Raw genomic sequence first — 57,671 nt, forward strand, 5'->3', positions numbered from 1 at the left:
CTATTGATTTCCAAGCGACATTTACCTGTGCTGACTTCAGCTCATTTATCGAATGCGCAACGCACTATCATAAAAGCCTTCCGGATATGACTATTCAAAACGGCTGCTTCGCCTTTGCTGCTCCTATTATGGGAGACGAACTTAATATGACGAATAATCATTGGCGAATATACTTTCCAGAAGTCAAAACAGCGCTTGGACTAAAACGCTTAGAAACGATGAATGATTTTGCTGCGCAAGCTTGCGCAATTCCTCATTTAAAAACAGAAGAATTATCTGTCATCAAAACCGGGGAGCTTATTTCAGGGGCGAACAAAACAATTCTTGGTCCGGGTACGGGGCTAGGTGTTGGTGCCTTGGTAAATTGCAAAGGTATTTGGAACCCGATAGCGGGAGAAGGCGGTCACGTTGGATTTTCCTATCCAAACATACTTAGCCAAGACGTACTTAATGCACTTCATAATGAACACCAGTCGCTATCCTTGGAAATGTTGTTGAGCGGTACAGGCTTAGTGAATATTTATCGCGCGCTGTGTAAAGTAAACGGAATCGAAGTAAAGAACTATGACGAGAGTGATATTTCACAATTGGGAACCTGTGAATCTGAATCTGACCCGCTGTGTAAAAAAACGCTTACATTATTTTGCGAGATACTCGGTGCTGCCGCTGGTGATTTAGCCTTAATTAATGGTAGCAAAGGTGGTGTTTATCTTACTGGTGGCATCCTTCCTCGCATTGAAGATTTTTTAAAAGCGAGTCAGTTCACCGTGACATTTAATCAGAAGGGAAAAATGACGCATTTCCTAGATAATATTCCCGTGTTTTTAGTGAAAAAAAATAACCCTGCTCTGTACGGTGCGGCAAACTGGTTTTTAGACAACAACCCTAGCTACAACTCCACGAAAGATCCCATCAATTACTCCACAAAATAATCCACCAACAATCTTTAATTGTTATTTATTGGATTAAAATTTTCGTAAAGATAATTTATTAGCGAACGTCAATATTTTCGCTAAGCCGGATATCTCTCGAAGAAGCACCAACATGTATTGTTCTTTCCCCTATCAGACGCTGCCAAGTATGCTCATCCGTATTCCATACCGATAATGCACGTGAATCAATTATAAAACTGACGACTGACTTTTCACCAGGAGACAAATACACTTTTTGAAAATCAACAAGCTTTTGCAGCTCAGTATCCACAAGCTCGTTACTGCTTCGCCCTAGATATAATTGTGGCGTTTCTGCCCCAGCACGATCACTGGTATTCTGCACGGAAATAGAAACCTCAAACTCTCCGTCTTTTTCAGTGATCACTAGATCCGAATAACTGAATGTCGAATAATGTAAACCGTGCCCAAAGGGAAACAACGGTTCTACATTATTTTTGTCATACCAACGATAACCCACATAAAGTCCCTCAGAATATTCCTGACGTCCATTCACTCCTGGGTATTGGATTGGTGTATTCGTGGAAACTTCAGTTTCGCTTGCAGGAAAAGTTACCGGTAATTTTCCGCTGGGGTTGGCGTGACCATATAAAAGCGACGCCGTCGCTTTTCCACCTTCTTGGCCTGGATACCACATTTGTAAAATTGCATCGACCTCATTCTTCCAAGGCATAGCGATTGGCGCACCTACATTTAACACGACAATGAGTTTATCTAAATTTTGTTCGGCTAACGCGGTAATCAGCGCATCTTGATAACCTGGAAGTGCCAGTGTTTTTCTATCACCGCCCTCAGTACCTTCGATGTAAGCAAAAACCACAACAGCACTTGCCTTTGCCGCCTGCGCTACGGCATCTGCAATAGTTTTCTGTTGGTGCTCCGGTGTCGACCATGCCAAGCGAATTTCAAATTTATCTCTCGCATCGGCACGGGTTTCTAAAACCGAATTTGAATCAGTACTCGCGTTTATTTCAATTACATAATCTCGGCCCGCTTCTAACGCGACATCGCCCGATGCATTTGTTAAGGCTAATTGCGTAGGAATTAGTGATGCTTGACTAAGCACACCTCGCGAGGTACTCGCAATCGCTTGTCCATCTAAAGTTAATTGCGCCCGCCCGCTATTAACTTGAATTTTAAGCTCATAATTTCCAGTGGTTTCAACGTTTAGAATTCCTCGCCAGACTAGATCTCCGTTGACGGACAAGGCGGCATCACCAACATAGTTAATGCCATCGCTGATTGAAGTCGTACCATCAACTTCAAGCGTCAAGCCGACCTCATTAGAATCTTGCGTCGGCCGCAAGACACTTGCGGGAATCACCGCACCATCGAGATCAACACCAACGGCATAATCGACTTTACCATTTGGCCCAGCAAATTCTTCAATTGCCGCTAAAGGACTGCCGCGCCGAAACGGAATAACTTTCGAACTACCGCCACCACCAATCAATGCGGTACGCGCCGTCGGACCAATCACTAATAAGTTACTGCTATCGTTTGCACTCAAAGGTAGTGCTTGCTTATCGTTCTTAAGCAGGACTGCGCTTTTGGTTGCCACTTCTAACGCAATATTCGCATGTGCTTCTACATCAATATTTTTTTCGGCATCACTGCGTAAAATTGGTTTTTTCAGATTATGTTTTTCGACTAATGTTTTATCGCCATCGGGAAGTGATTCAGCCAATGCTTCTTTCAAAAAACCATATTTTTTCATTTGTACTAGCAAAGGGCGCAAGGCCTGATTAACTGATGCCTCATCCGTATCTCCCGACCGTACCGAGGCAATTAATTTTTCAGAAAAAACCACTGGCGAATTAATCCCTGGCCATTCGTAGCCGGGCATTTCGAGATTGAGACCATTCTCTAAGGCGCTCGCACTATGCCGGGCCCACCAGTCAGTCATCACGAAACCTTCATAAGCAAAGTCGTCGCGAAGCAAGCTTTTAAGAATCGTTGGGTTCTCGCAGGCATACACACCATTCACTTTATTGTATGCACACATAATGCTGGCAACGTCGGCATCAATGGCTGCTACAAAACCTGGCAGATAAATTTCTCGCAGTGTTCGCTCGTCGATGATTGCATCGATGGTGGTACGATTATCTTCTTGATTGTTAGCGACGTAATGTTTAACCGTTGCCATTAAGCCTTTACTTTGAATTCCTTTTATCTCCGCCGCGACAATCTTACTGGCGAGAACAGGATCTTCACCAAAGGTTTCAAAATTCCGGCCGGCACGAGGCACACGAATAATATTCACCATCGGTGATAACAATACATCTTGGTTTCGGGCCTTACCTTCCACCCCAATCACTTCGCCATACTGATAGGCAAGTTCAGGATCAAAACTCGCGGCGAGTCCAATCGGCGATGGCAATCCGGTTGCAGGCAAACTGGTTCGCATACCAGCAGGACCATCAGCCATTCGAAGTGGTGGAATATTGAGTCGCGGCACGCCCCCGACATAGCCAGCGCCATTGAGACCAATGTCTGGATTCGGATCTACATCGCCATGCAACATTCCAGATTTTTCTTCCAAGGTCATTTGCGAAAGCAGCCAATCGACGGTTCTCACATTGGCGTCTGATTTTGATTCCGGCGCTTGACCGCAAGACACAGTCAAAAAAATCATGCCGATGACAGTAAAAACGGGAGAGATATTTTTGAAATTCATTCTTTTACTCACGATGAAGAAATTGCTTTGATTATTATTCTATTGACGTAGCTAACACATTAGGAAATAGCTAAGCGCAGTAGTCTATGCAAAAAAGACAACGTTGTCATTTATTTGTGGCTAAGCCGCAGAATAATGAATAGGGTGCTAACAAACTTCTTAATCACAGAGCACATTTTGCGGACAAAATTCCCCGCACTTGCAAGGAGAGGAAATTTAATAGATATTAGCGAGATTCTTTCACCAACTGGTATGTAAGTCGTTGTCAAATAAAGAAAAAAAAGCCACCATCAAAGATGTCGCCGCTCTCGCCGAAGTTTCCATTAAGACTGTTTCACGGGTCGTTAATAAAGAAGGCAACCTGCGTGAAGCGACGCGGGACAGAGTGCTTAAGGCGATCAAAAAACTGCGTTACACACCTAACTTATCTGCCCGTGGATTAGCAGGGCATCATTCATTCTTGTTCGCCGTCCTCTACGACAACCCCAGTGCAAACTACATACTGGATATTCAGAACGGTGTATTAAAGGCGTGTCGGAAAGAGGGTTTTGATTTGCTGATTCACCCTTGCGAAGCAAAATCCAAAAAACTGTTTGAAGACATCAGCTCTCTTGTCAAGAAAAGCCGCGTCGCCGGTCTTATTCTCACGCCTCCCCTTTCCGACATGCTCCCACTACAAAAAAAATTACAGAAAGCAAAAATACCTTTTGTAAAAATTGCTCCCGCAATCTGCGATCTTCACTCTCCCAGCGTGCAGTGCGACGATGAAGCCGCCGCTTTTCGCATGACTGAGCACCTGCTTTCTCTTGGCCATACCAATATTGCTTTTATAAAAGGACACCCCGACCACGGCGCCAGTGAATTACGATTGGCTGGCTATAAAAAAGCGCTTAAGGAAGCGGGTATCGCAATTAATAGAAAATTTATTCGGCAAGGGCATTTTGATTTTGCTTCAGGCGTCCGCTGCGCAAAAGAGTTATTACGTTTGAATTCGACCCCGACAGCGATATTTGCCTGCAACGACGACATGGCCGCGGGTGTTCTGTATGTCGCTCATCAGATGAAGGTATCCGTGCCGCAACAATTATCCGTAACGGGCTTTGATGACACGCCCGTAGCACGACAAGTATGGCCCGCATTAACAACAGTCAAACAACCCATCGAAAAAATGGCGCAATCAGCAACTGCTCTATTAATTGCTACCTTAAGAAAGAATCCTGACTCAAAGATTGATCAGATGTTTGAATGTACTTTGGAAATTCGAGATTCCACGGCGGGGGTTTATTAATTACTGAATCTTAGGCTGAACGACTATCGCAATGTGGTTTAAAAATAAAGTTTGCTCTAATACTAATCCACACTAACCCGAACACCGTCTTCAATCAGATCCGAAGGAAAAACTACAACTTCCTCGCCCTCAACGAGCCCATCCAACACTTGGGCAAAGTCAATGCTGCGTTTACCAATGTCAATCTTACGCAATTGCGCCTGATTATTTTCCACCACAAATGTTTGCCAAGCATTGTGACGTCGAAAAATAGCACTGGTGGGTATACGTAATATGTCGTCTGCCTCCCACACTACGATAGCCGCCTCGATGCGATAACCCGTACCAAGCAAAGATGTATTCTCGATTAGGTGGCCAATAACATTAACTCGTTGTTCCTCTACACCCAACGTCGATATTTTTGTAAAGGCTCCGGGTTCAACATAAACAACCTCGCCTTTTAAAATAGAATCGCCACCCCAACCGGTAATAATAATCGGATCACCCGCTTTTACTTGCACAGCATCTTGAGTGAGCAAATCGATTACCAATTCTAGATCTGCTCCTGAACTTAATTCAAATAGTGCACTACCCGCAGCGACCACCCGCTCGCTTTCTTGAAACACACGAATTACTTTACCACTCGCCGGAGACACCACGGGTACCACGTAACTACTTTGAACCGTACTTTGATTAATACCGATTAACTGTGACGAAGCACTTTCGAGTGCTGCTTCTGCCGCTTCAACCGATGCTTTAACACTAGCCACTCGCGCTTTACTTGATAGCGCCTCTTGTTCGTAAAAATCTCGTGATTCAACGCTGACAATGTTTTTCTCGTACAAATCATTGCGACGTTCAAACTCTGCTTGCGCGCGCTTTTGATTACCTTCTGCTTCTTCTAATATCGCTCGCACTTCGTTTAGACGCGCCTGCGCTGCTCTGACATTCGCTCGCAATGCGGCTTCTGTTCGAGCATCATCTGGCGTTGGTGCAATTCCCGTGAGTACATCACCTTGCTGTACCGTTTGCCCTTCTTTATATTCAGTCCGCAGTAATCGTCCGGTAATGGGAGCGGCAATGGTATAACGATCACGTGCCCGCGTTTGCCCCTCTTCTTCAATCGTAACGGTCAAAATTCCACGATCAATAGTCGCAATATCAACAGCAATACTTTTCGGTTGTAGTATTAACGCCGCCACTACGACACCCAAAATTGCGACACCGATATACGTTATCCAACGTTTGTTTTTTTGATTCATAAAACTCTACTCACGTGTTTTTAAAACTTCGATCAAATCAAGTTTGTTTATGCGACGGCGCACAATAGCACCACTAGCAGTGGCAGCGGCAACAGTCACAATAGCGGAAATAAAATAGGTTTTAAAACTGATAACAAAAGGAATACGGTAGGTTTCGGTTTCCATAGAACTCACCAATGCAAAAGAAAGCGCGTAACCAATTAACCAGCCCAAGGGAATTGCCAATAAGGTTATTAATGCTTGCTCACCTAAGAGTAACACTGACGCTTCACCCCGCCGAAAACCCATCACCCGCAAACAAGCAAGCTCACGACCGCGCTCCGATAACGAAATACGAGCGCCATTGTAGATAACTCCCACCGCAATGACACTGGCAAAGCCCAGTAAAAAACCGACAGCAATAAATAAACTGTCGGCTAATTGTTCTTCAAAGTTTTTTAACATTGATGTGGGCGATGCAACACCTGCGACAACCGGTAAGGTTTTAAGCTGACGATCTAATTGTTGGCGCTGATCTGAGGTGACGGATAAATACGCACCAGAGACAACTTCAGGGCCGGTGACTAATTGTTGCAAGGCACTTTGCGTCATGTAAGCAGATACACCCAAAAAATCGTCAACCACTGCAGAAATTTCAACTTGCCCGTGTACACGCCGCCCTTCTAACACTTCGACATTAAGCGTATCACCAATGTTTGCATTTAATTTTTCCGCCAATATTTCGCTTAGCACCATACCTTTTCCATGGAGTGGTTGTACGCGATTATTCGCCGTTACTACTCTTCGCAATTCACCGTCTGGGCTTAAGCCTTGAATACCCACCGTGCGTTCCTGATGACCGAAGCGCAATCGCACCGGTACTGAACGAAATGTTTCGACGCGGGTGACGCCGTTTAAGTGACGTAGATCGTGATAAACCGAAGCATCCACCGACTCGTTAAAAGTTAGGGTTAAATCTTCTCGTTGAATTTCACGGAATTGTAAATCCATCATGTAGCGCACGCCGTCGAACATAAACATACCGATGAGAAGAATCGCAACCGAAAATGCAACGCCGAGGGAAGACATTAAAGTTTGACCCGGTTTGCGATTCACGTTGCGTAAAATCATTCGCGACGAGGTTGATAACCAGCGAGACAAGCCGGAACTTTCTAACCAACCGGCACTAAAACGAGCTGGTGGTTCTGGACGCATCGCTTCCGCAGGTGGCAACGCGGCAGCGCGGCGTACCGCCACCAAGGCACCACCGGCCGCTGCAACAATGCTAACGAATACAGCAATTAAAATTAGTGTTGGGCTTAAACGAAATTCTAAACCGGGAAGATCAAAATACTGGCCGTACAAACGCATGTAAGCACCACCCAGCCAAACACCAATACCTGAACCAATAATAGTTCCCGCTATAACCGCCACCAAAGCAAAGCTTAAATAATGCCAACCCACCTCGCGATTGCTATAGCCGAAAGCTTTGAGTACGGCAATTTCACTTCGCTGCGTGGTAATCAAACGACCGAGCACGAGATTTAATAAGAAGGCCGCAACGGCTAAAAATACAAAAGGGATGGCAGTTCCCATCACGCGATTTTGATCTAACTCGCCTTGTAAAATCACGTGAGACATTTGATCTTTGCGAAGATAGGCGCCCAAACCACCGTAAGGATCGAGAAGGAAATCCAATTGTTCGATGACGGCTAATCGATTTACATCCGGCTCCAACGTCAGCAAGACTTCATTAAAAGCACCGTCCATATCATAAGCGGGCCCGAGCACATCGCTACTCATCCACAACACACCATAACGCTCATCGTCTGGATATAAGGAACCCGGTGGCACTGCATAAGTATGTTCCGCTGAAATTGCCGTGCCGACGATATCTAATTCCCGCGCGCGACCGTTGATGACAACCGCCAACTTATCGCCGGGTTGAAGACCGCGAGCCTCAGCAAAGTTTTCACTGATAATTACTTCGTCGGGAATACCCGGCACCACATAACGGCCACTGCGAATACGAATATCATTTACGGCAGGACGTCCATGTGCTGGCAGCGACACAAAAAGTGCTTGTGCGGGCGCATCCAAACCTTCGAGATCCATGGTCGCAAAAAAACTAATTCGCGTTTCGACGGCACTCACACCAGGAATTAATTCGATTTTTCGTTGCAGTAATTCTGGTGCGCGCTTTAATGGTGCCCATACATCGGCGAAGTGAGTTTCCCGATAATATGATTGTTGTGCTTCAACCAATACGTCGTAACTACCGCGCATGGTTGTTACCGTCATGATGCCGGTCGCAACCACTAGTGCGATCGATAGCATCTGGCCTCGTAAATGCCAAAGCTCCCGCAGTAGTTTTTGATTAATAGCACTCATCAATATTTACCATTCAATCTCGTCGACATTAGCTCGGCTAGCGTTACGTTTGCGCTCAACAATTTCACCACTGCTCATACGAATTACCGTATCGCCCAAGCGCCCGATTGCTGCGTTGTGAGTAATAATCGCAGTGGTGGTATTAGTTTCGCGATTTACTTGATCGAGTACTGACAGTACTAATTTTCCCGTCGCTGCATCCAGCGCACCAGTGGGTTCGTCGCACAATAAAATGTCGGGACGTTTCGCCACACTACGCGCAATGGCGACGCGTTGCTGCTCACCACCGGATAGTTGTGCAGGGAAATGGTTGAGACGGTCGCTTAAGCCAACCAAGTGCAAGGCTTCGTCGGGGTCCATCGGGTTTGTCGCGATATCCGTTACTAAAGCGACATTTTCGCGAGCGGTAAGACTGGGTATCAAATTATAAAACTGAAAAACAAAACCGACGTGGGCACGACGAAATTCTGTCAAGCCATCGCTGTCTTGTGCGTCGAGTTGGAGATCACCGTAGTGCAAGGAGCCACTCGTGGCGACGTCTAGGCCACCAATAATGTTTAGTAGGGTTGATTTACCGCTTCCTGAAGCGCCTAGCAACACCAACAACTCACCGGCGCGTAATTCTAGATCTACATTGCGTAAGGCGTGCACGGTGATCTCGCCCATCTGATAAATTTTAGAAAGATTCTGCGCACGTAATACGACTTTATTAGTGCTGGTATCAGTGTCCATGGCGATATCGGTGTTGGCCGTATCCTCGGCAATCTTCGTTTTGGAAAACATGAAAAAACCTCTCCCCTGGCGAATTAATCAGATTCTACCGAACTTTCGACTAATTGCCATTGATCCATAACAATGTGAGCTGCGAGACCGCAGTCGATAATGATTATGAATTGAAACCTGACTCGAAACGAATCACGCTGAGACCGGCGACGGGAAAATTAACTGCTGGAGGTTCTTGATATTGTTGATTCATTTAATCAACTGTTCTGAGTTAAAAAAATGTTCAAAATTAATAAGCAAACCTTAGAGGCAGGTAATTCAACTGTGGAGGCGTAATGGGTACCTAGGTTTTGTATGTGAATTCGAGTCCGTAGAGATCACAACGAGATTAGTGTTGGGAATTCGTTTGGGGAGTGTTTAGTTTTTTCTAAATACCGATTCTGGCGAAGCGAATACTTTTTCAAAACTCGCAAAAGATACACTGCTGGCATCTTTTGCATTGTTCCTAAAAAGAGGTTTTCTACTCTATTTTCTTTTATACCTATATTCTATTTTTTTAACTACGTTTTTTCTCAATTAATAATCCCCTCCCCTTTAATCCATTCCACGAAACGCTCTGCCCAAGTATCACTAGGCAACCCCCGGGGCTTGATCCCAAAAGGCCCGCCTCCTTGTGAATAAATATGTAACTCCGCAGATTTACCCGCTGCATTCCACACCGAATAAAGTGCGATACAACCCTCAGATACGGGTTTGTGGTTCGCGGCCACGGCAATAAATAAAGGTGCGGCATTCTCCGGAACAACGACATCAACCATGGAAGGGCCATACAAGCTCACGACAAAATTAGGATAAGCTGCCGTATCACCCAAAAGTGCAGAGCCAACAGCGACGCCGCCGCCAGCAGAAAACCCCATGATGCCAATTTTTTCTGGATCAATATTCCATTTTTCTGCATTCTCGCGCACCATCCGAATGGCTTGCTGACCGTCGAGCGTTGCCAAGCGAATAACTTCATTCAGTTTTGTATTATCTGGATCGGGGTTCGCGTTGGCATTTTTAAATTCCAACTTGAGTTCAGATAGCGCGGGCATTTGCGGAGGTCCATCCGCTTTGAGTAAGCGATACTTCAACACAAACGCGGTAAAGCCTCGCTCAGTTAGCCATCGGGCAGTGTCGATTCCTTCATTCATACTGAGAATTCTAAATCCGCCACCGGGACTCACAATAACGGCAACGCCATTTGCAATGGAGGGGTCAGGAAGATAAACGCTTAAGCTTGGGTCAACAACGTTGTGAACGATTGTTCTCCCATTCGGGGAGGTCGTGCTTACTTCCTCGTGTTGCCAGGTTTCCGATCCAGGTGCTTTCCCTTCCCATAGTGGAAATGTTTCTTGGGCATAAACGTTGGAAAACACCGTAATAAACTGGATGCTTATCAACAAAAATATTATTTTAAAAATACCGTCGAATCCAACCTTCTTTAAACGCATTGCTACTTCACTCTCTCACATTCAACTTAGCACCAAATAAAATACTTGTTTGAAACGCTCTCAGTCAAGATGAACAACACTTTGTTATTCAGCAGTTTTCCATTGCTTACGTGCCGCCGATACAGCTATCGGCGTGATAAGGGCGCTTAAGACAATACCGTAAAGTGCCTTCATAATCACTCCCGTCGTAAAACTAATGGTTATTGGCTGAACAAAATTTAAAATTAATACCGTGCCGCCACCAAAAACAATAAGAGATAACAACGCAAGAACAATCACGCGGAAAACAAGATTATCCGGCAGAGGTAATATTGAGCCCGATCCCGGACTCACTTTACCAGCCCTGAGTTCTTTTATCGTCAAAATACTCGGCGGTAAGGTTGAAAAAAAACCGACGAACAGCGCCTGCGGAAGAAAATCGATCGTTAGCTTGGACATTTGCCCTAACACCAAGCTTGGCTCACCACGAAAAAATATCGAAAAAAATGCCATACTAAATAAGGCATTAACAATGCAACTCACCAAGGTATGTTTTGCAATAGCTGTCATGCTCAGGTTTCCTATCTATTATTTTTACTGGGTAAACAATTCACGGCGTAAATTATTTAGAATAAAAAAACCGGTGCACTTAAAAATACACCGGTTTTAAAACACTACGCTATCTTTTCCACCAGGGTCGACGACGCTGCTTTCGGTTTTCTAATTTCGCAGCGTGCTGCATCACATGATAAATATAATTTTGTTCGTAGGTTTTTGAGAAAAGATGCGACCACGGACCCCCAGCATAAATCGCCACGTCTTCACCGCCGTGAGTTTCCGGCCCAAGGGGAACTAAAACTTCCTGATGGAAATCGTGATCTTCGGTGTCCACGAAAGTCGTATCGTGGCGACCTGGATCTTCTGGTAGACGATAACGTAAATCACCGCCAACACCTTCCGCATACCCCAGGCCATTGCTATACCCTACCGTTGTGTAAGGTAGATCATCTAGCGCCAATTCGGGATCAGTGTTTGGATTCCCAGCATCATCAACGCCCACAACTTTACCGAGAATTGGGTTGCCACGTTTCGGGTAACCAGCCATCGTAAACACATGACTATGATCCGCAGTAACAATTACTAGCGTGTCTTTTAAATCGACCTTATCGAGTACGGATTCGACAGCAGCTGACAATTGTTTGGTATCTTCCAGCGCACGTTGCGCATTGTTAACGTGATGAGCATGATCGATGCGACCGGATTCGACCACCAAAAAATAACCACGTCGATTTTTTTGCAAAACCTGAATGGCTTTTTCTGTCATTTCGGTAAGGCTAGGTTCACCAGCGACGTCACCTTCGCGATCAGTCTCATATTGCATATGAGAATTTTCAAACAGTCCCAAGAGATGATCGGTATCGTTTGGATTAATATTTAATAATTGATCTCGATTCCAGACATAGGCGCTTAAGGTAACAACCCTATTCAAATATTTAAAATAATATTTTTTCTCAACATCATAGGCATAGGTTATGGATTATAAATAGATTTCGGAAGATATTGGCTGGATTACGAGAGGCATCCACAAGCACCGCAGATTGCTTTTATCGATTCGATGAATAGATCGCTTAAAAGGGTTGAAGGGCTTCGGTATCTTAATAGGTGAGTGTCGATATTTTCCACCTCAACTATAACAAGACGATCGATTATTGGTGAATTTTTTCTAACATCGCGGCTTCTTTTGCTATTGCTCGCTGCACAGCCGGTCGTTGTTTCATTCGATTGGCATGATCGATAAAACGTGGAAAGCGATTGACGTCGAATCCGCAGGATTGAACTCTAGTGAACACCCAATAAATATAAGCATCCATCGCACTCCAACTCTCGCCATACCACCAAGGCCCGTCGACAAGATGCTCTTCAATCAAACTGAAACCCTCATCCATTGCCTCACTGGCTTTTTGCTTAACACTGAATATTGACTTTCTCTCGACGAAAAACTCTGGTTTGCAAATTCGCGTCACCATTGGATGAAGTGTCGCTGAACAAAAACACAAATCTGACAGCTGTGCTAGCTCTTCGACTTTACTATCAGCTAACGGTAGCAAATTCGCCTCCGGGAACAGATATGAAATATAAGTAATGATCGCCGGATTCTCCGTTAATTTCACACCATCAACAACTAGTACCGGCACTTTGCATTTTGCATTTATTTTTCGAAAATTGAGTTTCTTATGTTCACCTTTATCCAAGCGTACCAACTTGAGTGAAAAGTCAGATTGAGCTTCTTCGAGCAAGATTAACGAGACTTTTGAACAGCTACCGGGAAAAGCATAGAGCGCGATTTTACTCATAGTAATTAATTCCAAAAAAATATTTCGCTATATATATTATTTAACCGATCTACTCAAGGTGGTATGACAATGCAATACCACCATATTAAATGGAGGCCCTAGTTATACCTACAAAGCCACATATGAACAAGCGGTCGAGAATAGTTTACAAGGGATTAATAAAAATCAACAACTCAAAAATATTATCGTCAGTTATCTCACCAGTAAATTTTATTACACCACTCTCTTCTTTTTACTATTAACTCCTCATATCTAGATATAGGGAAGACATATAGATAACAAAGCGTTTGAATTTAAAAATTGAGCGACATAGAATCTTCCTAATCGTAACTCAAACATAAAAATATCTAGCCATATTCATAACCTAGAGACAATACTCAAATGAAAAAAGTTAACTTACTTTGCGCCACTGGCATCGCACTCACGAGTTTGGTGCAACTTCCTGCATGGTCTAAAACCGTCAGCGAAAATGATTGGGTAAATATCTCCAATAAAAACTGCTCCTCTGAGAAGCTGCAAAACACTATTCCTGCATCAATGATTGGCGAAGCGGTTGCTGCTGTAAGTGTGGATACGATGACTTGGGTTGAAGGCACCGATGCTGTTCCAGCACATTGCATGGTAGAAGGCAGTATTAAACCCGTCGACACCAGTGCTACTGCACAAGCGATTCATTTTGCCGTCGCACTCCCCGCGGCTTGGAACGCTCGTGCGATTCAAATGGGTGGTGGTGGTATGAATGGCCGAGTGCCAAGATTAACCGGTAGTGCTACGGGCTTTCGCGGTGCTTCGGAACTACTAAAAGGTTATGCCACTTACGGAAGTGATTCCGGCCATAGCAATGATCCTAATTGGTTGTTAAATGATGAAGCAATTCGGAATTTAGGTTACGCGCAAATGAAAAAAACCCATGACGCCGCAATGGTCATCATGGAAAAAATTTACGGAAAAAAACCTGATTACAACTATTACATCGGAAATTCCCAAGGTGGGCGAGAAGCCCTCACCGTCGCGCAGCGTTACCCGCAAGATTACGACGGTATTTCCGCAGGGGTGCCAATTGTCAATTTTACCGCGCTCATGCAGTCACCGACTTTAGTTCGTATCCAAGAAAAGAAACTCGCGAACTGGGTCACTCACGTTAAGGGCAATGCGATCGTTGCTGAATTTATGCGTCAATGTGATGGCTTGGATGGCTTAAATGATGGCGTCATTAATAATTATGTCGATTGTCGCTCCTTGTTTAATGTGCAGGGCAAAACCGATCTAAAACCTTGGGCCGCAAAACTATGCCCCAATGATCGCGATCCAGATCCAGAAGACACATCTGAAAATGCCTGCCTTACCGCAGAACATATCGAAACATTGAACTTTGTTTTTTCAACGCGAGAATTTACACCGGTGGCAAATAACATCAGTCGTTTTGGCATGTGGGCACCCACAACTGCTGCAAACGGTAAAGGCATGGGTCAATTATTTTCAGATAAACGTTTTAAAGGTCAAGAAGGCGCAGAAGAAAATGCAAAAGTTTACAGCACCTTAGGCGTTGAAGGTGTAACCGGCATTATGATGCAAGACATCGACGCTAACCCCCTTGATTATGATCCCGAAGGTAAGCACCAAGCGCGTCGCATTGAAGTTTCATCTTGGTTAGATGCAACCAACCCAGACTTTAGTGCCTTTGAGAAACGAGGTGGAAAAATGTTAGTGATTATCGGCACCGATGACGCCATCGCATCGACGGGAGCGCAACTCGATTATTACCAAAGTCTACTCGACAAAGCAGGTCGCGACACCCTCGATACTTTCGCGCGTCTTTATGTACTTCCTCAAACGGGACACGCTTTAATTGGAAACCGTTACACCTTAACTGGAGAAGGCAAAACGCAAGCCGCAACTCCCCTACCCGCGAATTTTGATCGCCTAAACTTATTAGTGAACTGGGTCGAAGCCGGCATTGCACCAGGGAAAACTGAAGTGGTTACTGGAAATACCGATAGTGGTTTGATGTGCTCTTATCCCGAGTATCCTCATTATAAAAAAGGCGAGATAAGTTCAGCGGAATCTTATCAGTGTAAAAAACCGAAAAGCTTAAATTAATGTTGTAATTGAATTGGTTCAATAAAAAATTCTAACTCTAAAAATAATTCTAAAAAATCATGCTAAATATTTTACAAATTAGCTAGGAGAAAAATAATGGGCATTACTCGTAGAGACGCCATCATCGCCGGTTTAGTAACTGCCACTGTCGCAACATCACCTACACCGGCTTTTACAGCTGAGAATGCCGCCGATAATAAAGACCCGGGCTTGGAATTTGTGTTTGAAGTCATCGCAACTTTGGATGCACCAATCATTTTCGGCAATACAGGAATTGGCGAACGTCGTATCATTGGCATCAACGGTGGAACCGTTAAAGGCCCAAAATTTAACGGCACGGTTTTACCCGGTGGCGCCGATTGGCAAATCGTGCGAGAAGACGGCGTCAGTGATATCAGCGCCCGCTACACAATTAAAGCCGACGACGGTGCGCTAATTTATATCGACGCACCAGGAATTCGTGAAGCTTCACCCGCAGTAATTAAACGAATCAACTCCGGGGAAATTGTCGACCCTTCCGAATATTATTTTAGAACCACCCCCCGCCTAGAAACCGCTTCAGAAAAATACGCCTGGGTTAATCGCCGCCTCTTCGTATGTAAAGGCGTACGCTTACCCAACGGGGTTGAGATTCGGTATTACATGGTGACGTAAAAACTGGAATCAACTAGGAATTTTTGAACACAACTTTTGTTATTGTTGCTAACGCTGCATTCCGGTTCTGGTGAGAAGGACGTGTGCGCAAGACACGCTGTAACTCATCCTGGGCAGATTTTTTGCTCCATGCAAAATCTGCACTTCCGCCATCCTTGGCGGTCGCGCTCTCTTCGGCATCCATGCCTCAGAAAGTCTTGCACACACGCCCTTCTCACCAAAACCTAGCTCTGTAGTTAGTTTCGAACTTTAAGAAGGGAAGGCGTTGCAGCTTATCGATAAATCGAAAGCTGAACATTGAAAATGCACTCCCGCGATGATTTAATTTTCTATCAATGAGAAATTTAATTATTATCTAACCCAAGTTATTACCGGGATAATTGATTTATCGGATCGGTTACTTCGACCTTTTGATTTCCGTGGCCTCCTCCTCTGGAAATTTGACTCCCTCTAATCGCTTCTCCAACCTACTCACTTTCGCAAGTGCTGAGATACCGAAAATAAAACCCAAAATACCGAAAACACTAAAAGCGTCCATAGTATTCTCCTTCATGAGTAGAATTTAATTCTTATCTAACCCTGATTATTTCGATTATTTTCTGGTTATTTTTCTACAAAAAAACTTCTTTTTATCTCACTCATTTTTATTCCTCCAATTTATATTCTTTAGGGATAGTCAAGTTTTTTTGGCCAGAATATCGCACTTGAATATGTTTGGTCTGATCAAAATATGATATAAACTCCCAACGATCTTCAGAGAAAAAAGTAATAACCCCTGTCAACTCTTCTAAATCACCTTCGTAATAATGCCAGCCATTATGGATTTTGTAGGGAACCTTAAAGTCAAACTCATTTGACAAAAAATACGTTTTTGCTTTGTGGTCTAACCACACATAGTCAGAATCTAAGTCGCTTTCTCGCATAATAGTAATTCCCGAAGACTCCATGTGCCCATTTTTTGAATAAGAGTACCACTTGCCAACAATATCCTCCGCTTGAACATTCGGCCCTTTAGGCAAATTAATCGTTTCACCATTATGTTTTTGTAGAGTTATTGAAAGATCCTCTTCATCCACAAATGCAGATCGAAACGGGAAAATATCACTCTTGCCAAACGAGTAATAGCCATCACCACGATATTCATAATCAACCTCAACTACATCTCCAGAAAATCCTTTCTGATATATCGCTATACCTTTTGAATCTGTTCCAAACATCTCTGTGTATTCTCGGTCATACCATAGCGGCCGTTCTACTTCTCCTTTATCTGCCCAGGAGAAATCTACGTTCACTATAAATAATAAAATTAGTATTTTTTTCATAGACTTATTTCACATATAACCCACATAAAAGGCGGAGCGTCAGCGCAGCACAGTGGAGCCAATTTCGATTTTTTCGTTATGTTTCATTTGCTTGCATAAGATGATATTCACCTTCCTCACCAACTCCAACAGAAATAGTACGCCAACCTCTCGACTCATAGAAGCGTAGCGCATCAACATTTGCAGAGACACACTTAAGTGTTACGGGTCTACCAATATTGCTTAGACAAGTACGAAGAAGTTGGGTACCAATATTCAGGCCTGAGAAATCAGGGGATACATATAGATGGTGAATAAAGTTCTCCGGTTCGCAAACCGAAATAAAGCCCACCACACAACCATCTACTTCAGCAACCCAAATTTTTTCTCCTTTGCTATCCCGAACAAAATCGTCGATTCTAATTTGATCGGATTCAATCCAATCAAAAGTCTGAAGACGAGCTTGATAATAGATTTCTGACAAAAAAACAGTATCGTCTTTATTAATATTACGAATCACAGACAATCCTTTGCAACGTAACGCCCGCATTTGCGTAAAATTGAAGTGAAGCGTAAATTTTTCCGCAATATGCGCTTGTTAGGAGTTTTTTTTTGACACTAGCAACGTGCTCCATAACTAAATCCTCTGATATCGATTGTGCAATATTATATGCCTTTTGCATTGTTTGATTGAGGCTATCTATATCGGAAATTATTTTATCGCGCCCTTCTTCAGTGTGTATTGCCAACCCGTATTCTCTAAATATATGGTGCGTAAACCGATTCCTTGCTTTGAGTGCCAAACCCATTTTTGAGACTATGTCATCTTGATGATTAATTTTTGACGTTAGCTTTCTTAGCGAAGCGCCAAGCGTATTCTTGGCTACCTTTTCGGAAAGTTTTTCATAAGCCTTCGAAAAATCTATAGTTAATTCTTGACAGTTATTTTCGTTGGCTTCCTGTACAAGCAAAATTGTTCCTAACTCCATTTCCAAATACTGAGCCAATATAGCTGTTTTTCCGACAATTTCATTTAACTCGTGCTCAGAAGCCATATGTACGCCCAACAGTTTAATAAATAGCATGGTCAGATATAGATATTCGGCCTATATATCCATGCTAAATATTTTCAATTTTCACAATTAGAAAAAATATTTTTCAAACTAAGGGCAGATTTATTTTCTACGGAGGGAGTTATTAGAAGCAGAAACATCCTGTCGTATAAATCAGCACGGTCCTTTATGATATTTGAAATCAAATACTACACAAACACGCAACAAGGGTGAATATTTTATTTTTGGTAGTGCCATCGCCTCTTTTGTTCAGCTGTCGTGGGTTTGATCAGCTGCAACACATCTTTCCCCTGCCCTCCCCCAAAAAGATTGAACTGCGCGCTCAACCACTGAGTAACATGAGGCGTGTAGTGATTTCGAAGACCGCCTGAGGCATGGATGCCGAAGCCGAGCGTACAGGGACGTATTTATAGCGTGTCTTCAAAATCACTACACGCCATCATGTTACGGGGTTAATCACAGCAAAAATCATTATTCGAAGTTTCACCACCCGCTTTAGCTTCAGAATCACTTACTCGGATTTTGTAAACATTATTATGTGTTTTGAATTGAGTAGACTTTATTTATTGGCTTTGTCTTTGATCTTAATTATTTCCGATAAAAATCCACACCTTCACCTCTCATCCCATAACATAAAGGCGATTCTTTAATTCAAAGCCCACCACTTTAACCACAAAACGATTAGCAAAAGAATGAAACGAGATATACGACCCAGAAGTGTATCGTTAGATAGTCGCCAAGCTACTAATCGATAAGCAGGCGTGACTGGATACGTGGGGATTTGCTGAGTTATTAAATTTATTCACGCTTAAGCACCTAACAACTCAGAAAAGTTTGAGTTTGAAAGCTAGTCGTTTTAAATCGAAGCTGAGCTTCAATCCGAAAAATACCACCCAAAAAGTAATACTAGTTACTTAGAAATAAAGGCTAAAGAATATTTGTTGCTCAATATGGCCGATAAATACTCGGAAGATTATGCTTTTATGACTCTTACCATCCTTCCATTACCCACTTAAATTGAGAATTTTTTTCCACAAAAGCTGTGGATAAGTTGGTGGATAAACACAATAAAAAGTGGTGAAAGCCCTATTATTTAGGGCTAATCTACAGATTGTTTAAAAAATGGACTTGTCAAAATATCCTTATTTTTCAATGAGATACAAATGTCAATGAACACTACGCTATATTTTAGCGTAATTTACATACGATTTTTAAAAGAGGGAAAAATTGTGTGCATAAAAAGTTAGTGCGTCGTAACCGTGAAACAGGCGTAATCACATTTTTATGACATTTCAATGTCGAAGTGAAGACAAGGTGATTAAGTTGTTATGACATCCTTGTCATACGCTATATCCAGGCGCTACAAGCATCAATTAGCGCTTAAAAAATATTTGGCTTACTCAGGCAGCTTAACAACATAACGGCCTACTGCTTGGCCGTTCAGGACACGAGCCAAGTAATCAGGAGCTTGCTCAAGTGTAATCTGCTCCGCCATTCCCTCGATATCTGCCAACTTAAAGTCTGTTGCCAGTGCCTGCCAATTGTCTCGCTTTTTTGCGAGTGGCAATTCAACACAATCGACCCCTAATAAATTGATGTTGCGTAGAATAAAAGGTAGAACTGTCGCGCTGAAATTCACTGAAGCCGTCAAACCGCAGATAGCTGCACTGCCGCCGTATTGCAGCGTCTTCAAAATATTGCTGAGGATCTCTCCGCCTACACAATCTACTGCGTGCGCCCACTGTGGAGCCAACATCGGTTTTTTACTTGCTTCTTCGAGCTCTGCTCGCGCGACAATTTGTTTTGCTCCCAACGCTTTCAAAAGATCACTGCTTTCTGGCTTGCCGGTTAATGCCGCAACCTCAAAACCTAATTTACTAAGGATTGACACACTAAAGCTGCCAACGCCGCCGGTTGCGCCCGTGACTATCACCGTGCCATCTTCAGGCTTTGCACCCATTCTTAGCAACTTGCCAACACACAAGGCCGCAGTAAAGCCAGCGGTACCGATACACATGGTTTCTTTTAGACTTAAGCCAGCGGGTAATGCTATTGCCCACTCAGCGGGGACGCGTATTCTCTGAGCAAACCCACCAGAGGTGTTCATTCCCAGATCGTAGCCAGAAACTATGACTTCATCACCTGCTTTGAATGTACCCGATTTATCTTCAATCACTACACCCGCCGCATCAATACCCGGAGTGTGAGGGTAGTTACGTGTAACACCAGGTTTGCCCGCCGCAGAAAGTGCATCTTTAAAATTAAGAGATGAGTATTGAACCGCAACCAATAAATCATTTTCAGGTAATTCGCTAATTTGCCGGTCGACAATTTTCTGGGTAAATTTACCGTCTTCAGTGGATTCAACACGGAGGGCTTTAAAAGAGACATCACTCATGAATACAATTCCTAAGGGCAGAAAGCGGCCAAACATTAGCAGCTTTTATAAATAAAAATAGAAGCTCTTGATTTCTTAACGTACACACTTTAGAAATTTTAATCAGCGATTCGCGAATCCACTGAAACCACAGGCATCAAGAAAAAAAGCGCGTTGATTGTAACCTTTCCCACCAAGTTAACAACAACCTATCCATCGCCGCTTGCGAAGCGAAGCCAAATTTTTCGGGGATAGATTTTTTTACATGGTAGGTGACTTCAAATATATCTGACTCAGGGTGATGAGAGGTTAAGTATTCATCGCTGGTTTTGACTTCGTCGATCAAATTATTTTCAAGTGCTTTACTACCATACCAGGTTTCACCGGTGGCCACTTTATCGACATCGAGGCCGGGTCTATTTGAGCGAATAAATTCTTTAAATAGACCATGAGTATCTTCTAATTCTTCTGAAAATTTTTCACGAGCTTTATCTGTATTCTCACCGAAAATTGTTAGCGTGCGTTTATATTCCCCTGCGGTTTGCATCTCGTAATCAACGGGGATTTTCTTCAACAGACGATTAAAATTGGGAAGTTGCGCAACAACACCGATCGACCCAATTACCGCAAACGGTGCAGAGATTATTTTATCGGCGACACAAGCCATCATGTATCCGCCGCTGGCAGCAACTTTATCAACGCAAACAGTTAAGGGAACGTTCTTCGATTTGATGCGGGACAATTGGCTGGCAGCTAAACCGTAACTATGAACCATACCGCCGGTGCTTTCCAAACAAAGCACCACTTCATCTTCAGGTTTGGCCAAGCTTAATACGGTGGTAATTTCTTCGCGTAAATTATCTGTCGCACTCGCTTTCATATCACCGTGAAAATTCAAAACAAACACGCGTTTTTTATGTTTTAACTCAGCATCCGGCGACTTATGTTTTAACTCCTTCTTTTTATCCGCTTTTTCTTTCTTTTGTTGCTTTTTTTCTTGCTTAGCATTCAGCTTGAATTCTGCTTCATCAATCGCTGCATGCTGAATGGTTTCATGCATGGCATTGTAGCGATCATTGAGCTTAACAACGTCAATGTGCCCTTTTTCTGAACGATGATTCTTCTGGCTAGCCGCGACAATGATTAGTATTACGACGACTATAGCAATGACAAGAGTGACGGCCTTAGCAAAGAATAAGCCGTATTCAGCTAAAAATTCCAATGAATTCTCCAAACAGTAGGGATTGAGTTGCGTGATTTTATAGTAGAAGGAAGGCTTTGGGTATTCCGACGTGCTCTGACCTGATAGGCAATTTATATTTTATTGTTTACTGCCTATTCCCAGTTGCCAATGGCGGTACGAGCGGCTGTGTTCAGCGGTCTCGCTAGCAGCCCCGTATTGGATAGATTTACTTCGTATTGTGCGGCATCCTCCATAGGTACAAAGGTTGCGCTGCCGTATACCGCATCGATCATATTGAAAGAGCCGCCTAGGGCGTTGAACATCGTCCAGACATCAACGGCTTTACTATCGTTCAGCGAATAGATCGTACGCTCGGAATTCCGCTCTTGCTCTAAAGAATAATAACGCCCACTAATACGATCTAAACGATAACCCGGTTTTACACCGACTGCGGCTAACGCCGTGGGCCATTTTATTAGCCTGACGTCCATCTGCCATTGATCGCCCGCTATCTCGTACTTAGATTCACTGCCATCACTAAACGCCACTGTTGCTCGGAAGCGTTGCGGCTTGATCTCTTCAAAGCTGATAGTTGCCACTGATTGCTCAGCAACGATTTGTTTGTAGCTGTATATATCAAACGCAGACATCGCTAACATGACGCCGACAATAATCAGTAACAGGCCACCGGTGCCTCGCAACCATCCGAAAAACCAAGATTTTTTAATCAAAATTCTTAGCGAAAAATACACCGCTACCAAACCGAGTATCGTGATTAAAATCGATAAAATGCTGTAAAACATAATTAAACCTTATCCCTACTCGTTGACAGCCTCAGTACGATTTGCATTTTAATGATGGCCGTTAATTCTGCGCTTTGCATTGTTCAACAAAACCTTGGATCAACATGCCCGACAGCGTACTCGCCGGTGGTACCTGGGGCAAGTCGCCATAATGGAACCATCTCGCATCCACTATTTCTTCTTCCTGAATTTTTATATCGCCAGAATCGTATTCAGCATGGAAGCCCAACATCAGTTGCCCCGGGAATGGCCACGGCTGACTACCAAAATAAGATAAATCTCCCACGCTTAACGTAACTTCCTCCGCCACTTCTCGGCGCAATGCATTTTCAACAGATTCGCCAGGTTCGATAAAACCAGCCAGTGCGCTGTAGAACTGACTCCTTGATTGCGTGTGTTGCGCTAGCAAACATTCCTCACCTTTGGTAATCAGCATGATCACGCAGGGTGAAATGCGGGGGTAGTAGTGTATTTTGCAATGAACACACATTCGCGCGCGTTCGGAATCGTGAGCCGTGGTCGCCTGCCCGCATTGACCACAAAACTGATGACTTTTATCCCAATTAAAAACTTGCATGGCACAGCTGACCATGTCGAATTCATCCTTACCAATTGCGCCCCGTGCTAATAATCCGCGTAAGCCTTCCCAATGAAAGGTTTCCGGTAGCGCTTCTGTTTTATTAATCTTCAATGCGTAACAAGATTCCCCGTGATAAGAACCGATGTGATGTTGCTCGATGGGGTCGATATCGAGAAAGCGCAAGGTTGTTTTTGGAAGAGGTTGCCAGTTGCTGGTTTCATTGTTTACCAACAATTCATCATCTGTCATAAGAACGTAGAACGAATTTTCTATCTTGGCTCGAGGTGTAAAATGCGGAGAAAAAAATCGATTCACTTTATGCTGCCACTGGATGACCGAGTGCCTCCAGACTTTCTTCTGCAATTTCTAATATGCTATCTCCTGCGTCGCGATCAGATTTTACCGCATCTAAATAATATTCAAGGCCGATAACCGCATCGGCAAAAGTCTCTAGTAAATGTTGTAGGGCCGCAGGTTGATCATTATGTAGCAATGTATCTTCAACAAACTCTACACACCCGGCGACGACTCGGCTGGCGCGATTCAAGCTCAAAACCGCCATACCACCACGCACACTCGTTAAGGTCGCCGCTACATTTTTAATGTGGCCACGGTCATAATTTGATTCTGCAAAAGAATTAAGCGCGCGTTTAACAAGAGAAAGTCCTGACTCGGCTTCTGCCAATACAACAATTTCTGCTTCGGCTAGCTGACTCGAAGCAATAACTTCTTGCCGCGCGATAGAATTTGCTTTTGCTAATTTATCAGCAGAAAGGTTGGACATTTCTAATCCGGCGATCGTACTCTCGACATAAAGCACAACATCCGCAACATCAATCATACTTTTGCCATCGGCACTATCTGGGGATTTTTTCCATTCAGCAACTTTTTCCATTTCTTCTTTCAGCGCATTTGCCGGAGAGATCAAACCGACTACGGCAAGAATTTCTGCAATCTTATCCATCATGCCAATCAATTCATCAAAATCTGAGATCCCCTCGACGCCACTTTGCGACGCTCGTTCGAGAATATCTTTTACGGCTTTCAATTCGTCTTTCAATACCGCCGCAACCGAATGCACCGTTGTTGCGCTGGGGCCACTTAATGTTTCGCGTTCTCGACTCAGCTCTTTATCAACATAAGTTAATGGTTCGTAACAGTATGCGTCTTCAACTGCTTTCGCTGCAGGAGCATTTGAACCGGACACCGCGACCATATAAACGCATTCTTTCACTAACAATCTTGATGGCTCATTATCTAAACCAGCCTGTCCGGCAACTTGCAATTTTTTAATTTCTCGATCGATTGCTCCGAAAAGCAGCTTTCGAGCTTGGGAAATCTCCATATGCTCAGAGGCCATCGCCTCAAAACCAGCCGCTGCAACTTTCCACAAGGTCGCCAATGGACGATTTCCACAAACGGCAGACAAACGCTGCATCGACCTTTGCATCATTCCGAATGAAGACTTGGTGAGCTTACCCTGAAAGACCCCTACCAGGCCGACTTGATACATGTGACGCAAGCGTTTTACTAAAGCCGTTAAGTCCTCGCTCAATACCGCACTTGTGTTTCCGGCCAAGTGTTTGCCGCGACTCAAGTCAACTTCAAAGAAATAACTTTCTTCGATCGGCTTATCGCCTCGTGCGACGCGCAATTCATTGATCGCAGGAATGAGCAGCACTGGCATGCCGCGGCCAGTTTGCATGGTGTACTCAAGGTACCGAGGGACGATAAAAAATGCGTTAGTTAATACGCTAAGGCGTTTTTCAACACCTTCGTCACCAATAGTAATTTCATTGGCTAGTTTCAAGACTTCCTTCGCTAACAAGTCCCCGCCATGGAGTTGTAACAAGCTCAATGTACCGCTAATTTGCTGCATGCCTTCGATGCAAGCTTGCAGGAGTTCGCCATTTTCCATATCGGCAACAAACTGCTCGAGCTTGCCAGCGGCTTGCTCAATTGTTGCTATTAACTCATCGTGAACGAGCTTTAGGGAAGTTAAATTGATTTTCGAACTTTGGGTCACACCCTTTTCCTTCTAAATTAAAAAACACTCCATGAAACGGAGCTAATCGATACATTGACATGGTTTTAATCAAGCCTAAGCTACTTAAAGACTGTATCGTTTTTCTAGATGAACGCCAGCCTATTCGTCGCTTAGGGACGGCTTTAATCGGCGCACTGATTACTGACTGAGCAATTGTCACTACACGGCTCATTAGTACGCTATATCAACTGAGTTTAGATCAAAAAAGTGGTTATATTCCGACAGGTTAGCGCATTTTATTAAGATTTTCCGTTGGTTTTTGCAAAGCTGTCTGATTTTTGATCTCAAGTTGTGAAAGCGGGCTCATTACGTCTCTTAACCTTCACTAAAAGGGGTATTCTCATCTATAATTTCGGCGATAAGAATTCCATTTTTATGCAACTAACTTATAACCACGGCTTTTGTAGGGTTCAATAATCAGCTGGCTTCTAAGCCAAAAATATAAAGAGATTCAAGCACATATGACAAATTCAATGTTCAGTTCATATTCCGAAAACTTTTTGGGTCAATCACCGACTTGGTATAAACAACTCGTTATTGGGTTCCTTCTCATCAACCCAGTTGTGTTATTTACCTTAGGTCCCTTTGTCGCAGGTTGGGTGTTGATTGCAGAATTCATATTTACCCTTGCCATGGCCCTTCGTTGTTATCCACTACAGCCAGGCGGCCTCATTGCCATCGAAGCAGTGCTCTTGGGTATGGCCTCGCCAGAAGCGGTATACCACGAGATAGAAAATAATTTAAAAGTCATATTATTGTTGATGTTTTTAGTAGCCGGTATTTATTTTATGAAAAACCTGCTGCTTTATACTTTCACCAAATTACTTATTAAAGTGCGATCAAAAATATTACTTTCCGTAATGTTCTCCTTTTCAGCCGCTGTACTTTCCGCGTTTTTGGATGCATTAACCGTTACTGCCGTATTGATTGCTGTCTCCGTGGGTTTTTATTCTGTTTATCATAAATTTGCATCAGGCAAACATGCTCACCACGACCATGATCATTCGCACGATACTGACGTGCAAGAATATCATCGTAGTGATCTCGATCAGTTTCGTGCGTTTCTACGCAGCTTGGTTATGCATGGTGCTGTCGGAACGGCTCTCGGTGGTGTCTGTACCATGGTGGGTGAGCCGCAAAACGTTATCATTGCAGAACAAGCGGGCTGGGACTTTATCGAGTTTTATGTGCGCATGGCGCCCGTAACTATGCCAGTGTTCGCCGCGGGACTCGTCACAGTTGTCATCCTGGAAAAGTTTAAGTTATTTGGCTACGGTACAAAACTTCCCTCAGCGGTCTACGACGTACTGGTTGAGTTCGATAAATCACAGGATGAAAAACGTAACAACAAAGAACGTGCACAACTTGTTATTCAGGGTATTTGTGTAGGGATTTTAGTTGTTGCGCTTGGATTGCACGTCGCCGAAATCGGGATCATCGGCTTGATGTTGATTGTTTTAGTGACAGCCTTCAATGGCATCACAGAGGAACATCAAATCGGTCACGCTTTTGAAGAAGCGTTACCCTTCACCGCTTTATTAGTTGTGTTCTTCACCATTATCGCGGTCATCGAAACTCATCATTTATTTTCACCGATAACTCATGCGGTACTGGCGATGGATCTCGGTGTCCAAGCGCCGATGTTTTTCATAGCCAATGGCGTGTTATCGATGATTAGTGACAATGTGTTTGTCGCTACCGTTTATATTACCCAAGTTAAAGAAGCATTAGACACTCAACAGATTAGCCGCGAACATTTTGAGCATCTTGCTATCGCAATTAACACCGGGACAAACTTGCCCAGTGTCGCAACACCAAATGGACAGGCGGCATTTTTATTCTTGCTAACATCCGCGTTGTCGCCATTAATCAGACTGTCTTACGGGAAAATGGTGCTCATGGCACTGCCCTATACGTTTGTTCTTGGCGGTGTTGGTTTAGCTTGCGTATTTATATTCTTTTAAATAATTTAAATTTATAAACAAAAAAAGCCAGCAACTTGCTGGCTTTTTTTTGCAAGAAACATTTTAGTCTAGCGTCGATTCAAACGATTAATACCCTCCAATGCGGCGATTCGGTAAGCTTCCGCCATTGTTGGATAGTTAAACACCGTATTCACGAAATAATGTACATCATTCGCCTTGCCTGGTTGTTTCATAATTGCTTGGCCGATATGAATAATTTCCGAAGCTTCAGCACCGAAACAATGTATACCGAGAATTTGAAACGTTTCAGTGTGAAATAGAATTTTGAGAACACCAACATCTTCTCCACTAATTTGCGCTCTAGCGGTATTTTTAAAATAAGCGCGCCCTACTTCATACGGGACCTTCGCTGCTGTAAGTTCTTTTTCGTTTTTTCCTAAAGAACTGATTTCAGGAAGCGTATAAATTCCTGTCGGTGTTTCAACAATGTGATTGGAAGACTCACCCAAAATTGCCGCACCCACTTGTCGGCCTTGATTATAAGAAGCGCTCGCCAAACTCGGCCAACCAATCACATCTCCCGCTGCGTATATATTTTCTACTTTGGTTTGATAACGATCATCAACATTTATTTGACCGCGATGGTCAGCTTCTAAACCCACATTTTCCAGACCAAGGTTTTCAGTATTGCCAGCTCGACCGTTACACCACAATAAAGCATCGGCTTTAAGTTTTTTGCCTGACTTTAAGTAAACCGCCAGTAATTCTTTATCATCACCGAGCCGTTCAAATTCTTCATTATGCCGAACCATCACGCTGTTATCACGAAGGTGATAACTAAGCGCATCAGAGATTTCGTCATCAAGAAACGATAACAATTGATCGCGGCTGTTAATTAAATCAACCTTTACGCCCATACCGGAAAAAATAGAAGCATATTCGCAACCGATAACACCTGCCCCATAGATAATCATAGTTCGCGGCGTGTGTTGCATTTTTAATATCGTATCGCTGTCATATACGCGAGGATGGCTAAAATCCAAGTTATCCGGCCGGTATGGTCGTGAACCGGTAGCAATAACAATATTTTTTGCAGTGAAACTTTCTTTAATACCATCAAGAAACGACACTTCGATTGTATTTTTATCCAAAAGACGGCCAAAGCCTTTATGAATATCGATTCGATTGCGGCTAAAATGTCGCGCGTGCATATCGGCTTGTTTCGGAATTACAGGTGCCGCGTGCGCCAATACTTTCGGAAAGCTCAGTACTCGAGCATCGCCGATCTCTCTAAACAAAGGACTGTTATTAAAACGTACCACTTGCTTAATCGCATGACGTAAAGCTTTCGAAGGAATTGTGCCTTTGTGTGTACAATTCCCACCAACGGATGAATGCGCTTCAATAATACCTACACGCTTACCATTTTTAACACAAGCCATCGCCGCGCCTTCGCCAGCCGGCCCCGAACCGATAACTAAAAGATCATAATCCATATTTTAATTTCACTATTTTTTTAATCGCGGAAAAATTATTTGGCAGTTCGTTCGTTATTTTTTGCTTCATAAGCCAAGTTTTTATCCAACACGGAATCTTTTGATTGGTTTTCTTCTTCACATTTTGTCGCATCGCCTCCACAAATATCGCAACTGGTATCAATACCTAGGGCTGCCATTCCGCCGCAAGATCCTTTAATCGGTTTATTTCGCATTATCACACCGATCGACATGCCAACTACTACTAGCAAAAGCACACAAAAACTTAAAAATATCGTAATCATTTTTAGCCTCGAAATTTCAAATCAGCTCAATCTATATAACTCTTAAACGTTGTCGAATAGCGAACACTAAATTGATTTTCACCCATGTCAGGATCACTAGCATTATTACGTTCAATCAAATAAACGGCGAGCCCTTCTCGCTCTGCAAGCGCCAAAGCGTCATCGGCACCTAGCACAGTCATGGCAGTAGCTAGAGCATCGGCTTCTCGCGCTGTTTTAGCGATAACCGTTACTGAAACCAAATTATGCTTCACTGGTCGACCGGTGCGAGGGTCTATGATGTGAGAATATGTAGCGCCCTCAGTTTGAAAAAAATTACGATAATCGCCGGAGGTTGCGACACCGACATCGCTTACTGCTATCGCTTGCTGGACATCACCATAGTCGACGGTCGGCTTTTCAACACCTATACGCCACGCCTCACCTCTCGCATTCTTTCCCGCAACCAGTAAATCGCCACCAATTTCTATCAAATAATTTTCAAAACCCAAGCTTGCAAGATAAATACCAAGCGAATCTGACCCATAACCCTTAGCTATTGATGATAAGTCAATCGTTAAGGGCCGAGTTTTTCTAATCGACAGTGTATTGGCATCCAGCTCTATATAATCAAACCCAACCGCATTTAAAGCGTCTTCAATGGATTTTTCACTCGGCACATTAGCATCTTGATCGACGGGCCCAAAGCCCCACAGGTCAACAATAGGCGCGATGGTAATATCCAAAGCACCATCACTTAGCCTGCCATAGCCGACTGCATCATTTATTACCGTAAATAATGGTTCAGATACCTTCTTTGATACGCCGACGGGAAGCTGGTTTAAAGCCGACAGCTCCGAATCAGGCAAATAAGTGGACATGCTTTGATTAACTGCATCCAAACGACTTTGAATTTCTTGCTGGAGATTTTCTGGCACTTGAAAATCTCGATCGGAAACTATGCTTACGTGATAGCTTGTACCCATCGTCTCACCACTAAATCTTAGTAGCTCAACGGTGGGACGATTATCGCATGCAGTAACAATCAAAACGTATAAAAACAAAAGCGAGGTCAAGTAAACTTGCCTCGCTTTTTTAGAACAACTCGTGGATAACAATCTAGCCACCAAAATCATCAAGCATAATATTGTCGTCTTCAACACCTAAGTCTTTGAGCATATTAATCACTGCCGAGTTCATCATAGGTGGCCCACACATATAGAATTCACAATCTTCTGGTGCCGGGTGATTTTTCAAATACTCTTCAAGCAACACGTTGTGAATAAAGCCTGTTTTGCCAGTCCAATTATCTTCCGGCTGAGGATCAGACATCGCAACATGCCATTCAAAATTATCATTCTCAGCAGCCAACTGATCGTATTCATCTTGATAAAATAATTCGCGTAATGAACGCGCACCATACCAAAAAGAGATTTTACGTTTTGAATGTAAGCGGCGAAGTTGGTCAAAAATATGAGAACGCATTGGCGCCATACCTGCACCACCACCGACAAATACCATTTCTGCATCGGTGTCTTTAGCAAAGAACTCACCAAAGGGACCATAAACCGTCACTTTATCGCCGGGTTTCAAATTAAAAACCCACGAAGACATCAACCCAGGACTTATGCCTTTTGAACCGGGAGGCGGTGTAGCGATACGAATATTAAATTTAACAATGCCTTTTTCTTCTGGGTAGTTCGCCATTGAGTAGGCGCGAATAACAGGCTCAGAGTTTTTAGCCGTTAAATCGAAAAAACCGAAGCGTTCCCAATCTGCACGATATTCTTCTTCAACATCAAAGTCAGAAAATTTTATATCGTATGCGGGAGCTTCTAACTGCACGTAGCCACCCGCGCGGAAGTCAACATTTTCGCCCTCGGGTAACTTTAAGGTTAATTCTTTAATGAATGTTGCAACGTTTGGATTGGAAACGACTTCGCACTCCCATTGCTTAACCCCAAACACTTCCTCAGGAACTTCAATTTTCATATCCTGCTTTACCGGCACCTGGCAGGATAAACGCCAACCTTCGTTCTCTTCGCGCTTGGTAAAATGTGCTTTTTCGGTTGGCAGCATCGCACCACCACCTTCTTCAACAATACACTTACATTGCGCACAAGAACCGCCGCCGCCACAGGCAGAAGCCAAAAATAAATTATTTGAAGATAAGGTTTGTAATAATTTATCACCAGCAGAAACAGTTAAATCTTTTTCTCCGTTCACAATGATATGAACATCACCGCTGCTTACCAGACGGCCACGCGCAAATAAAATAATTATCACTAGCGATAAAACAATCGCCGTGAACATTGCGACGCCAAGAGTTACTTCAATGTTCATTCCTTCACCTTCAAGTTGACACTTAAACTTCTGCAGTTTATCGAAGCGTTATAGATCAATTCCACCAAATGACATGAAGCCTAAAGACATCAAGCCAACCGTAATAAATGTAATGCCAAGGCCTTGCAAGCCGTCGGGCACATCGCTGTATTTCATTTTTTCACGAATAGCGGCAAGCAACACAATTGCCAAAGCCCAGCCGACACCAGAACCAATACCAAACACAGTACTTTCTGCCAAATTGTAGTCTCGCTCCACCATAAACAATGAGGCACCCATAATCGCGCAATTTACAGTGATAAGTGGCAAGAATACGCCAAGTGCGTTGTACAAGGCCGGAACGTATTTATCTAAAAACATTTCCAGAATTTGCACGCTCGCGGCAATTACACCAATGTACGAAATCAATCCGAGAAAACTCAAATCAACATCAGGTAAACCAGCCCAAGCCAAGGCGCCGTCTGCGAGCAAATAGGTGTAAATAACATTATTAATAGGAACCGTAATGCCGAGTACAACAATGACGGCAATACCTAAACCAATTGCTGCATCAACCTTTTTTGATATCGCTAAAAAAGTACACATGCCTAAAAAGAACATCAAAGCCATATTGTCGATGAATATGGAGCGAACCAATAAACTTAAATAATGCTCCATCGATTAAGCCTCCGCTGGTCGCGTGTTTTTTGCGATCTTAAATTCTGGCTCTTCTACTTGGTCTTTCTTCCACGCCCGTATACCCCAAATAATTAATCCAATCAGGAAGAATGCACTTGGCGGCAACAACATAAGGCCGTTCGGCACGTACCAACCGCCTTCACTAACCAAGGGTAAGATAGAAACTTCGTACAACTTACCTGCGCCGAACAATTCACGAATCGTCGCCAGTGCAAGTAACAAAGCGCTATAACCGAATCCATTGCCGATACCATCGAAAAAACTAGGTAGTGGCGGGTTCTTCATCGCGAACGCTTCAGCACGCCCCATGACAATACAGTTGGTAATAATCAAACCGACGAATACCGATAGCTTTTTACTAATCTCGTAAGCAAAAGCTTTTAAGACTTGGTCAACCATGATCACCAAGGAAGCGATAATAATCATCTGTACAATAATCCGGATACTGCTTGGACATTGTTTGCGCACCAAGGAAACAAAAAAGTTTGAAAAACCCGTCACCATGGTTAGCGCAATACACATCACCACCGTAACTTTTAAACTTGAAGTAACCGCCAGAGCCGAACAGATACCTAATATCTGTAAAGCAATCGGGTTGTTTTCAAAAATTGGCTTAAATAGTAAATCTTTAATCTTCATTTACGCCTTACCCTCTCTTAGGTTAGTAAGGAAATTTTCGAATCCTTGTTCACCGAGCCAATACTTAAACATCAAATCAACACCACGGCTGGTTAAAGTAGCGCCGCTTAAACCGTCAACTTTGTAGTCCGCCATTGCATCATTTGGATTTACCGCACCCTTAATGACACTAATGGCAACGTTATCGTTCTGGTCGTAGATTTTTTTACCTTGCCACAACTTTTTCCAGTTTGGGTTTTCAATTTCGCCGCCCAATCCCGGTGTTTCTTTGTGATCGTAGTATGAAAGTCCAACCACAGTATTTGCATCTGCTTCTAAAGCGAGAAAGCCGTATAAAGTGCCCCACAAACCATATCCATTGATGGGCAAGATAATCGTTTCAATTCCGTTATCGCCATCCAGGGTGTAAATCTTTGCGTATTTCACACGTCGTGAAATTTTCGCGAGATCTTGATCATCGGGAATTTCAGAAGAGAGTGCCGGATCTTTCGCCGCTTTCAACTGATCGTAACCGGCGGCATCGATCGCGTCGGTATACATACCCGTATCGAGATCAACAATACGCACGGTAAATTGTTCGAATTGCTCATCAACAGATTTAGTCTCATCGTACATGCCAGCGGCTTGCAGCATATTTTGTTTTAAAAATGCTTCTTTGTTTTTTACCTGAGTGGGTTTTAACAAAACCGCAGAAACAGACACGATGATTGAACAAACAACGCATAACACTAATGCCACAACTAATGTTTTCGCAGTGGAGTCTTTATTAGCCACGGGCAAGTCTCCTTTTCACATTTGCTTGCACAACAATATGATCGATTAAGGGCGCGAACAAATTCGCAAACAAGATCGCCAGCATCATGCCTTCTGGATAAGCTGGGTTCACCACTCGAATTAACACCACCATCACACCAATGAATCCACCGAACCACCATTTACCTGCATTGGTCATCGAGGCTGATACGGGATCCGTCGCCATAAAAATCAAACCAAAGGCGAAACCACCCAGCACAAAATGCCACTGCGGCGTTAAGGCAAACATGGGATTAGTATCGGAGCCGATGAAGTTAAATAACAATGCGGTTGCGACCATACCGATGATGACGCCGGTTACAATTCGGAGCGAAGCAATACCCATTACCAGCATCACCGCACCACCTAGCAAGATGGCTAAGGTCGAAGTTTCACCTATAGAACCTGGGATATGGCCAAGAAAAGCATCCATCCAAGTGAATTGATTTTGCAATTCTTCGATGCCACTTTGCGCCGCGACAGAAAGTGCAGTTGCGCCGGTATAACCGTCAACACTTGTCCACACCGCATCACCTGACATATTGGGTGCATAGGCAAAGAACAAAAATGCTCGACCGGTTAAAGCCGGATTTAAGAAGTTTTTGCCGGTTCCACCAAATACTTCTTTGCCGATAACGATACCAAAACTAATGCCGAGAGCAGCTTGCCACAGTGGGACATTCGGCGGACAGATTAAAGCAAATAATATTGAAGTAACAAAAAAGCCTTCGTTAACTTCGTGACCGCGAACCATCGCGAATAATACTTCCCACGCTCCACCAACGATAAATACCGTCATGTATATTGGCAGAAAATAAACCGCACCGTGCCATAAGCAATCCCAAATACTATTCGGGTCATAACCGGCCAACAAAGAAATAATTGGGCCATGCCAATCTGCGACTTCAGCAATTCCTTGCGCCGCCATTATCGAATTGGCTTGCCAGCCCAAGTTGTACATCCCAAAAATCATTGCCGGGAAGGTACACGCCCACACAGTAATCATGATTCGCTTGAGATCTATGCCATCACGAACATGGGCGGTAGTTTTGGTTACTTCACTCGGCTGAAAGAACCCCGTATCAACGGCTTCATACAACGCGTACCATTTTTCGAAACGACCACCTTTATGAAAGTGGGGTTCAATTGAATCAAACCATCGACGTAAAAACTGCATGGCTTACCCCTCCTTCTCTATTTTGCTTAAGTTATCTCGCAAGATTGGGCCGTACTCATATTTACCGGGGCAAACAAAAGTACAAAGCGCTAAATCTTCTTCATCGAGTTCCAGACAACCTAAGTTTTGCGCCGTTTCAGTATCGCCAACGATCAGCGCACGCAATAATTGCGTCGGTAAAATATCTAAAGGCATAACCTTTTCATAAGCGCCAATGGGCACCATGGCGCGCTCACTTCCATTTGTTGATGTAGTGAAATTGAATTTTTTACCTGAAAACAACTTTGAAATGTAAATGGGCATCGCAGAAAAACGATTACTACCTGCCTGCATGTAATGCATAAAAGGACGCTCACGACCTTCTGCCAATACGCACACTTGATTGTGGTAGCGACCTAAATAAGCAAATGGACCTGCTGCTTTTCGTCCGCCCAAAACCGAACCAGAAATAATTCTATTTTCGCCACTCTTCAATTGGCCTGCCGCCAACTCGTCGAGATTAGCGCCTATACGCGTTCTGATTAAAGTAGGCTTTTCAACTTGCGGACCTGCAAATGAAACAACGCGTTCGACATTCAACTTACCTGTCGTAAATAAAATACCAATCGCGATGACGTCTTGATAATCGATAGTCCAAACCGTTTTGTTTGCGCTAACCGGCTCTAGAAAATGGATATGGGTTCCGACATTCCCAGCGGGGTGCTTGCCGGTAAATAAGCGATGAGAAATATTAGCAACTTCTTTGACAGGCACTTTTGCACCAGCAGCAGAGCAAACATGCACAGCTCCTTCCGTCAGCTTTGCCAATACCGCTAAACCTTGGTTAAACGCTTCAGATTTTTCCGCTAGAACAACTTGCGGATCTGCTGCCAATGGATTGGTATCCATCGCATTCACGAATATTGATTGAGCTTGGGAGTCTGGCGCTGGAATCTTACTGAAGGGACGCGTGCGCAATGCGGTCCACATACCTGAGCTCACTAAATTGCTCTGTACTTGATCTCGCGTTAAACCATCTAGATCTGTCGCGGAGTATGATTCGAAGGTTTCTTCTGCATCACCTTCGATATCGATAACGACGGACTGCAAAACGCGTTGAGCGCCGCGATGAATCGCTGACACTCGACCACTCGCGGGGGAAGTAAATACAACACCAGGGTTTTTCTTGTCGCTGAATAAAGGTTGACCCAATTTTACCGCGTCACCCACTTGAACCAGCATCGTGGGTTTCATGCCGTGGTAATCAGAACCCAAAATTGCTGCTGAACGAACAGTATTCCCTTGATTTATCACCTGCTCGGGGGCACCGGCGATGGGTAAATCTAATCCCTGACGGATCTTGATCATACGTCTTAGCCTAATTTGCTATTGGATGGTGAAGGAGTGTGCGGCTGCCCACCCTGGTAAAAATCGACTCTAATTTCAAGCCTAATGAGAAGTCTCGAAGAATTACACTGCTCAATAATGCCGGAACCTTAAGCAGAACTGGCACGGACCGAAGCTTCACCTTTCATTAATTGTAGGCGAAAATCCGTAACATGCTCTCGCCCAAGGAAAAAACCGCGCAATTATAAAGATGACGCGTAAACCTTTCCAGGTCTATTCGAGCTTTTTTGAGGAAGCGTGTGAATGATTTACTCAAGATTTTGGGTAATGACAGAAATAGCTCAACAAACAGCCAGAACAGGCAAAATCGCTCTAAATTACGGATAAATTTAGGAAAATAAGCGCAGCGTACTATTTTCTGCTGCGCTTATACTTACTCCGATTTTACTAATCGTTTAGGGGATACAGCTTATAGCTAACACCGGCCATATCTTCCATACAACGAACCACCTGGCAGCTATAGCCAAACTCATTGTCGTACCAACAATACAGAACGCAATTATCATCTTCGGCTATTGTTGCGCGGCTATCAAAAACACAGGCATGTCGCGAACCCACAAAGTCCGTCGATACGACTTCAGGGGAATTCGTAAACTCGATTTGCCGCTGCAAATCAGAATACAAAGCAACTTCACGCATGTAGTTATTAAGCTCTTCTTTATTGGTGCTTTTGCCAAGACGCAAATTCAATATCGCCATTGAAACATTGGGGGTTGGCACCCGAATCGCGTTCCCTGTTAGCTTCCCACCAAGCTCAGGCAAGGCCTTGGAAACCGCTTTTGCAGCGCCAGTTTCCGTGATCACCATATTTAGAGGTGCGCTACGCCCACGACGTTCGCCTTTATGGAAATTATCAATCAAGTTTTGGTCATTGGTATAGGAGTGGACTGTTTCGACATGACCATGCAAGACGCCGTACTTATCCATCATTGCTTTTAGTACCGGAACAATCGCGTTGGTAGTACAAGACGCAGCGGAAATAATTTTGTCGTCTGGCGAAATATCTTTGTTATTGATTCCGTAAACGATATTTTTCAGGTCACCTTTTCCAGGCGCAGTTAAGATTACTTTCGCCGCACCAGGGCATTTCAGATGCTGACTTAAGCCCTCTTCGTCTCGCCATACCCCAGTATTGTCGACAATAAGGGCGTTATTGATCCCATATTTTGTGTAATCAACTTCGCTCGGGGAATTAGCATAAATGACTTTAATTTCATTGCCGTTACAAACCAGTGTATTGGTGTCTTCATCAATTCGAATAGTGCCTTTGAAGGAACCATGCACAGAATCTCTGCGCAACAAACTAGCCCGCTTCACCAAATCATTGTCAGCACCACTGCTACGCACAACAATCGCTCGCAAGCGCATGACATCGCCACTTCCCGCCTTATCGACCAACAAGCGAGCCACTAAGCGGCCAATTCGACCAAAACCATACAAAACAACATCTTGAGGCTCTGGAATCGGCTTTTGAGTGCTGCCGATCAAACCAGCTAGCTCGCGCTGTAAAAATCCATCAATTGCGTCACCATTGACGTCTGCACCATCACCACCGTTTTCCTTCATGTATTTAACGGCTAACTTACCCAAATCGATATGGGCGTGACCAAGCTCCAATTTGCTCAGTTTTTCCAAGATCGGGAAGCTTTCAAATTCTGACAGTTCGTTCTCTTCAATCTGGCGAACAAAACGGTGTGCCTTCATGATGTCGATGACCGAACGATTCACCAATGAACGCCCATACATATATACATTGACGTTACTGTCCCTGTTCAGTTTTCCAATAACAGGGATCATCGCTTCAGCCAAGCCTTCGCGTTGCTTCCAATCTTTAAAATAGTCTTCCGGTTTTGGTCGATTCACTAGTTTTACCTTTCAATCGTTGGTAGGAAAAACACCCACCGCGCATCTAGAGGGCGGGGTAAATTAAGGGCCGGTATTATCTAGATTCCAAGCCTTGTGCGCAACCGAGAGCCGCCCCTTGCGTTTGGAATTTTTCGAGCCTTTTCCGGGTGGCCCAATAAGCTGACCGGTGGGCTTAGCAAAAAAGCCCAGGTATTCACCAGCAGAATTTCGGCCATCAAGCACGTAGATATCACCCAAGATTGAACCTGTTGCAGACTTGGAAAACCGTTACAATAGCCGCCCAAAATGAAGCGAAGAGAAATTTACTTCCTCTACCAAAATTGAAAACAATTCCCAAGCAAGTGTTGCTCAGGGTTTGTCCAATTTTTTAATTCGCTTCATCTCAAACTTAGATGTTCAACCAACAAAGAAGTGACTCATTGGTAATGGTTTCAGACCTAGCGGATCCACTTAACCCACCCTTTTCGAAACTCGCTGGTGACAGGCAAGGTTGGGACACTCTGCACGGCGCCGCAAAGGCTTTAGCAATTGCCAATACCGCAAAACAATCACGACAACTTACCGTTGTCATCACTGCGGATACCGTCTCGGCTTCCGCCTTAGAAATCGAACTCAACTTTTTTGTCGGAAAACAATTGGCCGACCTCGAACAACAGAGAATCCATGGCAATAGCAACGGCATCGAAATCCTTCACTTTCCCGACTGGGAAACGCTCCCTTATGATTACTTCTCACCCCACCAGGATATTATTTCCGATCGACTGCACACGCTTTATCAATTGCCTCAACTACGGCAAGGCATTTTAGTTGTTCCAATAACAACCTTGATGCACCGCCTTTCTCCACCTGAGTTTTTGCGAAAAAACAGTTTGGTGGTTGATCGCGGGCAAGCCTTTGATCTAAACGCGATGGCTCGGCAATTACAAAGCACGGGATATCACTCTGTCGATACCGTTTACGAACACGGAGAGTTCGCGATTCGCGGATCACTTATGGACATATTTCCGATGGGCAGTGACGCTCCCTTTAGAATTGATTTATTCGATGACGAAGTTGAGTCGATTCGCACCTTCGATCCTGAAACTCAGCGAACCCTTGATCAAATTGATTCAGTGCGCTTGCTTCCCGCTAAAGAATACCCCCTCGACAAAGAAGGTATTTCACATTTTCGTGATTCGTGGCATCAAACTTTTGACGTTGATCATCGCGCTTGCCCGATCTATCAAGATGTAAGTGATGGAATCTCTCCGCCTGGCATCGAATATTATTTACCGTTATTTTTCCAAGACTGCGGCACTTTATTTGATTACCTTCCCGAAAACGCGATCATTTTTACTCATGGTGACCTCGAAACCGCAGCCAATCATTTTTGGCAAGAAGCCAAACAACGCTTTGACGGTAGAATCGGTGATCGTGAGCGGCCTATTCTGCCACCGGAATCTATATTTATTGCCAGCGATAGAATATTTTCTGAAATAAAAACACATCCTCGCATTGATTTATCCAACGACCAGGAAAGCAAACAAAAAAACAAAAGCTTTGCGAGCTCAACCCTGCCCAACCTAAGCATTAACTCTCATGCCTCACAACCATTAAGCGCATTAAATAAATTTCTCACGAATACTGAATCACGTATTTTATTTTGCGCAGAATCGGCAGGTCGTCGTGAAACCTTATTAGAATTGCTCACCAAAATAGAAATCCAACCAAGTGTTTGTGCGAGCTGGCTAGAATTCTTGGATGGCGATAAAAAACTTAACATTTGCGTTAGCCCGATTGCCCAAGGTTTAAAATTACACTCACCGGATCTTACGGTGATTAGCGAGGGCGAGCTTTTCGGTAGCCATGTACACCAAACAAGGCGACGACGACAAAGCCATGAAAACGCCGACCAGATTGTTAAGAACCTCACCGAATTAAACATCGGTGCAGCTGTTGTTCACATAGATCATGGAGTTGGCCGGTATCGTGGCTTAGAGATTCTGGACATCGATGGTCAAGCACATGAATTTCTTTTATTAGAATACGCAGGCAACGACAAACTTTATGTCCCAGTCGCTAGCTTAGATCGTATAAGCCGATATTCTGGTGCCGATGAGAAATCGACGCCGGTCAATCGCCTCGGCAGCGACCAATGGGAAAAAGCAAAACGCAAAGCTGCAGAAAAAATCCGTGATGTCGCAGCAGAACTTTTGGAAATTTACGCGCGTCGCGAAGCTAAACCAGGCTATGCATTTAAAAATCCACAACAAGCATTTGAAAAGTTTTGCCAAAGCTTTCCCTTTGAAGAGACGCCGGACCAAGAACGCGCGATCCACGCAGTTACTGAAGACATGTATGCCAACAGCGCAATGGATCGATTAGTTTGTGGCGATGTCGGATTTGGCAAAACGGAAGTCGCAATGCGTGCCGCTTTTATTGCAGCACATAGCGGCAAACAAGTAGCGGTTCTGGTGCCTACAACCCTACTCGCGCAACAGCATTATGAAAACTTTAAAGATCGTTTTGCCGAATGGCCTATCAACATTGATGTGCTATCTCGATTTCGCAGTAAAAAGGAAAGCGACGAAGCATTAAAACGAGTCGCTAATGGCAATATCGATATCATAATCGGCACGCACAAATTATTGCAAAGTGATGTCAAATATAAAAATTTAGGCTTACTAATCATCGACGAAGAACATCGTTTCGGTGTGCGACAGAAAGATCAATTAAAATCTTTACGCGCAGAAGTCGACATACTGACTTTAACCGCAACTCCTATACCACGTACGTTGAACATGGCAATGTCTGGTATTCGAGATCTATCCATTATCAGCACACCTCCCGCGCGACGTTTATCGGTAAAAACTTTCGTTCGCGAATATGATAACGGCTTGGCAAAAGAAGCGATCTCTCGCGAAATCTTGCGGGGCGGACAAGTTTATTATCTTCACAATGAAGTAAAAACAATTGAAAAAACCGCTGAAGAACTGCGTGAACTCATCCCTGAAGCGAGAGTCGCAGTGGGTCATGGCCAACTGCGAGAGCGGGAACTCGAACAAGTGATGAGCGATTTTTATCACAAGCGTTTTAACGTATTAGTTTGCAGCACCATCATCGAAACTGGAATCGATGTTCCAAACGCGAATACTATAATTATTGATCGTGCTGATAAATTTGGTTTAGCCCAACTCCATCAATTGCGTGGGCGTGTGGGTAGATCACATCACCAAGCGTATGCCTACTTGCTAACTCCCTCACAAAAGAAAATAACCGGGGATGCAAAAAAACGCCTCGAAGCGATCGCTAGCACAATCGATTTGGGCGCGGGCTTCACCCTGGCCACTCATGATTTAGAAATTCGTGGCGCCGGAGAATTACTTGGTGACGGCCAAAGCGGACAAATTCAAAGTATTGGATTTTCGCTTTATATGGAATTGCTGGACCGTGCTGTTGAAGCTCTCAAAGCGGGAAAAACCTTAGATATCGAAGATTCGGCAACCAGCGCTGTCGAAGTAAACTTGCGAATCCCCGCGTTAATTCCAGACAATTATTTATACGACGTCCACACTCGACTAATACTGTACAAGCGAATCGCTGGCGCCAAAGACTCCGACGCTTTAAGAGAATTGCAAGTAGAAATGATTGATCGCTTTGGGCTTTTGCCAGAGCCAACCAAAAACCTATTTAAAATCTCGGAGTTAAAGCTCAAAGCTAAACAGTTGGGTATTTGCAAACTGGAAGCCGGTACGGAGTCCGGTCATATCGAATTTGGCAAGGAACCTTTGGTCGACCCTCTTGTCATCGTTAAATTAGTACAAACCCAACCACAAAATTACAAATTATCTGGTGCGAATCATTTCAAGTTCTTTGCGGATATGGATAATGAGGAAGCGAAATTTTCTACCGTTGAACGTATACTCAATTCCCTCGCACTCAAAGAACAGGCCGCTTAACAAACGTTGAATGAGCGCGCTAAAAAGACCGGCAATATAAGCCATTGGCAAGATAGTCCATTAAAAAATAGTAGGTTACGAAATATCATGACGAAATTTTCAGTCTATCTTTATTTGCTTCTCACGTTCAGCGGCTTCTCAACGGTTGCTAATGCTCAAGAAGAAGAGGAACGATGGTTTCAAATTGAAATGATTGTATTCAGCCAAGGTGGTAGCCCCTTCTCCAACGAAGAGGTGTGGAGACATGATATCGAATTAAAATATCCAGAAGATTGGCGAGAATTGTTGGACGCAGAAGCGCTTGAACTTCGGCATCAAGAAGAGTTAGCTGCCTTAAACGCAGGGATGATTGACAACTCTACATTTGGAACAGAGTCGCTTGACGACTCGTCACCAGCAACCACTTCAATCAACACCAGCGAAAGCGAAATAGAGCAGCACCAAATAAAAGACGAGCGTACCTTGGTCTTGTTAGAAAACGAAGAACTCACCTTAAAAGCTCACGCAGGCCAACTATCTCGCAGCAACCGATACCGAGTTTTATTTCACGGCGCTTGGCGACAAGCCTTAGTCGCAAGAGATAAAGCACCAGGAGTAATTATTCAAGGGGGGGACTTATACGACTCTCACTATCAACTCGAGGGCAGTGTGAAATTTAGTGTTGAGCGCTATCTTCACGTCGAAACTAATCTATGGCTTACCGATTTTTCAACTAACTTTGGGCAAGAACGAAAACCTTGGCCGGAATTACCTCGGGCGCCCAATAAAAAAATTAATCTCAATGATATTCAATTTATTGATGACCGAGGCACGGGTTTTTGGAATCGCTTTCAGGACGACGCGCCAAGTAATGAGTTTGAAAACATACTGTCTCAAAACTACATTATCAATAACATTGTATTGATGAGCCAAAAACAAAGCCGTGCGATGCGAAGTACAGAACTGCACTACATCGACAACCCACAATTGGGTGTACTCGTAAAAATTCTGCCTTACGAAAAACCCGAAGAATTAGTAACAGACGCGTCTGAAGAATTGGCTAACTAGCGCAAACAGAATACTTCTATTTTTATAATTAACGTTTTGCGCGCGATCAATGTTAGAGGCTTTGAATTTTCAAAAACGGTGAATTTTCAAAGCTATGCGTTTTCAAAACTGTGAGTATTCGAAGCTATTCTTTATGCGCTGACTACGTCTTCCGCATTTAGCCCTTTTTCACCCTTCTGAATCGAAAATTCCACTTCTTGACCTTCGTTGAGTGAACGAAAACCTTCACCGCGAATATTTCGAAAATGGACAAAGATATCATCGGCAATATCTCCGCAAGAAATAAAACCGTAACCAATATCTTTATTGAACCACTTGACCGTACCTTTATTGCGATCTTCCATCATATCCACCTCATTTATTGTTATTTATTTGAGAGTAATCTGATTGGCGCATTATCGGATTGTCGTTTACTGTTTGCAATATCTTCTGAAAACTGAAACGCTTTAAGATGATTTTAATGCCACAATCGACAAGCACTCATGCTTTTTAGGCGCGCGATGAACATCAGTGGAATGTTGGGATGCGAGTACTAAGGCAAAATTGCAGAAAGAAGTTTTATTACATCCTCCTTAGAAGACTCTAGCTGCTGATAAATTGCATCAATAGTAATAGGTTCTGGGCTTAAGCCTGCCGCCCAATTCACCACTATCGAAATACTGGCATAGTTTAAATGGAGCTCGCGGGCTAAAGCAGCTTCTGGCATCACCGTCATACCCACCAAATCGCAACCATCATTTTTCAGCCGATTAATTTCCGCAGCGCTTTCTAAGCGTGGACCTTGGGTGCAACCATAAACGGCAGAGCTTTTTATCTTGAGCCCAGTTTGCTGTCCAATCGCGATAAGTTTTTGCCGCCAGTCTTCCGTAAATGGTTCGGTAAAATCAGCATGCTCAACACCGCTTTCGCCACCGGTAAAATACGTGTGTTCTCGACCATAGGTGTAATCAATAATTTGATGAGGAAATACAAGACTACCAGGGCCCATCTCTTGATGAATTCCACCTACTGCATTCATCGCAATAACATTTGTCACACCACAATTTTTCAATGCCCACAGGTTTGCCCGATAATTAATTAGGTGTGGCGGAGTTCTGTGGTTACTGCCATGTCTCGGCATAAAGACAACGGTTCTATTAACATCTCCCTCAACACCAACTGAGGGTTTTGTCCTAATAACCTCGCCAAAGGAAATGGGGGCCGACAAACCATAGGGCGTCTCACTTTCAATGACTCGAGTTATGTTTAGTCCTGGATATTCGTCAAAACCAGAACCACCCACCAGGGCAATTAAATTCTCACCCGTTAGAGCAGATTCATCACGAAACAAATTTTTAATCATCATTAGAGTTCATCACGTTGCAGGTTACAGATTTTTATTAGAATAAATACACTGCCACAAATTCACTGCCTTGTTGATTTTGCGAACACAGGTTTTGCGAACACATTTTAAAAAGCATCTATTTACTATTTACAGCATGATTATTATTTAAAGCGTGGATGGTTGGTAGGTTTCTCCCAATCCCCTCACAATCCATACCAAAACCAAATACATATTCATCGGGAACTAATAGGCCTAGATAGTCCGCCACTATGCCAGTCAGATTACGGCCGTGTTGCTTTTCAAGCAATATGGCAGTTTTGACTTCCCGAGCACCAGCCTCTATACAATAGTTGCCAATTTCTCTTAAAGTGATTCCTTCGTCAAGTATGTCATCAACAATAATTACTGTTTTATCGACAAGACTGAGTGTGGGCCTGGCAAGCCATTGCACCTGACTACCGGATAGAGAGTTGTTGTACCGGCTAGCATGAATGTAATCTATCTCAAGGGTTATTGGTAACTTTAATAGGAGCTGCGAAAAAAAAGGGATGGCGCCATTCATCACACACAACGCGACAATTGAATCCGGCTTCGATTCACTTACCCGATCCAACCCAAATTCACTTGAAAAATCCTGAGAAATTTTCTTCGCGATTTTCGTAATTGCTGCGTCTATCTCTAACTCATCAAACAGAAGTCGACTATTTAAAAGTAATTCATCATTCGTTTTTCGCTGTCGCACTGTTCGCTCGCTTACTCAGTTATTTCCGGTGACAATTTGTCGGCTTTATCGACATCAATAGCTAAGCCATCTGGAACATGAAGCGTCGATGTCGGAAATGCGCATTCGGCACCTTGCGATTCGATAATGTTGAGAATCTTAAATAACACATCTTGTTTGATCTCATGAAACTCAACCCAGTTGGTAGTTTTAGTAAAGGTGTAAACAAAGAAATCCAACGAACTAGAAGCAAACGCATTAAAGTTAACAATTAAGGTTTGTTCCATATCTAACTCCGGATGAGCGCGGAGCATTTTTTTTACTTCTTCTACGATCGCTGGCAGTTTCGCAGCATCATCATAGCGAACACCAATGGTTTCATAGATGCGCCGATTCTCCATTCGCGACGGGTTCTCTACAGATATCGTTGTAAAGGTTGAATTCGGGACATAAAGTGGCCGCTTATCAAAGGTCCTAATTCGCGTTAAACGCCAACCAATATCTTCAACCGTGCCTTCAATATTTTGGTCCGGTGAACGAACCCAATCACCGACTGCAAATTGTCGATCTAAAAACAACATCAATCCGCCAAATAAATTTGCCAACAAATCCTTGGCAGCCAAACTGACCGCTATACCGCCAATTCCTCCGAGAGCCAAAACGCCGGACACGCTATAACCAAACGCCTGCAAGGCTACCAATACAGCGGTAATAATCACCGAAATTCTCAACAATTTTCCAATCGCGGTTACCGTCGTCACATCCATAGGCTTGTTTTTTGTGAACTCCGGATCAACAAGGTTGTCCTCTGATCGCTTTATAAAAAGCACCAAAAACCAAGTAACGAGCACATTAATACCCAGGATTTTAAAATTAACGATAAACTGGGAAAGATCTTCATCAAGGTTGGTGTTCGCCACATCAGCGGCATAGCACACGCCAAACAACCAAATCATCCAGGTCGTTGGCCGCAGTAGTGCGCTTATTAAGGCATCATCCCAAACAGTTTTCGTCAGACTCGCTTTCGCTTGAACTTTTTTAAGCACTAAGCGGAAGAAAAACGCCACGATTAAGGTGATCGTCACGATTACAAAAACTGAAATTATCCACAGCCTGCCATCGCCTACGAGCATCGTTAACCATTCTTGAATCTGCTTCATTTTTAAAAACCTTCTTGCTATTTATTTTCTATATAGTTAACTGTATTTTTCCAACGCGCGCTTTGTCGCAGATAGGCTAGATCAACATGTTTTCTTTTTCGCATATTATTTAACTTATCTGAGCCTTGAACCTTTGCATTCTCGAAAGCAGTTAACACCTCCAGTGCTGCCGCACGATTATTGCAAACCAAAACCATATCGCAACCAGCACGCATCGCGCATTCCGCTCGCTGGGAAAAACTTCCTGCAAATGCCGCCCCTTCCATGCTCAAGTCATCAGAAAAAATAACACCATTGAAACTCAAATCCCGACGCAAAATATCTTGCAGCCAATGAGAAGAAAAACCAACTGGCGACGAATCAACTTTTGGAAAGATAATATGGGCTGGCATTACGGCATCGAGCTTTGCAGATAGAGATCTAAACGGTTTCATATCTCGCGCATTGATTTCGACTAGACTTCGCTCATCCACGGGCAGCTCAAGATGACTATCGCCAACGACACTACCGTGCCCCGGAAAATGCTTACCAGTCGTCGCCATTCCGGCTTCATGCATGCCATCAATAAACGCTTCCGCGAGGATTATCACTTCTTCCGCTTGTGAAGAAAAAGATCGATCAGCGATAACAGAGCAATAGTCACAATCAACATCTAGAACCGGCGCAAAACTAATATCAACACCCGTCGACAAAACCTCTGATGCCATCAGCCAACCTACATCTCGAACTTGCTTTAGGCATTGCTCAGGCTCTTGCTTGAAAAACTGCAAAAACGATTGCATTGGCGGCAATGCCGCAAATTCGTTTTTAAAGCGCTGTACCCTGCCACCCTCCTGATCCACTGCCAAGAGTAAATCAGGTCGGACTTCTCGAATTGATTCAACCAAGTCTGAAAATTGATTTCGAGACGTGTAGTTACGACTAAAAAAAATCAGCCCTCCCACCAAAGGGTTCCGAATAATTTCTAGATCTTCGCTACTGATAGATAAACCGTCGATATCTAACATAATGGGGCCGAGCGCGCTGGACGTGGGAATTGGCTTACTCACAAATATTCTTACCTTATCGCTATCGACATCAATACAGTGCCGGACAACTCACTAGAAAAAAACCAAGATAGGAAATTTACAGCAACATCAGCCGGATGTCGCACACCTTATCAAAAACCTTGGCGATCTTGCCAGATCCAGATTCCAATTACTAAGAGACTGCACCAAAGCACTAGCCGATATGGATAAGTGACTAGCGTAAGCCGTTGACTAAAGACTGCACTCTTAACGCTTATGAGCTTTAAGCCACCCGCAAAAAACCGAACAAAATATAACCACGAACAGCGAAGACAATTCCGTGCTCGCAATATCGGAAAGTAGTTGCGATATAATTTTTACTGGATATAATGCCAGCTACTGTATATTTCAACAGACAAGCATTTGGCGCGGCTAATGGACAATCAAAAGGCCAAGCAAATAACACATTTATCAGCCAAGGCTTGTTGCTTACTTATCGATACGCATTAACCTGCTCAGGGGCTGGCCACATGATCAAATTGACTGAACGGCAACAAGAAGTTTTAAGTCTCATTCGTGATTACATCGAAGACCGAGGCTATCCACCCACGCGTGCGGAAATCGCTGAGGAACTCGGCTTTCGCTCGGCCAATGCGGCTGAAGAGCATCTGAGAGCACTTGCTCGTAAAGGCGCCATCGAGATGGTTCCCGGTGCTTCTCGAGGAATTCGTTTACCAGAAGAGCAAACTGGAATTCCCTTAGTAGGTCGAGTTGCAGCAGGCAACCCAATCCTAGCGGAAGAAAATATCGAAGATTACTGTGATATATCCCCTGCGTTTTTCTCACCCCGTGCTGACTACCTGCTCAAGGTAAAAGGATATAGCATGCAAGACGCGGGAATTTTAGATGGAGATTTATTAGCAGTACACAAAACTGACCAAGCGCGAAACGGTCAAATCGTTGTGGCCCGTATCGGCGAAGAAGTGACAGTTAAACGTTTTCGCCGAGAACGCAACAAACAGCAGATAGAACTAGTTCCAGAAAACCCGGATTTTGAAATCATAGAAGTCAACTTAAAGGATGATGACTTTTCTATTGAAGGTTTAAGTGTCGGCGTCATACGCCGAGGCGATTAAAACAAGAACTCTTTTGAGTCGAATGACTCATCGAATGAAATAACCGGAGATTTCTGTGGTCAACCACTGACACTCAAAACAATGGCCGTTGACTTCTCCTCAACTACCACAGGAATCTCCCGTTATTTTATTCGAAGAAATACAACATAAAACTAGACTTTAGCAAGTAGAGATTAAAGTTAGCATCCCATGCTGAAACCCTTTGAGCATTTTGTATGATCAATCTTATATCGCAAGCATCAACACCTGAACTAAACTCTGGCTTGAATCTTAATTATCCCGAGCGCAATTTCGACATTGATGCTTACCTTAAACACGAAGCGGATTTTTTTGAGCAATCTTTTTTAAAACCTTCCCCCGGTTCATTTTTTACAAAGCAAACTGCCAAACAAACAGACAAGCTGGATTTCAAGCAAGAACCTATTGGAATCACAGAAATCACTGCCCTACACCAGAGTGCTAAGCCTCACTATTTTATTGCCCCTTTTCTTTCTAACAAAAGCATGCAAGCTGATACTCGATGGATTACTTGTATCAGTACGAAAAACATTTCAAAGAAGGAATGTGAAGAACTGGGTATTAACACGCGAAGATTTCGAGTTATTCGAGTGGCAAATGCCAGCGACATACTTTGGGTTACTTGGGAGGCTTTAGCTGCGGGAAATAGTCAGTGTGTTCTATCTCTCTTGGATAGTGTTTCAACTGAAGAAAGCCAGCAACTTCAAAATGCTGCCGCTCTCGGTTCATGCCATGGCGTATTACTAACAACGCAAAAACCTTATCAGGTTTGAAGCAGGCAAACTTGTTTGTGTTTTCGGAATAATGAATGGGGTTCAGTGAAGAAAATAAGATTGTTGCTTCAATCAATGCACAAGGTGGTTTTTTTCTTTTGGATTACCTGAATCAGAAGAATCTGATTCGGAAGCATCTGAGTCACTATCGCTTGAAACATGGCTTTCTGAATCATACTCCTCGTCCAGCCTTTCAACACTGACAGACTCTGATGTACTTCTAGACAGCCCCAGCTTTTCACTATGCTCATCCGCTAGCTTCGCGACATGTTCCAGACCTGCCTCTATCATTATTTTTGCAATATCTATTTTTGCGTCTTTAAAATAGCGCATCAGTTCATTGGAGAAACGCATAACGACCAGTGGTTCACCCTCAGCATCGCCTTCACGCTGCAAGACCACATCTCCGTTTTCCAGTTCTAATATTTCATACAACACGTCGAATGAAACTCCTCAAGCTGAACTATAGCGCCACCGATTAACTTATTGTTTTCTATGAACTTAATACCAAAACACTACAAATAATTCTTAGCCAAAAAAACCTAAGCGTCGCTTCCAACCCTAGCCGGTTTTCCGCATTCTAACATTATTTGAAAATACCTCCACCGGAGCAAGTAATTATAATTCAACAATTACGGCAATAGTTTTCGCAATGAGGAATACCGCCCAAATAACACCCCCAACAAAAAAGTTACGCTAATTAGAACCGCTTTTGGTATCGCTATTGTCCAGAAATAAAACACCACTCGAACAGAGATTAAATTTTGAAAAATGAAAACCAAAAACAAAATTAACACGCTTAGAAACAGCCACTGCTTGAATTTAAGTTTACTCATTAACAACTCCAGCCTTTTTTACAAGCCTTGCAAGCTTATAAAATCTGAATACTCAAAAGGTAGGGGGATAAAAAAATTATCGACAGTTACCAAACCCTGAATACGGTAAGGAACCTGTCGCGCTGACAACAAAGAAGGGAATACCGGCAATATTTTGTTAATGTCCAGCTTAACTGGAAATCGAACTCCGGTTATTTTTCCAGCTTTGAAGTCGACTTTTGCTTTTAGGCTATCAACCAACACCGATTGATTTTGAATAAATATTTCGTAATCGACGGAATTCACCGTTACATCAAATTCGTTCAGGTTCGATACCTTAAATCCAACTTTCAGATCAAGCCACGGGTATTGCAGTCCCGTCACCTGCACAGAGTTAAAGGTTACCTTCGGTTCTTTAAGCTCTTGAGAGTTTGCGATATTTGCGGTAAGGGCTAAACATCCAAGCAATATAAAGCAACCAAAAAAATTTAAATCTGTTTTCATTCATCAACCTGTTATATTTTGACCGGGACATTAAGTAGGGGAAAAATTTAACGTAACCAAGAACTGTAATTACATTGAAGCTTAGAGGTCGTTAGCGGGTAAAAGTTCTCAGCACATTTTCATCTGAGCTTTACTCTTCAAAAAGAGAAGCTCGATATTGATCGACAATTGCTTGCAATTGTTGACTCCAATCAGCTAACAAGTCTATTGGGTTTTTCTTCGCTTCTGCTTCACATTCATTCGCTAGAGTGACCGAAGCAATCAAATTATGGGATGAGCTTTCATCTTGGATCACCGGGTTTTCGGAAGCGAATTGCAATGCGACAAATTCTGGGTTTGTTCTCGCCGCCAATAAATCTATCAACCAAGGAGAGGCCTTAAGCAGACCACGCTTCAAAAATTCTCTATCGACCTCTGGGGATTCCTCACTCTGCTCCAATAAAAAATATTCAAATGCACTGGCCAGTTGATATATAGCGCTATCCAAGTGCGCATGTTGATGCAATTTGTTTTCGATAGGGTTATCTTGCGACGAACCCGCCTCATCCAATTTACCGGCAGCATCCACCTTACGCGCTGCGGCGATTTCGATACGTGCAAAAACCAACTTTTGATTCACAATCAAAGAATTTGTTAATGGCATAACAACCTCGAAGGTTTTTATTTGATTTACTTGGAGCAGGAACTAGGTGGCCGAAAGACCACCTGTTGAGATTAACTAGATTTTTTCTTTTTAGCGGTGGTTTTTTTCGCCGTTGATTTCTTTGCTTTAGCAGGCGATTTTTTCTTAGCAGTGGTTTTTTTCTTAGTGGTTGCGCCAGCAGAAGCCACCCACTTACCGCCCTCATAAAAAGCTTTCCACCCAGTCGCCTTGCCGTCTATTTCCGTTTGTACGTACTGCTCTTTCGTCTTGCGACTAAAGCGGATTACTGCTTTATTCCCATCAGGATCTTCAGTAGGCGCGGAAAACAAAAACGAATACTTGGGGTCTATTTCTTCCTTGTGAGGCAATATTTCATCAACTAAGGGCGCTCGAGTTTCCCGGTTTTTAGGAAACTGGCTTGCCGCTAAAAACAATCCCGACGCACCATCTCTTAAAATATAAGTGTCTTCTACTTTTAGGCAGGCTAATTCAGGCATTGGTACCGGATCCATTTTCGGTGGAGCCGCTTCGCCGTTACGTAACAATTTCCGCGTATTTTTGCATTCCTCACCGGTACAACCGAAATACTTACCAAACCTTCCGGTTTTGAGCTGCATCTCTTTGCCACATTTATCGCACTCGATAATCGGGCCTTCATAACCTTTTAGTTTGAAAACTCCGGCTTCAACTTCATAACCACTGCAATCTGGATTATTTCCACAGATATGCAGCTTACGTTTTTCATCTAATAGGTAACTATCCATCGCCGTATTGCATTTCTTACAACGACGTCGGTTTATTAATTGTTTCGATTCAGCTTCTTCATCTTCATCGACATTAACCGCTTCATCTCCTGACACCAAATTCATCGTACTCTTGCAGCGTTCTTTTGGCGGCAAGTTGTAACCCGAACAGCCAAGGAAAACCCCAGTGCTTCCAGTACGAATCTGCATATTACGACCACAGGTTACGCAGGCAATATCGGTTTCAGTTGGCTCATTACGACGCATACCCTTTTCTGTATCTTGGGCTTTTGCGAGCTTATCAGTAAAATCTTTATAGAATTCGTCGAGCAAATCTCGCCACTCTTTACTTCCCTCTGCAACTTTATCGAGAGACTCTTCCATTTTCGCAGTAAAGCTGTAGTCCATTAAATCTTGGAAGCTTTCGACTAGCCTTTCGGTAACAATATCGCCCATTTTTTCTGCGTAAAACCGTCGATTTTCGACGTGAACATAACCACGATCTTGAATCGTTGAAATGATTGCTGCGTAGGTCGACGGGCGACCGATGCCGCGTTTTTCTAACTCTTTGACTAAACTGGCTTCCGTATACCGAGCCGTTGGTTTGGTGAAATGCTGTAGCGGATCTAGTTTAATTAAATTTAATTTGTCGCCAATTTTTATATCCGGCAATACAACGTCTTCATCTTTTTTGGAGATCGTTGGCATCACGCGCAAATGGCCGTCAAAACGAATCACTCGACCACGAGTACGCAATTCATAGTCATCGGCTTTGACTGTCACGGACGTGCTGGTAAATTGCGCAGGCGTCATTTGACAGGCGACGAATTGTTGCCAAATCAGGGCATATAACCGTTCTGCGTCTCGCTCGACACCCGCCAAAGAGGTAGGTGAAACAGTAACATTCGAAGGACGAATCGCCTCATGAGCTTCTTGCGCACCTTCTTTACTGCTGTAACCATTTGGCGTTTCTGGCAAATATTTTTTGCCATATTGCTCCAAAATAAAATCACGACAACTAGCGACTGCATCTTTACTCAAGTTTGTTGAGTCAGTACGCATGTAAGTGATATGCCCCGCTTCGTACAAACGTTGTGCGAGCACCATTGTCTTTTTAACACCAAAACCAAGGCGAGTACTCGCCGCTTGTTGTAAAGTCGATGTTATATAAGGAGCAGTAGGCTTCGATTGGGTTGGTTTGTCTTCGCGAGTCGCAACAACATAGTCAGCTTTTTCTAAGGTTTTAACCGCAACAGATGCTTCTTTCTCGCTGACAGGTTTAAATGCTTTGCCTTGAAACTTTTTAACTTCAAAACGAATCTTATCGTCTTTAGATCCTTTACTTTCTTTTAGGTCTGCGAACACGTCCCAGTATTCTTCTGGAATAAAGGCACGAATTTCTTGCTCTCGTTCAACGACCAAACGCACCGCAACCGATTGCACCCGTCCAGCTGATAATCCTCTAGCGACTTTCTCCCACAACAAAGGCGAAACCATATAGCCGACAACGCGATCCAAAAAACGTCGCGCTTGCTGAGCGTCAACACGATGCTGATCTAAAGGGCCGGGGCTTTCAAACGCCTCTTGAATTGCGGACTTGGTAATTTCATTAAAAACAACGCGTCGGTATCTATCTTCATTGCCACCAATGGCTTCGCGCAAATGCCAGGCTATGGCTTCTCCCTCTCTGTCCAAATCCGTTGCCAGATAAATAAAATCGGCTTTTTCAGCGAGGTCTTTTAATTCTTTTACAACTTTTTCTTTTCCAGGAAGAATTTCGTAATGTGCTTCCCAACGCTTATCGGGGTTAATCCCCATGCGATTTATAAGTTGTTGCTTGGACTTTTTTAATTTATGCGCAGCTTTTTTCGCCGGCGTCATTTTTCTCGTAATTGCCGCTTGCTTTGCTCTCTCTTTAGCATCAACTGGTTTTTTTGCGCCGCCACTGGTTGGCAAATCACGAATATGTCCGATACTAGACTTAACGATAAAATCCTTTCCTAAGTAGCGATTAATTGTCTTCGCTTTCGCAGGGGATTCTACAATGACTAACGATCTTCCCATTTTGCCCTTCTAAATTTTATAAATAATTGCCAGCAAATAATGCTGTTAAGAGTCATCTTGGTGACTCATGAGTGCCGATTTCATTCCCGACTAATGCAAATTTTCTTTAATTCTCACCAAATTCTGTCTAGCCTGCTCCGATTTCCTACCGAAATCTCCAGATGCCAAAGCGACACATTTATTGCGTTGGGGCGCATATATATAGGCTGAAATATTTTCGGTCAAGTGAATTTGCGTTACCACCCACCTCAATTTTTACTTTTCACCTTGCCAAATAAATGTCGCAAAGCCAGCTTTTACAGTGCTTTGCGAGAATTTCATAGCTGCCGAGCGAGAGACAAAATTATTTTCTAACTGGTTGATTTATAAGCGACAAAACTCGGTGCTTTAATAAACAATGACAATTTCTCAGCAGCTATGATTCCAATGCACTGCTAACAGTCTTAGCTAGAAAATCGAGTTCCTGCAAATCTGATTAGATTTCGACCACTTCTTTAATGAGTATATGCGAGGGTCGAAAGGAGTATCAATGGCGTCGTCAGCGCAATAAAAATGTAGCCTGAACCGAACTAGCCAATACTTCGTAATGTTTTTAGAAAAGAAACCACCTGATCCACTTCTTCAGCGGAGCCTTTTTCTTGCCAATAAATCGCCAAGTCATAGGGTGTGTTTTCAATCGCGATGACATCGCTTGGCAAACGATCTAAGTTCGCTCGCAAAGCAGAATGCCACTTCTGATCAGCTACAAGCTCTTTCGCCCATTGCCAAGCACCGGAAAAATGGGACTCGTGTTCAATCCTTCCCACTTGCAATCGCCAGGGAGAGTTCTCTGGTTTACTTGTTAAGTTACTTTTATTGCGCTCATCATCTTCACTTTTATCCAGTGTCCAATTAATACTGTACCTCACTAAATTGGGCGAAGAATCTTTGTCTTCAGCTATCCCAGGTAAACTACTTTTAGCGACTAAACGCACTCTCGCGCCTTGTTCTGCCGCATAGTTTCTCAACTTAGCAATACGTTTATCTCGATTACTCGGAACCACCCACATAATCGGCCCAATTACGATACCCAGTATTGCTACGATCATCATCACTACCAACCACATCATAAATTCCTTAATTCAGATCAAAGATTTGATCTATTCCAACACCATCATTCGTGTGTAGTCTATTCACTTAATTAAAAAGGACTTAGTATAGGGAAAACTTCTATAGGAGCACCTAAAAATGAGCAATTATAAAAATATTCTTGTTGCCTTAGATCTAACGGAAGAGTCGAGCCAAATAATGCAAAAAGCTGTTGCACTAGCCGATGGTTCAAAGATTAGCCTTGTTCATGTGATTGAACCACTTGCCTACGCTTACGGTGGTGACATCCCTATGGACCTCAGCGAAGTGCAGACCCAATTACAGCAGCAAGCAACTGAGCAACTGGCGAAACTAGCATCAGCAGCATCGGTCAGCAAAGACAATCAATTTGTAGTGATTGGCCAGCCAGCATCAGAAATCCATCGTATAGCCGATGAACAAGACGCTGATTTGGTGGTTGTTGGCAGTCACGGCAGACAGGGGCTGGCGCTTTTACTCGGTTCCACATCCAACGGTGTCTTACATGGCACTAAATGTGACGTGCTTGCAGTTCGAGTTAGCGCATAGCTCAGCCTACGCGTATTAAGCATTAACAAATTATAAGGAAATTAATTACTTTTAAAATCAAGGAGGAAGCAACAGTTCCTGAAGTAAAGTTGAGTTTATTGCTCTAAGTATCTAATTTCATGTGACACTCTTGGCAATTCTTCTGAAAAACTACGATTTTTTATCATCGATGTGTTTAAGATCGTAGAAAAACTGAGCTATGCTTACGTCAGCCAGTGAAGTCCGAATCTAAGTTCGATCTGTGGTCGGTATTGCTAGATCACTGAAGTTGAAAGCTCGGTAAGATTGCCGCATCCTTAGCGCTCATCTTGTATAGGTCATTGATTTATTGGCTAATTTAACGGCTCACACACGCAAACTGCCAATTAAATCTTAGCTCTGCCACAAGATTGCCAAGATTCACGATTAGGATATTGACAATTGGGCGTGGCCAATTTAGTCGGAAAAACGGAGTCAACAGTCTCAATGCAGCATCAGCGCAGTTTAGGTAACAGGTATTGTTCCCTCGCGTGGCTCTCTTTTGTAGCCTTGCTAGCCCACTCGACTGTAGCTTTCTCAGACATAACTAGCACCTCCTCAGACTCCAATCTCATTCAACGCCAACTCTTTCTAGATGCTGAAAAAGCCTTCAAAGAACGTCAATTCAAAACCTATAAAATCATTTTCGAAAGCATCGACGATGATTACCCCTTAAAAGCGTTCCTAGAATATGAAGATCTGCAACGCCGCTTGTATTTACTTCCCTATGCCGATGTCGATCGTTTTTTAGAGCAGCAAGCCAACACCTATCTTCACGACGCCTTGGCACGTGACTGGCTTGAAGAAATTGCCAAGAAAAAGAACTGGCATGACTACCGTTCTTATTTTCTCAGCAGCGGATTAAACAGCGTTAAATTGCAGTGTTTGAATCTCCGTGCTCGGCTTTACACCAGTGACGAAACAGCGCTTGATGAAGTCGCCGCTCTTTGGAATGTCGGCAAGTCCCAACCCGAAGAATGTGATCCAGTATTTGCAAGTTGGAAAAACGCCGGCCGCCTGACACCGGAGCTAGCCTGGGATAGATTACGTAAATCGATTCGCGCGCGGGAACGCACCCTCGCCCGCTATATCGCTAAGCACATGTCTCCAGAACAGCAGAAGTTAGCCAACCTATATTTAGATGTCGATAGAAACCCAAAAATTCTCAATAAACTATCGCGCTTTAGTAATCCCTCACCGGAAATGCACGAAATTATTTTGCATGGAATACGTCGCTATTCACGTATCGATGCTGAGGACGCGTTGAAACAGTGGGAACGTTACGATGCGAAAAATTATTTTGCCACTGCAGACCGAACAGAAACCCAAGAATATCTAATTACTCAGCTCGCCAAACAAGGTCACATGGCAACAACTGAGGCGCTAATCAAATCAAGTAATGCAAAAGTAAGCTCAGATGTTACTGAATGGCTAATTCGTGACGCCTTGAGTGATTTGGATTGGCAGAGAGTCTACAACTCGCTAGCTCGATTATCTGCAGAAGATCAACAAGATGCTCGCTGGTTATACTGGCGTGCAAGAGCGATGGATGAACTAAGCATCACTGATCCTGATTATCCTTCTTCTCAACAAATTTATGGCAGTCTGGCCTTAACGCGTAGCTTCTATGGCTTCTTATCCTCCGATATTTTGGGCCAAAACTACACCTTAGTGGACAAGCCCAGCAACCCAACTCCTGAACACATGCTCAGCGTCCATTCGAATCTCAGTATGCGACGCGCGAGTGAGCTATTAGCGCTCGACAGAGGTAGACAAGCCCGTCGCGAGTGGTTTTACGCAACTCGACATATGGAACCGAAGCAATTGCTCGCCGCAGGAAAAATCGCTGAGCACTGGGGATGGCACCGCCAAAGCATCCAAGCGATGATTCAAGCCAAACACTGGGACGACTTGCAGTTGCGCTTCCCACTGGCTTATCAAGAGGAACTTGATCTGGCTGCTAAATCGACACAGATCGAACCCACCTTTTTATATGCTATTGCTCGCCAAGAAAGTGCTTTTGCTCCCGAAGTCAGATCCCCTGCTGGCGCAATGGGTTTGATGCAGTTAATGCCTGCAACTGCTAAGCAAACCGCTAACAAGATTGGTGTCAAATACCGCTATTGGGATTTAATAAAACCTAGCAACAATATTGAGCTTGGCAGCAGTTACTTGCACCAGCTGCTAGACCAATTCAAAGGCAATCGCATTTTGGCAGCCGCTGCCTATAATGCTGGCCCCAATCGCGTTAAGCAGTGGATTAGTAGGCAAGAAAAACAAATCCCTTACGATGTCTGGATAGAGACCATTCCCTTCCACGAAACCCGTGGCTACGTTCAAAACGTT

General features: G+C 43.6%; 49 protein-coding genes (2 of these 49 only partly in view). 11 read left to right on the top strand and 38 right to left on the bottom strand.

Annotated features, from left to right (window positions below; all coding sequences use genetic code 11):
* Positions 1-932: the 3' portion of a glucokinase gene (glk, locus tag ACYUCY_RS07820; RefSeq protein WP_460225908.1), read on the top strand. The gene continues 109 nt to the left of window position 1, outside the view; only the last 932 of its 1,041 coding nucleotides appear in the window; the start codon falls outside the window, past its left edge; it ends in the stop codon at positions 930-932.
* A 58-nt stretch (positions 933-990) separates the two neighbouring features.
* On the opposite strand, the gene ACYUCY_RS07825 is transcribed toward glk, so the two are convergent.
* Entirely contained in the window at positions 991-3,627 is a 2,637-nt protein-coding gene (locus ACYUCY_RS07825; protein ID WP_460225909.1) for a beta-glucosidase family protein, read from the bottom strand.
* A 262-nt stretch (positions 3,628-3,889) separates the two neighbouring features.
* On the opposite strand from ACYUCY_RS07825, the gene ACYUCY_RS07830 reads away from it, so the two are divergent.
* Positions 3,890-4,915 carry a LacI family DNA-binding transcriptional regulator gene (locus ACYUCY_RS07830; RefSeq protein ID WP_460225910.1) on the top strand — a complete coding sequence of 342 codons (1,026 nt, stop codon included), beginning with the start codon at positions 3,890-3,892 and terminating at the stop codon, positions 4,913-4,915.
* Positions 4,916-4,977: 62 nt separating this feature from the next.
* On the opposite strand, the gene ACYUCY_RS07835 is transcribed toward ACYUCY_RS07830, so the two are convergent.
* The 7 genes from ACYUCY_RS07835 to ACYUCY_RS07865 form a co-directional block, all read right to left on the bottom strand.
* Positions 4,978-6,156 carry an efflux RND transporter periplasmic adaptor subunit gene (locus ACYUCY_RS07835; RefSeq protein ID WP_460225911.1) on the bottom strand — a complete coding sequence of 393 codons (1,179 nt, stop codon included), beginning with the start codon at positions 6,154-6,156 and terminating at the stop codon, positions 4,978-4,980.
* Positions 6,157-6,162: 6 nt separating this feature from the next.
* Positions 6,163-8,526, bottom strand: coding sequence for an ABC transporter permease (locus tag ACYUCY_RS07840; protein WP_460225912.1), 2,364 nt, complete (start codon positions 8,524-8,526; stop codon positions 6,163-6,165).
* 6 nt (positions 8,527-8,532) lie between these two features.
* Positions 8,533-9,309, bottom strand: coding sequence for an ABC transporter ATP-binding protein (locus ACYUCY_RS07845; protein ID WP_460225913.1), 777 nt, complete (start codon positions 9,307-9,309; stop codon positions 8,533-8,535).
* A 512-nt stretch (positions 9,310-9,821) separates the two neighbouring features.
* Positions 9,822-10,742: an alpha/beta hydrolase gene (locus ACYUCY_RS07850; protein WP_460225914.1), complete on the bottom strand. Its 921-nt coding sequence runs from the start codon at positions 10,740-10,742 to the stop codon at positions 9,822-9,824.
* Positions 10,743-10,826: 84 nt separating this feature from the next.
* A complete protein-coding gene (locus ACYUCY_RS07855) occupies positions 10,827-11,291 on the bottom strand; it encodes a hypothetical protein (protein WP_460225915.1) in 465 nt (154 codons plus the stop codon).
* A 109-nt stretch (positions 11,292-11,400) separates the two neighbouring features.
* Positions 11,401-12,210 carry an alkaline phosphatase gene (locus ACYUCY_RS07860; RefSeq protein WP_460225916.1) on the bottom strand — a complete coding sequence of 270 codons (810 nt, stop codon included), beginning with the start codon at positions 12,208-12,210 and terminating at the stop codon, positions 11,401-11,403.
* Between the two features lie 217 nt (positions 12,211-12,427).
* A complete protein-coding gene (locus ACYUCY_RS07865) occupies positions 12,428-13,075 on the bottom strand; it encodes a glutathione S-transferase family protein (protein WP_460225917.1) in 648 nt (215 codons plus the stop codon).
* A gap of 381 nt (positions 13,076-13,456) precedes the next feature.
* On the opposite strand from ACYUCY_RS07865, the gene ACYUCY_RS07870 reads away from it, so the two are divergent.
* Positions 13,457-15,175 carry a tannase/feruloyl esterase family alpha/beta hydrolase gene (locus ACYUCY_RS07870; RefSeq protein WP_460225918.1) on the top strand — a complete coding sequence of 573 codons (1,719 nt, stop codon included), beginning with the start codon at positions 13,457-13,459 and terminating at the stop codon, positions 15,173-15,175.
* A 96-nt stretch (positions 15,176-15,271) separates the two neighbouring features.
* Positions 15,272-15,829, top strand: a complete 558-nt coding sequence (locus tag ACYUCY_RS07875; protein WP_460225919.1) for a DUF3237 domain-containing protein — start codon at positions 15,272-15,274, stop codon at positions 15,827-15,829.
* Positions 15,830-15,842: 13 nt separating this feature from the next.
* On the opposite strand, the gene ACYUCY_RS07880 is transcribed toward ACYUCY_RS07875, so the two are convergent.
* The 9 genes from ACYUCY_RS07880 to ACYUCY_RS07920 all read right to left on the bottom strand — a co-directional run bounded on the left by ACYUCY_RS07880 (position 15,843) and on the right by ACYUCY_RS07920 (position 25,172).
* Positions 15,843-16,013, bottom strand: coding sequence for a hypothetical protein (locus tag ACYUCY_RS07880; protein WP_460225920.1), 171 nt, complete (start codon positions 16,011-16,013; stop codon positions 15,843-15,845).
* Positions 16,014-16,473: 460 nt separating this feature from the next.
* Positions 16,474-17,151 carry a hypothetical protein gene (locus ACYUCY_RS07885; RefSeq protein ID WP_460225921.1) on the bottom strand — a complete coding sequence of 226 codons (678 nt, stop codon included), beginning with the start codon at positions 17,149-17,151 and terminating at the stop codon, positions 16,474-16,476.
* Positions 17,152-17,227: 76 nt separating this feature from the next.
* Positions 17,228-17,650, bottom strand: a complete 423-nt coding sequence (locus tag ACYUCY_RS07890; protein WP_460225922.1) for a GNAT family N-acetyltransferase — start codon at positions 17,648-17,650, stop codon at positions 17,228-17,230.
* Positions 17,640-18,185: a hypothetical protein gene (locus ACYUCY_RS07895; protein ID WP_460225923.1), complete on the bottom strand. Its 546-nt coding sequence runs from the start codon at positions 18,183-18,185 to the stop codon at positions 17,640-17,642. Before ACYUCY_RS07895 ends, ACYUCY_RS07890 begins: the two co-directional genes overlap by 11 nt.
* A 1,414-nt stretch (positions 18,186-19,599) precedes the next feature.
* Positions 19,600-20,601 carry a YhdH/YhfP family quinone oxidoreductase gene (locus tag ACYUCY_RS07900; RefSeq protein ID WP_460225924.1) on the bottom strand — a complete coding sequence of 334 codons (1,002 nt, stop codon included), beginning with the start codon at positions 20,599-20,601 and terminating at the stop codon, positions 19,600-19,602.
* Positions 20,602-20,737: 136 nt separating this feature from the next.
* Positions 20,738-21,802 (bottom strand): protease SohB, encoded by a 1,065-nt coding sequence (gene sohB / locus ACYUCY_RS07905; protein WP_460225925.1) that lies wholly within the window; start codon positions 21,800-21,802, stop codon positions 20,738-20,740.
* A gap of 113 nt (positions 21,803-21,915) precedes the next feature.
* Positions 21,916-22,566, bottom strand: a complete 651-nt coding sequence (locus ACYUCY_RS07910) for a cation/multidrug efflux pump (protein ID WP_460225926.1) — start codon at positions 22,564-22,566, stop codon at positions 21,916-21,918.
* 61 nt (positions 22,567-22,627) lie between these two features.
* On the bottom strand, positions 22,628-23,461 hold the full coding sequence (gene nudC, locus ACYUCY_RS07915) for an NAD(+) diphosphatase (protein WP_460225927.1): 834 nt from the start codon (positions 23,459-23,461) through the stop codon (positions 22,628-22,630).
* Between the two features lies 1 nt (position 23,462).
* A complete protein-coding gene (locus ACYUCY_RS07920; protein WP_460225928.1) occupies positions 23,463-25,172 on the bottom strand; it encodes a pilus assembly protein in 1,710 nt (569 codons plus the stop codon).
* 482 nt (positions 25,173-25,654) lie between these two features.
* Between ACYUCY_RS07920 and nhaB the strand changes: the two genes are divergently transcribed.
* Positions 25,655-27,157, top strand: coding sequence for a sodium/proton antiporter NhaB (gene nhaB, locus ACYUCY_RS07925; RefSeq protein ID WP_460225929.1), 1,503 nt, complete (start codon positions 25,655-25,657; stop codon positions 27,155-27,157).
* Between the two features lie 68 nt (positions 27,158-27,225).
* On the opposite strand, the gene sthA is transcribed toward nhaB, so the two are convergent.
* The 11 genes from sthA to ACYUCY_RS07980 all read right to left on the bottom strand — a co-directional run bounded on the left by sthA (position 27,226) and on the right by ACYUCY_RS07980 (position 37,995).
* Complete coding sequence (gene sthA / locus ACYUCY_RS07930) at positions 27,226-28,614, bottom strand: Si-specific NAD(P)(+) transhydrogenase (RefSeq protein WP_460225930.1); 1,389 nt, start codon at positions 28,612-28,614, stop codon at positions 27,226-27,228.
* Positions 28,615-28,649: 35 nt separating this feature from the next.
* Positions 28,650-28,898, bottom strand: a complete 249-nt coding sequence (gene nqrM, locus ACYUCY_RS07935; protein WP_460225931.1) for a (Na+)-NQR maturation NqrM — start codon at positions 28,896-28,898, stop codon at positions 28,650-28,652.
* Positions 28,899-28,924: 26 nt separating this feature from the next.
* Positions 28,925-29,953, bottom strand: coding sequence for an FAD:protein FMN transferase (locus ACYUCY_RS07940; RefSeq protein ID WP_460225932.1), 1,029 nt, complete (start codon positions 29,951-29,953; stop codon positions 28,925-28,927).
* Positions 29,954-29,996: 43 nt separating this feature from the next.
* Complete coding sequence (nqrF, locus tag ACYUCY_RS07945; RefSeq protein WP_460225933.1) at positions 29,997-31,220, bottom strand: NADH:ubiquinone reductase (Na(+)-transporting) subunit F; 1,224 nt, start codon at positions 31,218-31,220, stop codon at positions 29,997-29,999.
* A 48-nt stretch (positions 31,221-31,268) separates the two neighbouring features.
* Complete coding sequence (nqrE, locus tag ACYUCY_RS07950) at positions 31,269-31,877, bottom strand: NADH:ubiquinone reductase (Na(+)-transporting) subunit E (RefSeq protein WP_460225934.1); 609 nt, start codon at positions 31,875-31,877, stop codon at positions 31,269-31,271.
* A gap of 3 nt (positions 31,878-31,880) precedes the next feature.
* On the bottom strand, positions 31,881-32,537 hold the full coding sequence (locus ACYUCY_RS07955) for an NADH:ubiquinone reductase (Na(+)-transporting) subunit D (protein ID WP_460225935.1): 657 nt from the start codon (positions 32,535-32,537) through the stop codon (positions 31,881-31,883).
* The gene (locus tag ACYUCY_RS07960) at positions 32,538-33,311 is read right to left on the bottom strand and encodes a Na(+)-translocating NADH-quinone reductase subunit C (protein WP_460225936.1); all 774 of its coding nucleotides are present in this window, start codon (positions 33,309-33,311) and stop codon (positions 32,538-32,540) included.
* Entirely contained in the window at positions 33,304-34,506 is a 1,203-nt protein-coding gene (locus ACYUCY_RS07965; protein WP_460225937.1) for an NADH:ubiquinone reductase (Na(+)-transporting) subunit B, read from the bottom strand. The genes ACYUCY_RS07960 and ACYUCY_RS07965 overlap by 8 nt, the downstream gene beginning before the upstream one ends.
* Before the next feature lie 3 nt (positions 34,507-34,509).
* A complete protein-coding gene (locus ACYUCY_RS07970) occupies positions 34,510-35,853 on the bottom strand; it encodes a Na(+)-translocating NADH-quinone reductase subunit A (RefSeq protein ID WP_460225938.1) in 1,344 nt (447 codons plus the stop codon).
* A gap of 426 nt (positions 35,854-36,279) precedes the next feature.
* Entirely contained in the window at positions 36,280-37,755 is a 1,476-nt protein-coding gene (locus ACYUCY_RS07975) for a glyceraldehyde-3-phosphate dehydrogenase (protein WP_460225939.1), read from the bottom strand.
* 63 nt (positions 37,756-37,818) lie between these two features.
* Entirely contained in the window at positions 37,819-37,995 is a 177-nt protein-coding gene (locus ACYUCY_RS07980) for a hypothetical protein (RefSeq protein ID WP_460225940.1), read from the bottom strand.
* Between the two features lie 188 nt (positions 37,996-38,183).
* Here ACYUCY_RS07980 and mfd point away from each other — a divergent pair, with 188 nt between their 5' ends.
* Both mfd and ACYUCY_RS07990 read left to right on the top strand, forming a co-directional pair.
* The gene (gene mfd / locus ACYUCY_RS07985; protein WP_460225941.1) at positions 38,184-41,696 is read left to right on the top strand and encodes a transcription-repair coupling factor; all 3,513 of its coding nucleotides are present in this window, start codon (positions 38,184-38,186) and stop codon (positions 41,694-41,696) included.
* Between the two features lie 87 nt (positions 41,697-41,783).
* Positions 41,784-42,743 (top strand): CsiV family protein, encoded by a 960-nt coding sequence (locus ACYUCY_RS07990; protein ID WP_460225942.1) that lies wholly within the window; start codon positions 41,784-41,786, stop codon positions 42,741-42,743.
* A gap of 131 nt (positions 42,744-42,874) precedes the next feature.
* Here the strand turns inward: ACYUCY_RS07990 and ACYUCY_RS07995 are convergent, their stop codons facing one another.
* The 5 genes from ACYUCY_RS07995 to nagZ all read right to left on the bottom strand — a co-directional run bounded on the left by ACYUCY_RS07995 (position 42,875) and on the right by nagZ (position 46,997).
* Positions 42,875-43,087, bottom strand: a complete 213-nt coding sequence (locus tag ACYUCY_RS07995; RefSeq protein WP_460226227.1) for a cold-shock protein — start codon at positions 43,085-43,087, stop codon at positions 42,875-42,877.
* 188 nt (positions 43,088-43,275) lie between these two features.
* The gene (locus ACYUCY_RS08000) at positions 43,276-44,088 is read right to left on the bottom strand and encodes an S-methyl-5'-thioinosine phosphorylase (RefSeq protein WP_460225943.1); all 813 of its coding nucleotides are present in this window, start codon (positions 44,086-44,088) and stop codon (positions 43,276-43,278) included.
* Positions 44,089-44,203: 115 nt separating this feature from the next.
* Complete coding sequence (locus ACYUCY_RS08005; RefSeq protein ID WP_460225944.1) at positions 44,204-44,809, bottom strand: hypoxanthine-guanine phosphoribosyltransferase; 606 nt, start codon at positions 44,807-44,809, stop codon at positions 44,204-44,206.
* A gap of 11 nt (positions 44,810-44,820) precedes the next feature.
* Entirely contained in the window at positions 44,821-45,948 is a 1,128-nt protein-coding gene (locus ACYUCY_RS08010; RefSeq protein WP_460225945.1) for a mechanosensitive ion channel family protein, read from the bottom strand.
* Between the two features lie 17 nt (positions 45,949-45,965).
* Positions 45,966-46,997, bottom strand: coding sequence for a beta-N-acetylhexosaminidase (nagZ, locus tag ACYUCY_RS08015; RefSeq protein WP_460225946.1), 1,032 nt, complete (start codon positions 46,995-46,997; stop codon positions 45,966-45,968).
* Between the two features lie 488 nt (positions 46,998-47,485).
* Between nagZ and lexA the strand changes: the two genes are divergently transcribed.
* Positions 47,486-48,091: a transcriptional repressor LexA gene (gene lexA, locus ACYUCY_RS08020; RefSeq protein ID WP_460226228.1), complete on the top strand. Its 606-nt coding sequence runs from the start codon at positions 47,486-47,488 to the stop codon at positions 48,089-48,091.
* 215 nt (positions 48,092-48,306) lie between these two features.
* The gene (locus ACYUCY_RS08025) at positions 48,307-48,882 is read left to right on the top strand and encodes a hypothetical protein (protein ID WP_460225947.1); all 576 of its coding nucleotides are present in this window, start codon (positions 48,307-48,309) and stop codon (positions 48,880-48,882) included.
* A 72-nt stretch (positions 48,883-48,954) separates the two neighbouring features.
* Here ACYUCY_RS08025 and ACYUCY_RS08030 read toward each other — a convergent pair whose 3' ends face one another.
* The 5 genes from ACYUCY_RS08030 to ACYUCY_RS08050 all read right to left on the bottom strand — a co-directional run bounded on the left by ACYUCY_RS08030 (position 48,955) and on the right by ACYUCY_RS08050 (position 54,760).
* Complete coding sequence (locus ACYUCY_RS08030; RefSeq protein ID WP_460225948.1) at positions 48,955-49,320, bottom strand: hypothetical protein; 366 nt, start codon at positions 49,318-49,320, stop codon at positions 48,955-48,957.
* Positions 49,321-49,736: 416 nt separating this feature from the next.
* Entirely contained in the window at positions 49,737-50,201 is a 465-nt protein-coding gene (locus ACYUCY_RS08035; RefSeq protein WP_460225949.1) for an LEA/WHy family protein, read from the bottom strand.
* Between the two features lie 130 nt (positions 50,202-50,331).
* The gene (locus ACYUCY_RS08040) at positions 50,332-50,844 is read right to left on the bottom strand and encodes a hypothetical protein (RefSeq protein WP_460225950.1); all 513 of its coding nucleotides are present in this window, start codon (positions 50,842-50,844) and stop codon (positions 50,332-50,334) included.
* 71 nt (positions 50,845-50,915) lie between these two features.
* Positions 50,916-53,651, bottom strand: a complete 2,736-nt coding sequence (gene topA, locus ACYUCY_RS08045; protein WP_460225951.1) for a type I DNA topoisomerase — start codon at positions 53,649-53,651, stop codon at positions 50,916-50,918.
* Between the two features lie 569 nt (positions 53,652-54,220).
* A complete protein-coding gene (locus tag ACYUCY_RS08050; protein WP_460225952.1) occupies positions 54,221-54,760 on the bottom strand; it encodes a hypothetical protein in 540 nt (179 codons plus the stop codon).
* A gap of 118 nt (positions 54,761-54,878) precedes the next feature.
* Between ACYUCY_RS08050 and ACYUCY_RS08055 the strand changes: the two genes are divergently transcribed.
* Positions 54,879-55,307 carry a universal stress protein gene (locus ACYUCY_RS08055; RefSeq protein ID WP_460225953.1) on the top strand — a complete coding sequence of 143 codons (429 nt, stop codon included), beginning with the start codon at positions 54,879-54,881 and terminating at the stop codon, positions 55,305-55,307.
* Positions 55,308-55,772: 465 nt separating this feature from the next.
* Positions 55,773-57,671 carry the 5' portion of a transglycosylase SLT domain-containing protein gene (locus ACYUCY_RS08060; RefSeq protein WP_460225954.1) on the top strand. 108 nt of this gene lie beyond the right edge of the window, so the window shows 1,899 of its 2,007 coding nt (coding positions 1-1,899); its start codon is at positions 55,773-55,775; its stop codon lies off the right edge, out of view.

It is taken from the genome of Aurantivibrio infirmus, from assembly GCF_054767315.1.

What these genes read in the sequence shown, in the direction of transcription:
- ACYUCY_RS07825 (WP_460225909.1), bottom strand. Translation starts at nt 3,627, where the DNA reads ATGAATTTCAAAAATATCTCTCCCGTTTTTACTGTCATCGGCATGATT.
- ACYUCY_RS07835 (WP_460225911.1), bottom strand. Translation starts at nt 6,156, where the DNA reads ATGAATCAAAAAAACAAACGTTGGATAACGTATATCGGTGTCGCAATT.
- ACYUCY_RS07840 (WP_460225912.1), bottom strand. Translation starts at nt 8,526, where the DNA reads ATGAGTGCTATTAATCAAAAACTACTGCGGGAGCTTTGGCATTTACGA.
- ACYUCY_RS07845 (WP_460225913.1), bottom strand. Translation starts at nt 9,309, where the DNA reads ATGTTTTCCAAAACGAAGATTGCCGAGGATACGGCCAACACCGATATC.
- ACYUCY_RS07850 (WP_460225914.1), bottom strand. Translation starts at nt 10,742, where the DNA reads ATGCGTTTAAAGAAGGTTGGATTCGACGGTATTTTTAAAATAATATTT.
- ACYUCY_RS07855 (WP_460225915.1), bottom strand. Translation starts at nt 11,291, where the DNA reads ATGACAGCTATTGCAAAACATACCTTGGTGAGTTGCATTGTTAATGCC.
- ACYUCY_RS07865 (WP_460225917.1), bottom strand. Translation starts at nt 13,075, where the DNA reads ATGAGTAAAATCGCGCTCTATGCTTTTCCCGGTAGCTGTTCAAAAGTC.
- ACYUCY_RS07870 (WP_460225918.1), top strand. Translation starts at nt 13,457, where the DNA reads ATGAAAAAAGTTAACTTACTTTGCGCCACTGGCATCGCACTCACGAGT.
- ACYUCY_RS07875 (WP_460225919.1), top strand. Translation starts at nt 15,272, where the DNA reads ATGGGCATTACTCGTAGAGACGCCATCATCGCCGGTTTAGTAACTGCC.
- ACYUCY_RS07880 (WP_460225920.1), bottom strand. Translation starts at nt 16,013, where the DNA reads ATGGATGCCGAAGAGAGCGCGACCGCCAAGGATGGCGGAAGTGCAGAT.
- ACYUCY_RS07885 (WP_460225921.1), bottom strand. Translation starts at nt 17,151, where the DNA reads ATGAAAAAAATACTAATTTTATTATTTATAGTGAACGTAGATTTCTCC.
- ACYUCY_RS07895 (WP_460225923.1), bottom strand. Translation starts at nt 18,185, where the DNA reads ATGGCTTCTGAGCACGAGTTAAATGAAATTGTCGGAAAAACAGCTATA.
- ACYUCY_RS07900 (WP_460225924.1), bottom strand. Translation starts at nt 20,601, where the DNA reads ATGAGTGATGTCTCTTTTAAAGCCCTCCGTGTTGAATCCACTGAAGAC.
- ACYUCY_RS07910 (WP_460225926.1), bottom strand. Translation starts at nt 22,566, where the DNA reads ATGTTTTACAGCATTTTATCGATTTTAATCACGATACTCGGTTTGGTA.
- nhaB (WP_460225929.1), top strand. Translation starts at nt 25,655, where the DNA reads ATGACAAATTCAATGTTCAGTTCATATTCCGAAAACTTTTTGGGTCAA.
- sthA (WP_460225930.1), bottom strand. Translation starts at nt 28,614, where the DNA reads ATGGATTATGATCTTTTAGTTATCGGTTCGGGGCCGGCTGGCGAAGGC.
- nqrM (WP_460225931.1), bottom strand. Translation starts at nt 28,898, where the DNA reads ATGATTACGATATTTTTAAGTTTTTGTGTGCTTTTGCTAGTAGTAGTT.
- nqrF (WP_460225933.1), bottom strand. Translation starts at nt 31,220, where the DNA reads ATGAACATTGAAGTAACTCTTGGCGTCGCAATGTTCACGGCGATTGTT.
- nqrE (WP_460225934.1), bottom strand. Translation starts at nt 31,877, where the DNA reads ATGGAGCATTATTTAAGTTTATTGGTTCGCTCCATATTCATCGACAAT.
- ACYUCY_RS07955 (WP_460225935.1), bottom strand. Translation starts at nt 32,537, where the DNA reads ATGAAGATTAAAGATTTACTATTTAAGCCAATTTTTGAAAACAACCCG.
- ACYUCY_RS07965 (WP_460225937.1), bottom strand. Translation starts at nt 34,506, where the DNA reads ATGCAGTTTTTACGTCGATGGTTTGATTCAATTGAACCCCACTTTCAT.
- ACYUCY_RS07970 (WP_460225938.1), bottom strand. Translation starts at nt 35,853, where the DNA reads ATGATCAAGATCCGTCAGGGATTAGATTTACCCATCGCCGGTGCCCCC.
- mfd (WP_460225941.1), top strand. Translation starts at nt 38,184, where the DNA reads ATGGTTTCAGACCTAGCGGATCCACTTAACCCACCCTTTTCGAAACTC.
- ACYUCY_RS07990 (WP_460225942.1), top strand. Translation starts at nt 41,784, where the DNA reads ATGACGAAATTTTCAGTCTATCTTTATTTGCTTCTCACGTTCAGCGGC.
- ACYUCY_RS07995 (WP_460226227.1), bottom strand. Translation starts at nt 43,087, where the DNA reads ATGGAAGATCGCAATAAAGGTACGGTCAAGTGGTTCAATAAAGATATT.
- ACYUCY_RS08000 (WP_460225943.1), bottom strand. Translation starts at nt 44,088, where the DNA reads ATGATGATTAAAAATTTGTTTCGTGATGAATCTGCTCTAACGGGTGAG.
- ACYUCY_RS08010 (WP_460225945.1), bottom strand. Translation starts at nt 45,948, where the DNA reads ATGAAGCAGATTCAAGAATGGTTAACGATGCTCGTAGGCGATGGCAGG.
- lexA (WP_460226228.1), top strand. Translation starts at nt 47,486, where the DNA reads ATGATCAAATTGACTGAACGGCAACAAGAAGTTTTAAGTCTCATTCGT.
- ACYUCY_RS08025 (WP_460225947.1), top strand. Translation starts at nt 48,307, where the DNA reads ATGATCAATCTTATATCGCAAGCATCAACACCTGAACTAAACTCTGGC.
- ACYUCY_RS08035 (WP_460225949.1), bottom strand. Translation starts at nt 50,201, where the DNA reads ATGAAAACAGATTTAAATTTTTTTGGTTGCTTTATATTGCTTGGATGT.
- ACYUCY_RS08040 (WP_460225950.1), bottom strand. Translation starts at nt 50,844, where the DNA reads ATGCCATTAACAAATTCTTTGATTGTGAATCAAAAGTTGGTTTTTGCA.
- topA (WP_460225951.1), bottom strand. Translation starts at nt 53,651, where the DNA reads ATGGGAAGATCGTTAGTCATTGTAGAATCCCCTGCGAAAGCGAAGACA.
- ACYUCY_RS08050 (WP_460225952.1), bottom strand. Translation starts at nt 54,760, where the DNA reads ATGATGTGGTTGGTAGTGATGATGATCGTAGCAATACTGGGTATCGTA.
- ACYUCY_RS08055 (WP_460225953.1), top strand. Translation starts at nt 54,879, where the DNA reads ATGAGCAATTATAAAAATATTCTTGTTGCCTTAGATCTAACGGAAGAG.